This window comes from Gracilibacillus sp. YIM 98692, assembly GCF_010993965.1.
Lineage (GTDB): Bacteria > Bacillota > Bacilli > Bacillales > Amphibacillaceae > Gracilibacillus.
In genome coordinates, this window is sequence record NZ_WIXM01000005.1 from 115,344 (window position 1) to 173,014 (window position 57,671).

General features: G+C 37.8%; 53 protein-coding genes and 1 pseudogene (2 of these 54 cut by a window edge). 42 read left to right on the forward strand and 12 right to left on the reverse strand.

Annotation, left to right across the window (positions count from 1 at the left end; translation table 11 throughout):
- On the forward strand, window positions 1-219 hold the end of the coding sequence (locus GHD00_RS07280; protein ID WP_163537490.1) for a 5-methyltetrahydropteroyltriglutamate--homocysteine S-methyltransferase. Its footprint begins 891 nt before the window's first position; only the last 219 of its 1,110 coding nucleotides appear in the window; its start codon lies off the left edge, out of view; the stop codon is at window positions 217-219.
- Between the two features lie 121 nt (window positions 220-340).
- Here the strand turns inward: GHD00_RS07280 and htpX are convergent, their stop codons facing one another.
- Entirely contained in the window at window positions 341-1,255 is a 915-nt protein-coding gene (gene htpX, locus GHD00_RS07285) for a protease HtpX (protein ID WP_163537491.1), read from the reverse strand.
- Between the two features lie 237 nt (window positions 1,256-1,492).
- On the opposite strand from htpX, the gene GHD00_RS07290 reads away from it, so the two are divergent.
- Together GHD00_RS07290 and GHD00_RS07295 are read left to right on the forward strand one after the other, a co-directional pair.
- Window positions 1,493-1,786 carry a four-carbon acid sugar kinase family protein gene (locus GHD00_RS07290; protein ID WP_163537492.1) on the forward strand — a complete coding sequence of 98 codons (294 nt, stop codon included), beginning with the start codon at window positions 1,493-1,495 and terminating at the stop codon, window positions 1,784-1,786.
- A gap of 24 nt (window positions 1,787-1,810) precedes the next feature.
- Window positions 1,811-2,383: pseudogene (locus GHD00_RS07295) on the forward strand (PdxA family dehydrogenase); the annotation flags it as partial.
- A 108-nt stretch (window positions 2,384-2,491) separates the two neighbouring features.
- Here the strand turns inward: GHD00_RS07295 and GHD00_RS07300 are convergent.
- Window positions 2,492-3,277 carry a sugar phosphate isomerase/epimerase family protein gene (locus tag GHD00_RS07300; protein WP_163537493.1) on the reverse strand — a complete coding sequence of 262 codons (786 nt, stop codon included), beginning with the start codon at window positions 3,275-3,277 and terminating at the stop codon, window positions 2,492-2,494.
- 527 nt (window positions 3,278-3,804) lie between these two features.
- Here GHD00_RS07300 and GHD00_RS07305 point away from each other — a divergent pair.
- The 6 genes from GHD00_RS07305 to GHD00_RS07330 all read left to right on the forward strand — a co-directional run bounded on the left by GHD00_RS07305 (window position 3,805) and on the right by GHD00_RS07330 (window position 10,014).
- Complete coding sequence (locus tag GHD00_RS07305; protein ID WP_163537494.1) at window positions 3,805-4,815, forward strand: TRAP transporter substrate-binding protein; 1,011 nt, start codon at window positions 3,805-3,807, stop codon at window positions 4,813-4,815.
- Window positions 4,816-4,900: 85 nt separating this feature from the next.
- On the forward strand, window positions 4,901-5,389 hold the full coding sequence (locus GHD00_RS07310; protein ID WP_163537495.1) for a TRAP transporter small permease: 489 nt from the start codon (window positions 4,901-4,903) through the stop codon (window positions 5,387-5,389).
- Complete coding sequence (locus GHD00_RS07315) at window positions 5,389-6,693, forward strand: TRAP transporter large permease (RefSeq protein WP_163537496.1); 1,305 nt, start codon at window positions 5,389-5,391, stop codon at window positions 6,691-6,693. The genes GHD00_RS07310 and GHD00_RS07315 overlap by 1 nt, the downstream gene beginning before the upstream one ends.
- Before the next feature lie 23 nt (window positions 6,694-6,716).
- A complete protein-coding gene (locus GHD00_RS07320; RefSeq protein ID WP_163537497.1) occupies window positions 6,717-9,110 on the forward strand; it encodes a glycoside hydrolase family 31 protein in 2,394 nt (797 codons plus the stop codon).
- Between the two features lie 168 nt (window positions 9,111-9,278).
- Window positions 9,279-9,452 (forward strand): Zn-dependent hydrolase, encoded by a 174-nt coding sequence (locus tag GHD00_RS07325; protein ID WP_163537498.1) that lies wholly within the window; start codon window positions 9,279-9,281, stop codon window positions 9,450-9,452.
- On the forward strand, window positions 9,439-10,014 hold the full coding sequence (locus GHD00_RS07330; RefSeq protein WP_163537499.1) for a Fic/DOC family protein: 576 nt from the start codon (window positions 9,439-9,441) through the stop codon (window positions 10,012-10,014). The genes GHD00_RS07325 and GHD00_RS07330 overlap by 14 nt, the downstream gene beginning before the upstream one ends.
- A gap of 46 nt (window positions 10,015-10,060) precedes the next feature.
- Here GHD00_RS07330 and GHD00_RS07335 read toward each other — a convergent pair whose 3' ends face one another.
- Entirely contained in the window at window positions 10,061-10,501 is a 441-nt protein-coding gene (locus GHD00_RS07335) for a YtoQ family protein (protein ID WP_163537500.1), read from the reverse strand.
- 227 nt (window positions 10,502-10,728) lie between these two features.
- Between GHD00_RS07335 and GHD00_RS07340 the strand changes: the two genes are divergently transcribed.
- The 14 genes from GHD00_RS07340 to GHD00_RS07405 all read left to right on the forward strand — a co-directional run bounded on the left by GHD00_RS07340 (window position 10,729) and on the right by GHD00_RS07405 (window position 26,379).
- Window positions 10,729-11,487, forward strand: coding sequence for a DeoR/GlpR family DNA-binding transcription regulator (locus GHD00_RS07340; protein ID WP_163537501.1), 759 nt, complete (start codon window positions 10,729-10,731; stop codon window positions 11,485-11,487).
- Between the two features lie 445 nt (window positions 11,488-11,932).
- Window positions 11,933-12,712: a DeoR/GlpR family DNA-binding transcription regulator gene (locus GHD00_RS07345; protein WP_240468636.1), complete on the forward strand. Its 780-nt coding sequence runs from the start codon at window positions 11,933-11,935 to the stop codon at window positions 12,710-12,712.
- 41 nt (window positions 12,713-12,753) lie between these two features.
- A complete protein-coding gene (locus tag GHD00_RS07350; RefSeq protein ID WP_163537503.1) occupies window positions 12,754-14,211 on the forward strand; it encodes a CoA-acylating methylmalonate-semialdehyde dehydrogenase in 1,458 nt (485 codons plus the stop codon).
- A 71-nt stretch (window positions 14,212-14,282) separates the two neighbouring features.
- Window positions 14,283-15,101, forward strand: a complete 819-nt coding sequence (iolB, locus tag GHD00_RS07355) for a 5-deoxy-glucuronate isomerase (protein WP_163537504.1) — start codon at window positions 14,283-14,285, stop codon at window positions 15,099-15,101.
- Between the two features lie 508 nt (window positions 15,102-15,609).
- Window positions 15,610-16,611, forward strand: coding sequence for a 5-dehydro-2-deoxygluconokinase (gene iolC, locus GHD00_RS07360; protein WP_163537505.1), 1,002 nt, complete (start codon window positions 15,610-15,612; stop codon window positions 16,609-16,611).
- A 7-nt stretch (window positions 16,612-16,618) separates the two neighbouring features.
- Window positions 16,619-18,532, forward strand: a complete 1,914-nt coding sequence (gene iolD / locus GHD00_RS07365; protein WP_163537506.1) for a 3D-(3,5/4)-trihydroxycyclohexane-1,2-dione acylhydrolase (decyclizing) — start codon at window positions 16,619-16,621, stop codon at window positions 18,530-18,532.
- An 18-nt stretch (window positions 18,533-18,550) separates the two neighbouring features.
- Window positions 18,551-19,465 (forward strand): myo-inosose-2 dehydratase, encoded by a 915-nt coding sequence (iolE, locus tag GHD00_RS07370; RefSeq protein WP_163537507.1) that lies wholly within the window; start codon window positions 18,551-18,553, stop codon window positions 19,463-19,465.
- Entirely contained in the window at window positions 19,455-20,492 is a 1,038-nt protein-coding gene (iolG, locus tag GHD00_RS07375) for a bifunctional inositol 2-dehydrogenase/D-chiro-inositol 1-dehydrogenase (RefSeq protein ID WP_163537508.1), read from the forward strand. Before iolE ends, iolG begins: the two co-directional genes overlap by 11 nt.
- Window positions 20,493-20,563: 71 nt before the next feature.
- Window positions 20,564-21,430: a class II fructose-1,6-bisphosphate aldolase gene (gene fba / locus GHD00_RS07380; RefSeq protein ID WP_163537509.1), complete on the forward strand. Its 867-nt coding sequence runs from the start codon at window positions 20,564-20,566 to the stop codon at window positions 21,428-21,430.
- 140 nt (window positions 21,431-21,570) lie between these two features.
- On the forward strand, window positions 21,571-22,299 hold the full coding sequence (locus GHD00_RS07385; RefSeq protein ID WP_163537510.1) for a nucleotidyltransferase family protein: 729 nt from the start codon (window positions 21,571-21,573) through the stop codon (window positions 22,297-22,299).
- Window positions 22,300-22,518: 219 nt separating this feature from the next.
- Window positions 22,519-23,337 carry a YitT family protein gene (locus GHD00_RS07390; RefSeq protein WP_163537511.1) on the forward strand — a complete coding sequence of 273 codons (819 nt, stop codon included), beginning with the start codon at window positions 22,519-22,521 and terminating at the stop codon, window positions 23,335-23,337.
- Between the two features lie 167 nt (window positions 23,338-23,504).
- The gene (locus GHD00_RS07395; RefSeq protein WP_163537512.1) at window positions 23,505-24,467 is read left to right on the forward strand and encodes a D-2-hydroxyacid dehydrogenase; all 963 of its coding nucleotides are present in this window, start codon (window positions 23,505-23,507) and stop codon (window positions 24,465-24,467) included.
- Window positions 24,468-24,552: 85 nt separating this feature from the next.
- Window positions 24,553-25,557 carry a nuclease-related domain-containing protein gene (locus GHD00_RS07400; protein ID WP_205600724.1) on the forward strand — a complete coding sequence of 335 codons (1,005 nt, stop codon included), beginning with the start codon at window positions 24,553-24,555 and terminating at the stop codon, window positions 25,555-25,557.
- Window positions 25,558-25,728: 171 nt separating this feature from the next.
- Window positions 25,729-26,379 (forward strand): DUF3889 domain-containing protein, encoded by a 651-nt coding sequence (locus GHD00_RS07405; RefSeq protein WP_163537514.1) that lies wholly within the window; start codon window positions 25,729-25,731, stop codon window positions 26,377-26,379.
- Between the two features lie 53 nt (window positions 26,380-26,432).
- On the opposite strand, the gene GHD00_RS07410 is transcribed toward GHD00_RS07405, so the two are convergent.
- The gene (locus tag GHD00_RS07410) at window positions 26,433-27,824 is read right to left on the reverse strand and encodes an alanine/glycine:cation symporter family protein (protein ID WP_163537515.1); all 1,392 of its coding nucleotides are present in this window, start codon (window positions 27,822-27,824) and stop codon (window positions 26,433-26,435) included.
- A gap of 194 nt (window positions 27,825-28,018) precedes the next feature.
- Here GHD00_RS07410 and fabI point away from each other — a divergent pair, with 194 nt between their 5' ends.
- The 3 genes from fabI (at window position 28,019) to GHD00_RS07425 (ending at window position 31,028) form a co-directional block, all read left to right on the forward strand.
- Window positions 28,019-28,798 (forward strand): enoyl-ACP reductase FabI, encoded by a 780-nt coding sequence (fabI, locus tag GHD00_RS07415; protein WP_163537516.1) that lies wholly within the window; start codon window positions 28,019-28,021, stop codon window positions 28,796-28,798.
- Between the two features lie 122 nt (window positions 28,799-28,920).
- Window positions 28,921-29,499, forward strand: a complete 579-nt coding sequence (locus GHD00_RS07420) for a YdcF family protein (protein WP_163537517.1) — start codon at window positions 28,921-28,923, stop codon at window positions 29,497-29,499.
- A 341-nt stretch (window positions 29,500-29,840) separates the two neighbouring features.
- The gene (locus GHD00_RS07425) at window positions 29,841-31,028 is read left to right on the forward strand and encodes an MFS transporter (protein WP_240468637.1); all 1,188 of its coding nucleotides are present in this window, start codon (window positions 29,841-29,843) and stop codon (window positions 31,026-31,028) included.
- A 93-nt stretch (window positions 31,029-31,121) separates the two neighbouring features.
- Here GHD00_RS07425 and GHD00_RS07430 read toward each other — a convergent pair whose 3' ends face one another.
- Entirely contained in the window at window positions 31,122-32,432 is a 1,311-nt protein-coding gene (locus GHD00_RS07430) for a globin-coupled sensor protein (protein ID WP_163537519.1), read from the reverse strand.
- A gap of 333 nt (window positions 32,433-32,765) precedes the next feature.
- Here GHD00_RS07430 and GHD00_RS07435 point away from each other — a divergent pair, with 333 nt between their 5' ends.
- From GHD00_RS07435 to GHD00_RS07460, 6 genes are all read left to right on the forward strand, one after another.
- Window positions 32,766-33,854 carry a hypothetical protein gene (locus GHD00_RS07435; RefSeq protein WP_163537520.1) on the forward strand — a complete coding sequence of 363 codons (1,089 nt, stop codon included), beginning with the start codon at window positions 32,766-32,768 and terminating at the stop codon, window positions 33,852-33,854.
- Window positions 33,841-34,722 carry a diguanylate cyclase domain-containing protein gene (locus tag GHD00_RS07440; RefSeq protein ID WP_163537521.1) on the forward strand — a complete coding sequence of 294 codons (882 nt, stop codon included), beginning with the start codon at window positions 33,841-33,843 and terminating at the stop codon, window positions 34,720-34,722. The genes GHD00_RS07435 and GHD00_RS07440 overlap by 14 nt, the downstream gene beginning before the upstream one ends.
- Window positions 34,688-36,259, forward strand: a complete 1,572-nt coding sequence (locus tag GHD00_RS07445; protein ID WP_163537522.1) for a DUF2334 domain-containing protein — start codon at window positions 34,688-34,690, stop codon at window positions 36,257-36,259. The genes GHD00_RS07440 and GHD00_RS07445 overlap by 35 nt, the downstream gene beginning before the upstream one ends.
- Window positions 36,252-37,517 carry a glycosyltransferase family 2 protein gene (locus tag GHD00_RS07450; RefSeq protein ID WP_163537523.1) on the forward strand — a complete coding sequence of 422 codons (1,266 nt, stop codon included), beginning with the start codon at window positions 36,252-36,254 and terminating at the stop codon, window positions 37,515-37,517. The genes GHD00_RS07445 and GHD00_RS07450 overlap by 8 nt, the downstream gene beginning before the upstream one ends.
- 26 nt (window positions 37,518-37,543) lie before the next feature.
- Window positions 37,544-39,964, forward strand: a complete 2,421-nt coding sequence (locus GHD00_RS07455; RefSeq protein ID WP_163537524.1) for a cellulose biosynthesis cyclic di-GMP-binding regulatory protein BcsB — start codon at window positions 37,544-37,546, stop codon at window positions 39,962-39,964.
- A 234-nt stretch (window positions 39,965-40,198) separates the two neighbouring features.
- Window positions 40,199-40,993 carry a TerC family protein gene (locus GHD00_RS07460; protein WP_163537525.1) on the forward strand — a complete coding sequence of 265 codons (795 nt, stop codon included), beginning with the start codon at window positions 40,199-40,201 and terminating at the stop codon, window positions 40,991-40,993.
- A 105-nt stretch (window positions 40,994-41,098) separates the two neighbouring features.
- On the opposite strand, the gene GHD00_RS07465 is transcribed toward GHD00_RS07460, so the two are convergent.
- Both GHD00_RS07465 and GHD00_RS07470 read right to left on the reverse strand, forming a co-directional pair.
- Complete coding sequence (locus GHD00_RS07465) at window positions 41,099-42,631, reverse strand: glycosyl hydrolase family 18 protein (RefSeq protein WP_163537526.1); 1,533 nt, start codon at window positions 42,629-42,631, stop codon at window positions 41,099-41,101.
- Between the two features lie 144 nt (window positions 42,632-42,775).
- Entirely contained in the window at window positions 42,776-43,672 is an 897-nt protein-coding gene (locus tag GHD00_RS07470; protein ID WP_163537527.1) for an AraC family transcriptional regulator, read from the reverse strand.
- 184 nt (window positions 43,673-43,856) lie between these two features.
- On the opposite strand from GHD00_RS07470, the gene GHD00_RS07475 reads away from it, so the two are divergent.
- Window positions 43,857-44,648, forward strand: a complete 792-nt coding sequence (locus GHD00_RS07475; protein ID WP_163537528.1) for a phytanoyl-CoA dioxygenase family protein — start codon at window positions 43,857-43,859, stop codon at window positions 44,646-44,648.
- A gap of 84 nt (window positions 44,649-44,732) precedes the next feature.
- Here the strand turns inward: GHD00_RS07475 and GHD00_RS07480 are convergent, their stop codons facing one another.
- From GHD00_RS07480 to GHD00_RS07500, 5 genes are all read right to left on the reverse strand, one after another.
- The gene (locus GHD00_RS07480; protein WP_163537529.1) at window positions 44,733-45,644 is read right to left on the reverse strand and encodes a class II fructose-bisphosphate aldolase; all 912 of its coding nucleotides are present in this window, start codon (window positions 45,642-45,644) and stop codon (window positions 44,733-44,735) included.
- Between the two features lie 22 nt (window positions 45,645-45,666).
- On the reverse strand, window positions 45,667-46,122 hold the full coding sequence (locus tag GHD00_RS07485; RefSeq protein WP_163537530.1) for a PTS sugar transporter subunit IIA: 456 nt from the start codon (window positions 46,120-46,122) through the stop codon (window positions 45,667-45,669).
- The gene (locus tag GHD00_RS07490; RefSeq protein WP_163537531.1) at window positions 46,103-47,545 is read right to left on the reverse strand and encodes a PTS fructose transporter subunit IIC; all 1,443 of its coding nucleotides are present in this window, start codon (window positions 47,543-47,545) and stop codon (window positions 46,103-46,105) included. Before GHD00_RS07490 ends, GHD00_RS07485 begins: the two co-directional genes overlap by 20 nt.
- Entirely contained in the window at window positions 47,538-48,476 is a 939-nt protein-coding gene (pfkB, locus tag GHD00_RS07495) for a 1-phosphofructokinase (protein WP_163537532.1), read from the reverse strand. The genes GHD00_RS07490 and pfkB overlap by 8 nt, the downstream gene beginning before the upstream one ends.
- Before the next feature lie 126 nt (window positions 48,477-48,602).
- Window positions 48,603-49,379 (reverse strand): MurR/RpiR family transcriptional regulator, encoded by a 777-nt coding sequence (locus GHD00_RS07500; protein ID WP_163537533.1) that lies wholly within the window; start codon window positions 49,377-49,379, stop codon window positions 48,603-48,605.
- 475 nt (window positions 49,380-49,854) lie between these two features.
- Here GHD00_RS07500 and GHD00_RS07505 point away from each other — a divergent pair, with 475 nt between their 5' ends.
- From GHD00_RS07505 to GHD00_RS07545, 9 genes are all read left to right on the forward strand, one after another.
- Window positions 49,855-50,874: a Gfo/Idh/MocA family protein gene (locus GHD00_RS07505; protein WP_163537534.1), complete on the forward strand. Its 1,020-nt coding sequence runs from the start codon at window positions 49,855-49,857 to the stop codon at window positions 50,872-50,874.
- 138 nt (window positions 50,875-51,012) lie between these two features.
- Window positions 51,013-52,374, forward strand: a complete 1,362-nt coding sequence (locus GHD00_RS07510; protein ID WP_163537535.1) for an ABC transporter substrate-binding protein — start codon at window positions 51,013-51,015, stop codon at window positions 52,372-52,374.
- A 62-nt stretch (window positions 52,375-52,436) separates the two neighbouring features.
- Window positions 52,437-53,303 (forward strand): carbohydrate ABC transporter permease, encoded by an 867-nt coding sequence (locus GHD00_RS07515; protein ID WP_163537536.1) that lies wholly within the window; start codon window positions 52,437-52,439, stop codon window positions 53,301-53,303.
- Complete coding sequence (locus tag GHD00_RS07520) at window positions 53,300-54,208, forward strand: carbohydrate ABC transporter permease (RefSeq protein WP_240468638.1); 909 nt, start codon at window positions 53,300-53,302, stop codon at window positions 54,206-54,208. The genes GHD00_RS07515 and GHD00_RS07520 overlap by 4 nt, the downstream gene beginning before the upstream one ends.
- 162 nt (window positions 54,209-54,370) lie before the next feature.
- Complete coding sequence (locus GHD00_RS07525) at window positions 54,371-55,201, forward strand: sugar phosphate isomerase/epimerase family protein (protein ID WP_163537537.1); 831 nt, start codon at window positions 54,371-54,373, stop codon at window positions 55,199-55,201.
- A complete protein-coding gene (locus GHD00_RS07530) occupies window positions 55,195-56,214 on the forward strand; it encodes a Gfo/Idh/MocA family protein (RefSeq protein WP_163537538.1) in 1,020 nt (339 codons plus the stop codon). Before GHD00_RS07525 ends, GHD00_RS07530 begins: the two co-directional genes overlap by 7 nt.
- Window positions 56,211-56,582: a sensory rhodopsin transducer gene (locus tag GHD00_RS07535; RefSeq protein WP_163537539.1), complete on the forward strand. Its 372-nt coding sequence runs from the start codon at window positions 56,211-56,213 to the stop codon at window positions 56,580-56,582. The genes GHD00_RS07530 and GHD00_RS07535 overlap by 4 nt, the downstream gene beginning before the upstream one ends.
- 75 nt (window positions 56,583-56,657) lie before the next feature.
- Window positions 56,658-57,614: an AraC family transcriptional regulator gene (locus GHD00_RS07540; RefSeq protein ID WP_163537540.1), complete on the forward strand. Its 957-nt coding sequence runs from the start codon at window positions 56,658-56,660 to the stop codon at window positions 57,612-57,614.
- Between the two features lie 21 nt (window positions 57,615-57,635).
- Window positions 57,636-57,671: the beginning of a sulfatase family protein gene (locus tag GHD00_RS07545; RefSeq protein ID WP_163537541.1), read on the forward strand. Its footprint extends 1,341 nt past the window's final position; only the first 36 of its 1,377 coding nucleotides appear in the window; it begins with the start codon at window positions 57,636-57,638; the stop codon falls past the right edge of the window.

The window sequence follows — 57,671 nt, forward strand, 5'->3', positions numbered from 1 at the left end:
TTAGGCTTAATCACTTCGAAATTCCCTGAATTAGAGGATACTGAAAAAGTAAAAGCACGAATTGATCAAGCGACGAAATATGTACCATTAGAGCAATTATGTTTAAGCCCGCAATGCGGTTTTGCTTCAACGGAAGAAGGAAATGATTTAACAGAAGAAGAACAGTGGGCAAAAATTCGCCATGTCGTGCGAATTGCAGAAGATGTTTGGAAGAAGTAAGGCTGAGGTTATGACCTTGGTCTTTTTTTTTGCATTTGAAAAGAAGTCGTAATGGAATGGTACTATAAATCATAAAAAAGCAACTGCTCTCAATACGAGGAAGCAGTTGCTTGTTTTAAAATTAACGTCGTTCTAATCTAGCAATACGATCTTCAAGCGGTGGGTGTGAGGAGAATAAAGAAACAAGGCCGCTTTTTCCATTGATTTTCATGGTTTGGATGGCAGAATCGTCGGTGCGATCATCTATTTTGGCACGCTCCGCATATCTTTTTAAAGATCGTAAGGCATGCGCCATTTTGTCTTTACCCGCTAGATCAGCTCCGCCTCGATCGGCATGATATTCTCGATATCGAGAATAGGCGCTGACGACAATGCTCCCCAGGATTGAAAATAAGATTTGGAAAACAATAATCGCTGCGAATTGCACGATCCATTGTATTTCCGAGCGAACGAATCTAGATACAATAATGGCTGCGATTCGAGAGAAGAAGACAACAAAGGTGTTGACGATTCCCTGCAGCAGTGTCATGGTTACCATATCTCCGTTCGCGACGTGGGCTACCTCGTGTGCAATAACGCCTTCTACTGCATCATCGTCCATGGAGTGCAGCAGTCCTGATGAAACAGCGACAAGCGAACGTTTTTTAGTTGGCCCTGTCGCAAAAGCGTTCACTTCTGCTGACTGATAAATCCCAATTTGCGGCGTGTGGGTTAAACCAGCAGCTCGTGATAAACGTTCTACTTTTTCCACTACAGAACGCTCTTGTGCAGATAATCGACCATTTGGATCTAATACTTTCACTTTCATCATCATCTTCGCCATCCAACGAGACATCGCTAGGGAAATAAAGGATCCAGCAAAACCAACGAGGATACTGAAGACCATTAGTGATTCATAATTGATTCCTAGTCCTGGACCACCTGTTTGAAAAGATCCATCTATATCGGTAAACCTTGTGATAAGAGTCCAAGCAATCACAATGGTGGTCATAACTAGTACGTTTGTTAATAAAAACAATAATATACGCTTACCCATTTCCTAACCTCCATACTTGTACATTTTGTCCATACATATGTTTATTATAGCATAAACTTTGGTTTTAGAAGCAATAGAAGATTTGAATCAATCGAGCAAATATGGTGAATTTTTACTTTAAAAATCTCTTCTTATAAAAATTTATATCATAGTTAATTTTCAACTATGATAGTATATATTTAGAACGTGCAAAAAAGAATTGTATTATTTTGTTAATTAGTGGCAGGAGGTGCTTTGTTGAAAATTGAAATAATAGCCGATGATTTAACTGGAGCTAATGATACAGGGGTACAGTTTTCAAGAGCAGGTATGAGAACTTCTGTTTTAATGAAGCGAAATGAAAGGGCTTTATCAAATTTAGATGTACTTGTAGTAGATACGGACAGCAGGGGGGGATTAATGGAAGAATCTTATACGAAGGTAAAAGAAGCTTCCCAGTACTTAAAATCACTTCGTTTCCAAACCATATATAAAAAATTAGATTCGACGGATGAGAGGAAATGTTGGAGCAGAGTTAGATGCTGTATATGATGTGTTTAAACCAGACTTTATGAAAAAGCGGTTCAGTTAGCATTAGAACATCGCATTCATGCGATATGTACTGCTCCGTTAAATAAGGAAGCGCTTCATTTAGGAGGGCACATTTACCTAGGCCATACGGAGATACTGGCGGAACTAACCGAAACGAAAGATTTTTCTATGATGTTGTCTGCCCCATCGTTAAAAGTCATTCACCTAACGACACATGTCGGATTAATAGAGGCGGTTGAGCGAATAAATCCGAAAAGAGCTTATACCGTTATACAGTTAGCTAATCAAACATTATCGAATGCAGGTTATCAAAGTCCCAGTATAGCTGTATGTGGCATTAACCCTCATGCTGGTGAAAATGGTCTTTTTGGTAACGGAGAAGAAGAAGAAAAGCTTATTCCAAGTATTGCAAAAGCGAAGGAGGAAGGAGTTAATATAACGGTTGGTTTACGAAACGGTATTATCAGAACTTCTGTTGATCATGGTACTGCTTTTGATATTGCGGGGAAAGGTTTAGCGGATGAACGCTCATTAATGGAAGCGTTGTTGATGGCGGTAGATCTTGCTCCAAAAGATTTAGGGGAAAGGAGTGTCTAAATGTTTAAACCATAAGATATAACCCTTGTGCCTGGATTTAAATTTCTAGTAGTTGTCATGTTCATGAAAAAACAGCCTGCCCACTATAAAAGTGGGCTTGTGCCTTAGCTACATCTGCTCTTTCATAAATTCCAACGATGTACGAAGCGCTGTTGAGTTGTTATCGGGTACTCCGCATTCTAAAGACATCCATCCGTCATACTTGATTTCTTTTAATTTAGTGAAGATGCTCTGAAAATCAGTATGTCCTTTTCCTGGCAATAATCGATTGGAGTCAGCTAAATGAACATATCCTAACGATTGGTTATATTTATCAATGGAATCGGTCATATTTGTTTCTTCAATGTTCATATGAAATAGGTCTGCTAGTATACTAAGTCCAGGTGAGTTGATTTGGTTACAGATAGCTTCCGCTTGTTGTAAGCGGTTTAAAAAGTGGGTTTCATAGCGATTCAGTGGTTCTAGAATAATTTCTGTTCCTTGCTTTTTAGCATATTCCGTTAAAGTAACGAGCTGCTCTATCAATAATTTTTCTTCAAGCTCTCTTGCATCTTTCCATGGACTTAAATCGGGAAGCTGTGCCGGACCAAATATAGGAACAAGGATAACACCTTGAGCTTCAAGCTCTCCTGAAATGGCCAATAATTCTTTTAGTTGTTCCACAGTCTTATCACGAGCGGTTTTTTCAGGACTTAACAGGTCAAAAGAATATCCCCCGCAAATGCAAGCTGGCTTTATCGACGATTTTTGAAACGCTCTCTTAATGGCCGCTTTTTGAGTTTTTGCTTTCACTCCATCTAACTCTATCCCATCGTATCCAGCTTCTTCTAAATATGTAAGCTTATCTGCAAATTGATCACCAGGCACTAATCCTTCTTGAGAAGCAAATTTCATCATTTCCACCCTTTCTTTCCAATAAAATGCAATATTGTATTCATCATATCATGTAGTCAAAAGTTTTACGACCAAAATAGATTCTATTGAATTATTTAATTATAAGATTCTTCGGAGTGTACTTTTAATTAATCCATTGTCATCATTAAGAGTGGCAGAGGTGTGCCTTAGAGCAATAAACAAGAGTAAGTCCAACTCCATATAAAACTTTTGTCGATTATTGTTGACAGCGATATCATGATCATGTATGATAAGAAGCATAAGTTAATTAATTATAGTGTTGGAGATACGGAGAGCCACGCTTAGATATACCTAGATAGGGATAGGTATAGCTATTTGCGTGGCTCTTTTTATGTTTGATTTTCAATTCGCATTTATTCAGGAGGTGGTAAATAAAAGAATAAAATCAACGAGAAGGGTTATATCTAATAATAACAATTTATTTCTTTTGTTAGCGATTTCCTTAAATAGAAGTTGCTTAAAATATGATTAACTAAGAATTTAAATAAGAATAAGGGGGATTAATCATGAAAAAGCTAGTAATGATTACAGTAAGTTTGATTTTAGCAGGTGTTTTAACAGCTTGTGGTGCAGGTGGAGATGCAGGAGATGCAGGTGCAGAAGAAGAATCAAAATCTTTAAAAATTGCGCATAACTTAAGTGAAGATCATCCAATCCACCAAGCCTTAACCACTTTTACAGAAAGTGTTGAAGAGAAAACAGATGGTACGATCACTTTTGAAATGTTTGCTAATGGTGTACTAGGTAGTGAATCAGAGGTATTAGAACAGGTTCAAAACGGTGGCGTAGATATCACAAAAGTTAGTGCAGGCGCATTGGAATCATTCTCCAAAGAGTATGGTGTATTTTCCTTGCCTTACATTTTCACAAGTGATGAGCACTACCGAGATGTGATGGAATCAGACGTCGTGGAAGAAATTTATCAATCGACAGAAGACAAAGGTTTCGTAGGACTTTCTTACTTTGACTCAGGAGCTCGAAGCTTTTACACAAAAGACACTCCTATTGAAACTCCAGAAGATCTAGAAGGTAAAAAAATTCGTGTCATGGACAGTCAAACGGCTATTGATATGGTAGATCATTTAGGAGGAACTCCTACTCCATTAGGATATAATGAAATTTATACAGCATTACAGCAAGGTGTTATTGATGGAGCAGAAAGTAACCCAACTGCTTTAACAACTGGTCAGCATGGTGAAGTAGCTAAAAACTTTTCTTATTCAGAGCATACAAACATTCCAGATATCTTAATTATCAACAATGACCTATGGAATGAGTTATCAGATGAGCAAAAACAAGCCTTTAACGAAGCTGCTAATGAAACGAGAGAAGAACACACAGAATTGTGGAATCAAGCAATTGAAGATGCAGTGACAGAAGCAGAAGAAATGGGTGTTACGTTTAATGAAGTAGATAAAGAACCATTTATCGAAAAAGTTCAGCCGATCCATGAAGAGTTTATGGAAGATGACAGACTAGCTGAGATTATTACGCAAATAAAAGAATTAGACAAATAACAGATGTATTTGAAGGTGCTGAATTATAAGCACCTTCAAATTGAGTATTGACTTTTTATTATATTCAGTAAAGGAGCTTTGCTTCATGGTAGACAAAATCAAGAAAGTATTAGATCGTACCATACTTTCTGTCGCTTCATTCCTACTGATCATCTTAGTTATAGGGGCTTTGTGGCAAGTTTTTAGCAGGTACGTACTTTCTACTCCTAGCACTTTTACAAATGAACTATTGGGTTTTTTATTAGTTTGGACTTCTTTATTAGGTGCTAGCTATGCTTTTGGCTCTAATCAGCACCTTGCCATTACATTTTTTAGAGATAAATTCAAAGGGAAGAGAAAACAAATTATTACTATGATTAATGATCTTTTTATTCTTTTCTTTGCAATTATTGTATTAATAGATGGTGGAATGGATGCTGTCAGTACAGCCATGACACAAACGACTCCTATCCTAGGTATCACAACAGGATATGTTTATTTGATAGTGCCTATTACGGGAGCTATTATCGTCCTGTATAAATTACTAGAAGTGAGAAAGTACTTTAATAAACAAGAAAATGAAGGTGATCTATAATGGATACAACCTTATTAACAACACTCATATTATTCGGGTCTTTTTTCGTATTATTAGCTATTGGTGTACCGATATCTGTCAGTATAGGGATATCCTCTTTATTAGCTGCAGTGACCATTGCTCCTTTAGAAGTGATCACATTTACAGCAGCTCAAAAAATGTTTCAAGGCATTGATAGTTTTACATTACTTGCTATCATCTTTTTTATGCTTTCGGGAAGTATAATGAATAACGGTGGTATTGCGATAAGGTTAATTAATTTAGCAAAGCTTCTTGTAGGACGGTTACCAGGATCACTTGCGCATACAAATGTTGTTGGTAATATGTTATTTGGTTCCATTTCAGGTTCGGCAGTAGCCTCTGCTGCAGCCATTGGTAGTGTCATGAACCCTTTACAGAGGAAAGAAGGATATGACCCTTCCTATTCGGCAGCGGTAAATATTGCTTCTGCACCTACTGGCTTATTGATTCCACCTACAACAGCATTCATCGTGTATTCCCTTGTAAGTGGAGGAACATCGATTTCCGCTCTTTTTATGGCAGGTTATATACCTGGCATTTTGATGGGGTTATCGATCATGACGGTAGCGTTTTTTATAGCGAAACGTAATAAGTATCCGATTGCTGACAAAGTGTCTTTTAAACAAGCGCTCTTGGTCGTCTTAGATGCAATTCCTAGTCTTTCCTTGATCGTTGTAGTAATTGGAGGGATTGTGGCTGGTATTTTCACAGCAACAGAAGGGGCTGCCGTAGCCGTATTGTATTCCATTATTTTAGCGGCATTTTATAAACAAATCAAAATTTCTCAATTTCCTGGCATTTTAAAAGAAACCATTGTCATGACAGGTATTGTTTTATTCTTGGTTGGAGCTTCTTCGATTATGTCATGGGTAATGGCATATGCTAATATCCCATCAGCCATTACCGATTTATTAATGACAATATCTGAGAATCCAATTATTATTTTATTGATCATGAATCTTATATTACTGGTAGTTGGAACATTTATGGATATAACGCCTGCCATATTAATATTCACACCAATATTCCTTCCGATTGCAACAGGGATTGGAATAGACCCAGTTCATTTTGGTGTTATTTTAATCTTTAACTTATGTATTGGGATTACAACACCTCCAGTTGGAAGTGCATTATTTGTTGGAAGCAGTGTGGCAAATGTATCCATTGAATCTATTTTAAGACCGTTAATAAAAATGTATATTCCGCTCATTATTGCCTTGTTATTAGTAACATTTATGCCATGGATCAGTTTAACACTACCTAAATGGTTAGGGCTTATGTAAAAAAATAAGGGGAGATCTATACGATGATTAGAGAAATAAATTTTAGAATTGAATCAAATACTAATAATACCATTTTATTCAAAGGTGAAGATGTCGAAGTATATCTATATGTATTGGAAGAGGATATCTTCCGTGTGTATATTCCTTCAGATAATCATCCTTTGTTGAACAAAACATGGACAGTTACACCTGATATGGAAGATATGCCGGTTAATGGAAGGGATCGATTTGATTTAAGTCCATTTAGTTTGCCGGAATATTCGTTGGATAAAAAGCAGGATACGGTCGAGGTTCAAACAGGAAAATTAAAAGCGGTCATTCAATTGAATGGTTTCAACATCACATGGTATGCCAAATATCAGAATCAATGGATTCATATTACAAATGATCGAAAAACCCAAAGCTACAATTTCCATAACAGCCTAGGCGAAGGTGTTTATCATTATATGGAAAGAGACCGTGAAGATTATTATTTTGGTTTGGGTGAAAAAGCTGGCTCTTTTAATAAGGCAGGCAAAAGGTTTCGTATGAAAACCATTGATGCCATGGGGTATGATGCGGAAAATACTGATCCGCTTTATAAACATATTCCATTTTACCTCACATATAACCAAAAAAATAAAATAGCTTTTGGCTTGTTTTATGATAACTATAGTGATTCTATTTTTGATATGGGAAATGAATTAGATAATTATCATGGATATTATCGATATTATCAAGCTAACAAAGGAAACCTTGATTATTATTTCATTCTTGGACCACAAATTCGAAATGTAGTGGAAAAGTTCTCTAAAATGACTGGAAAAACTATTTTCCCTCCTAAATGGAGTTTAGGTTATTCAGGCTCTACGATGACATATACAGATGCACCTGATGCCCAAGTGCAACTGAAGAAGTTTATCGATTCAGCGGAGACACATGATATCCCTTGTGACTCTTTCCAGCTTTCATCTGGTTATACGAGCATTGGGCATAAACGGTATGTTTTCAATTGGGATTATTCTAAAATTCCGGATCCAAAACAGATGGTTCAAGGTTTCCATGACAACGGTATTAAGTTAAGTGCCAATATTAAGCCGGTATTGTTGCAAGATCACCCGTTATATCAGGAATTAAAAGATAGAGAATATTTTATTCAATCTTACGACCAGAAAGAACCGGAAATGTCTCAGTTTTGGGATGATGTTGGATCTTATTTAGATTTTACGAATGAAGAAACGTTTAATTGGTGGAAGAGTAAAATAAAAGAACAATTACTCGAATACGGCATTGATTCAACTTGGAATGACAATAATGAGTATGAAATTTGGGATGAAAAAGCATTAGCAAATGGATTTGGTGACTCGATTCCGGTAAGTTATATCAAACCTATTCAAACGATGCTGATGGTTAAAGCGTCGTACGAGGCACAATCTGAGTATTTCCCTAACACGAGACCATATTTAATATCTCGTTCAGGTGGCCCAGGAATGCAAAAGTATGTGCAAACATGGTCTGGTGATAATTTTACGGAATGGAAAACGATTCGCTACAATATCAAAATGGGTCTAAGTCTAAGCATGAGCGGTGTTTATAATTTCGGCCATGATGTGGGCGGTTTCTCCGGAAATGCCCCGGAACCAGAGTTGTTTATTCGTTGGATTCAGAATGGCATTTTCCATCCGCGTTTTACGATTCATTCATGGAATGATGATAAGACAGTCAATGTACCTTGGATGTATCCAGAATATATCGATACGATTCGTGGCTTGATGAAAGAGAGAGTGAAGTGGATTCCGTTTTTATATCATTCCCTTCATAAGGCACATCAAGATGCCACTCCAATCTTAACACCAACACTCTATTACTTCGAGCATGATGAAGAAACATTTAAAGAAAACGATGACTTTTTAGTAGGCGAGAAGCTTTTAGTTTGTAATGTAGTGGAAAAAGGTGCAACGAAGAGAGAAGTGTATTTACCAAAGAATAAGAATGGATGGTATGATTTAAATAATCATCAGTATCACGAAGAAGGCACACATATGGTTGTGGATGCTTCATTGGATACGATCCCTTTATTTGCACAAGCAGGATCCATATTGCCAATTCAAGATGGTGAAATTCATTTTAATGCAGATAACGAAGAAAGAGGATTGCTCATTTTCCCATTAAAAGGTGAAGGAAAAGTTGAAGAGCATATATATGAGGACGATGGAGAAACATTAAACTATAAGAACGGTGATTACAGTTATATTAAAACTTCTGTTGAAACGACGGAAGAGTTAGTCGATGTACAAATATCTGTTGACGGTGATTATAAGCTGCCGTATGATTCCATCACCTTACATTTTCCAGTAACAGAGAAGCGAATCATTAAGGTGAATGGACAAGAAATCACCAATAAAGAAGCTTATACATGGGATGTTCAGTACGGCTAGTATTGATATCGAATGGAGAAGAGTTGCTTATAATGGCAGCTCTTTTTCTATATTTATAACAAGGCGAATGTTAAATATTTCCGAGTTCACTTGTTTCGCGTGGCCTTGAGCTGTACAATAGAGATAGGTGATTTTTTAGATGGATGGTACGTTGAAAGGAGTTCTGTTGTGAAAGAGTTGTCGTTAGAATCGAAGGAGTTCCAAAGAATTCTGTATAATTTACACCTAGAAAATATTACATTATCACCAACGCTTCAGAAAAGAGTCATTGAAATAGTGAACTCTGGGGAAGAAATAACCCCTGAGGTGATAAAGGATGCGTTGAATCGTGCCAAAATATAATAGTCAAGATAATGATGATTATCTGCTTGAGCACAATCTTCTTGGAGCAAAAAGTTTTGAGGAGCTAGAGCAAGCGGAAGCATTCGCTTTTTCATTACGAGCGGCAGCATTAGAAAAGGAAAAAGGAATGTTACAGTCGTTTAGTGAAAAAGAATTTAAAGATTTGCATTACTATCTATTTAAAGATATTTATCCATTTGCTGGACAATATCGAAATGTACAGTTAATGAAGGGCAATACTCGTTTTTGTCAAGCTCAGTTTCTTAACCGTTATTCTTTGAATTTGTTCCAAGAATTGAGTCAGGAGCCTCCTTGGAAGTCTGAGGAACAAGCCGTAGATCGGCTTGCTTACTATAAATCGGAGTTAAATTTGCTTCATCCTTTTCGTGAAGGAAATGGCAGAACGATTCGTATTTTCTTGCGTGCATTTGCTATTTCCAAAGGATTTATGTGGGAATTTGAAAAAATGGATCGAGATGAGTATATCCAAGCGATGATTCAATCTGTCACGAATGTACAGTCATTGCGGGATATTTTTGCTAAAACGATATACAAGATTTGAAAAAGACAGGCATTTCCTTATGGTAGGAAGCCTGTCTTTTTATTGGTTACTCGTAAATATATTGGATCACTTCTAATGCTTGATCAACCGTCTCCACCGTTACGTTTGCTTTGTTGGATATTTCTTTTAATGGATGAATAAGTGAATCTGGTCTGATAATAATGGTTGGTTTATTCATGGCCATGGCAGTGCTTGCATCCATGGCAGTGTTCCATTGCTTATATTTTTCACCAAAAAGCGCTATGACAATATCTGATTTTTGCATCAATACCTGTGTTCTAAAGTTATTGATATCAGACGCAGCATCATCTTTATATAACTTATTTGGCTGCTCTCCAAGAATGTCCTCCCCTATATTATCAGAACGCTCGTGATTAGTTTGCGGTGCCACAAATGTTAAGGGAAGCTCTTTTTCGTTCGCTTTTTCTTCTACCTCTTTTCTCCAATCATCGTGAATCTGTCCAGCTAAGTATACAGTTAATTCCATATTCCATCTCTCCCATATGTAGGTTTCTATGTTTATGTTAATAGAAATGCGACGGATGTTCAAAAGAAATGGGAGGGAGAAAATTAAACAAAAGGTTTAGCACTTACCTAACTAAACTCCTTTTCTGTCGAATGTTTTGTATTTTTTTATATTAAGTGGTGAACTCTTGCATTAATTTTGGTAACATGGGGGTAGAATACTTAGGTTGACGTTAGGAGAAATAAACCATGATGAAGGTAAAGCGGATAAATGAGATTTTGCAGTACGTACAAAAGAAGCAGTCGGTATCATTAGATGATTTAGTGGAAGAGTTTAATGTTTCGAAAAATACTATTAGAAGAGATGTACAGGAACTAGTAGAACAGGAAAAGTTGGAAAAAGTTTATGGCGGTGTTTCTGTGCCTAAACCTTTAACCATTCCTTACCATGATCGGAAGGTGCGAAATCATAAGGAAAAAGCGACAATAGCCGAACTAGCTTCGCAATATGTAAAAGATGGAGATATTATTTTCCTTGATTCTGGCACAACAACAGGCGAGATGTTGGAGTATTTAAAAGATAAACATCTTACTATTGTGACCAATAATATTGACTTCACTTTAGAAGCTACTCCTTATCACCAATTACATGTGTATTCTACTGGCGGTATGTATGAGCGAACGACTCGATCTTACGTTGGAATAGAAAGTGCGGAATCCATCGCTAAATATAATTTCAATAAAGCATTCATGGCTTCAACCGGATTGTCCTTAGAAAAAGGGATTACCAATTCTTCTCCTCTAGAAACACAAATCAAAAGTACTGTGATTGATAAAAGTGAAGAAGTATTTATCATGGCAGATCATAGTAAGTTTGATAATTATTCCTTAACCACTTATTGTAACTTCACCGATATTCAATATTTAGTGACAGATCGTGTCCCTGACGATAAATATCTGAAATACGCAGAAGAGCACCAATTTAAAGTTCTCTATCCCCATTCATAAAGAAAGACTTCCATCATGGGGATAGTTTTTCGTCCCCACTGATGGTTGGACAGAGCCCGGTTTTCCCATTAATAATCAATAGAATGTTTCTTGACGAACAGTGTTTTTAATGTTATTTTTCAATCAATAATTAACAGAAAATTAATCAACAATTAATATAATGGGATGAGATAAATCATTTGAATTATGGTTGTAAAAGATTTTGAATAATATGAAAGCGTTTTATATAAGGGTTTTTTTGGAAGATTTGTGACTCATCCAATGTTCTAATTCTCGTCATATAGGGATTTGGACTTATGCTTTACCTGCACAAAGTGCCTCTTTCCGACCTCCCAAACTACATATTTATTATACATGGTTAATTTATTATTAACTTTTTATCATTTTTTTGTTAACTTTTAATTTTAAGTATGATATACTCGATTTAAGAAAAGAGGTGATTAGCGTGAAAACAAAGCGAATTGCTGAACTTCAAGCGTACATACAAAAGCACGAGACTGTGTCATTGGATGAACTAGTCGAGCAATTTGCTGTTTCAAAGAATACGATCCGAAATGATGTGCAGGAATTAGTCAAAAGTGGCCACTTTAAGAAAATTTATGGAGGCGTTTCCGTGAATTATTCTCCTGCACTTCCATTTCAAGATCGAAAAATTCGTAATCACAATGCAAAGGTTCGTATCGCAGAACAAGCAGCAAGATATGTAAAAGATGGCGATATTGTTTTCATAGATTCTGGTACGACAACTTTGGAAATGGTACATTTTATGGAAGATAAGAAGGTAACCATTGTCACCAATAATATAGATTTGATCATACAAGCTTTACCATATGAGAATTTAACTGTTTATAGCTCTGGCGGGATGTTAGAAAGAAGGACCAAATCACTTACATCTATTAATATTAGGGAGAGTCTAGAAGACTATAATATTAATAAAGCTTTTCTAGCTTCTACAGGGATATCGATTAAAAATGGGGTGACTAATTCAGTGCCATTAGAAAGTGAATTAAAAGCGTTAGCTGTAAAGCATATAGATACCAATTTTCTAGTGGTAGATCATAAAAAATTCGATCAATCAGCTCTAACGACATATTGTACTTTAGACAAGATTGATTATCTAATCACAGATCAATTGCCTTCAAAAGATTATGTTGATTTTGCTAATAAACATAATATTCAATTAGTAGTTGCGCCAGAGAAAACGGGATCCACCGTATCTAAATAAATTTTGAAAGCGTTTGTAAAAATAAAAGGAGGAGAAATACCATGACTAGAAAACTAAAAAACTTTATTAATGGAGAATGGATAGAAAGTAAAACAGATGTTTATGAGAATGTGTATAATCCAGCGACGAAAGAAGTGATTGCTCAAGTACCAATTTCGACATCTGAAGATTTTGAGGCTGCTGCAAGCTCATCACAAGAAGCGTATGAGCAATGGAAAAATGTATCTGTTTCCAAACGAGCAAGAGTGCTCTTTAAATATCAAAACTTGTTACAAGAACATAAAGAAGAGTTAGCAGAACTGATTACATTAGAAAATGGGAAAAGCAAAACAGAAGCATTAGGGGAAGTTGGACGCGGCATTGAAAACGTAGAATTCGCAGCTAGTGCTCCGACGTTAATGATGGGAGATTCTCTACCGACCATTGCAACAGATATTGAAGCAAGCAATTATCGTTATCCTGTAGGGGTTGTTGGCGGCATTGCGCCATTTAACTTCCCGATGATGGTACCTTGTTGGATGTTCCCGATGGCGATTGCATTAGGGAATGCCTTCATTTTAAAGCCATCTGAAAAAACTCCTTTATTAGCAGAAAAACTTGCTGGATTACTAGCAGAAGCCGGACTTCCTAATGGCGTATTTAATGTCGTACATGGGGCACATGATGTGGTGAATGGTATTTTAGACCATCCAGAGGTCAAAGCTGTTTCTTTTGTTGGCTCTAAGCCGGTTGGGGAATATGTGTTTAAACGCGGAAGTGAAAACTTGAAGCGAGTACAAGCCTTGACTGGTGCAAAAAATCATACCGTTGTTTTAAAAGATGCAGACTTAGACCTAGCAGCGAAGGAAATTACGAGTGCAGCATTTGGTTCAGCTGGCGAGCGTTGTATGGCTTGTGCTGTAGTAACCGTGGAAGAGGACATTGCAGACGAATTTATTGCTAAATTAAAAGAATCTGCTGATAACATTAAAATGGGAAATGGTTTAGATGAAGGAGTGTTCTTAGGTCCTATTATTCGTGAAGAAGCGAAAAAACGTACACTTGGCTATATCGAAAAAGGGGTAGAAGAAGGAGCAAAACTCATCAGAGACGGCAGAGGAGAACAATCAGATGACGGCTACTTTGTAGGGCCAACCATTTTTGAAGATGTGAAGACAGATATGCAGATTTGGAAAGACGAGATCTTTGCGCCGGTATTATCTGTCGTTCGTGTGAAAAATTTAAAAGAAGCTGTCAATGTAGCTAATCAGTCGGAATTTGCTAATGGTGCTTGTCTATTTACAGAAAATGCACTATCCGTTCGTTACTTCCGTGAAAACATTGATGCAGGTATGTTAGGGATTAACTTAGGTGTACCAGCGCCTATGGCATTTTTCCCATTCTCCGGGTGGAAGTCCTCTTTCTACGGTACACTGCATGCGAATGGGAAAGACAGTGTTGATTTCTATACTCGTAAGAAAGTGGTGACAGCTCGTTATCATGAACCAGACTTTTCATAAAATAGAATCCTAGACGGAAGGGAGTATAAACTCCTTTCCCTATTCAATCAATGAAATGGAGGGGTAGATAGATGAGTAAATTACTGAGAAAGACTCAAAACAAACAACTAAGCGAAGGAGTAACGCTTGTTCAGGAAGTACCGAAATCTGATTCAGGATTTGAATATGTAGAGTTTAAAGCGATCGATTTAGAACCGAATGCCTCTTACAAAGAGTCCTTAACTAATGTGGAGTGTTGCGTGGTTGCTTTAACAGGAAAGATTACCGTGACAGATGGTGATCAAACTTTTGAAGAAATAGGTACACGCGAGAGTGTTTTTGAAAGAAAACCGACAGATAGTGTCTATGTTTCGAATGATAAGCAATTCGAAGTTACGGCAAATGCTAAAGCAAGAGTCGTGTTATGCTATGCACCTTCTGACAATCCGCTGCCAACTAAACTGATAAAAGCAGAGGACAATAGTGTCGAAAAGCGAGGTGAATACAACAACCAAAGACAAGTACATAATATCCTGCCTGACTCGGATCCTTCTGCTAATAGTTTACTAGTGGTGGAGGTATTTACGGAATCAGGAAATTGGTCTAGCTACCCGCCGCATAAGCACGATCAAGAAAATCTGCCAGAGGAATCGAAGTTAGAGGAAAGCTATTATCACGAAATGGATCCGCCGCAAGGGTTTGTTTTCCAAAGAGTGTATACAGAGGATCGATCCATCGACGAGACAATGGCTGTTGAAAATGGGGATGTGGTCCTTGTTCCTGCAGGATATCACCCAGTAGGTGTACCAGATGGATATGCCTCCTATTACTTAAATGTCATGGCAGGTCCCGAAAGAATTTGGAAGTTTTATAATGAAAAAGACCACGAATGGATCATAGATCGTCCATAAATTTAAGGCTTTCTATAGAATGTTGTTTTTTATAATAAGCCTAAGGCACAATAGCTATAAACTGCGCAGTAACTTATAAATATTTTCCTCCCACTCGTCTAATGATGAGTGCTTAATCGTCGCTGCGGAAAAATACTCGCTTTCCGTGGGGAACGCTTCAGCCTCCTCGGAAGCAAAGAACGCTTCCTGCGGGGTCTTCAGACTGTTCCTTTCCCACAGGAGTCTCGCATTTTCCCGCAGCTTAGATTGGTGCTCGTTATGAGTGAGAAAATATTATAAAAATTTATGAAATAGAGCACAGCATAAATCTTAACACTTACCAGCGGAGACAACATACGTAGACTCCCGCGGAAAGCGAAGTATGTTGTCGGAGCGTATGAAAGCTGTATTCAAAATGAGGAAGATATAAGCACTTTATTAACATTTTACTATGTCGCGGTTTTGTTCTACTGTGTTGGAAAACAAAAAAATTCACGAAAAGCCTAATTTTATAAAAGGAGTGATGGGAATGAGTATTTCATTTAATGAAAATAGAACGTATGACATTATTGCGATTGGGCGTGCTTGTATCGATTTAAATGCAAACGAATACAATCGTCCGATGGAAGAAACGATGACTTTTACAAAATATGTGGGTGGATCACCAGCTAACATTGCAATTGGGAGCTCAAAGCTAGGACTGAAAGCAGGATTTATTGGAAAAATCCCAAAAGATCAGCACGGAAATTTTATTAAACAATATATGAGCGAAAAAGGTGTAGACACATCTAACATGGTATTTGACACAGAAGGCCGTAAAACAGGGCTTGCTTTTACCGAAATCTTAAGCCCAGAAGAATGCAGCATCCTTATGTATCGAGACAATGTAGCGGATTTATATTTAGAACCGAGTGAGGTGGATGAATCCTATATTCGCCAGTCGAAGATTTTACTTGTATCTGGAACAGCTTTAGCAAAAAGTCCGTCTCGAGAAGCGGTGTTTAAAGCAGTCAGCATTGCAAGAGAACATGATGTGAAAGTCATCTTTGAATTGGATTATCGCCCTTATACTTGGAAATCCAAACAAGAAACAGCTGTCTATTACTCTCTAGTTGCCGAGCAGTCTGATGTCATTATCGGAACGAGAGATGAGTTTGATGTGATGGAAAATTTAGAAGAAGAAGGCGACAATGAGCAAACGGTCAACCATTTGTTTGCGCACCATGCCGAATTAGTCGTGATTAAACACGGTGTTGACGGATCTTATGCTTATGCTAAAAATGGCGATGTTTATCGTGGTACAGCGTACAAAACGAAAGTATTAAAAACATTCGGTGCTGGTGATTCTTATGCTTCTGCCTTTCTATATGCACTTGTGAACGGCAAGGATATTGAAACATCTCTAAAATTTGGCAGTGCATCTGCAGCGATTGTTGTCAGCAAACATAGTTCATCAGAAGCAATGCCGACCGTTTCGGAAATAGAGCAGTTGATTGAAGAGCGCTCAAAAGAATATACAAGAGAGGGTTAGATCAACAATGGGGAACAAAGTAAGATTAACCACATCACAAGCATTAGTACGATTTTTGAAACAGCAATATATCCACGTGGATGGAGAAGAGTTTCCGTTTGTCGAAGGGGTTTTTAACATATTTGGCCATGGGAATGTTCTAGGCATTGGTCAAGCGCTAGAACAAGAAGCCGGTCGTTTAAAAGTATATCAAGGAAAAAATGAGCAAGGCATGGCACATGCTGCGATAGCTTATAGTAAACAAAAATTACGTCAAAAAATTTATGCTGTTACCACATCTGTTGGACCGGGGTCAGCAAACTTAGCAGCAGCTGCTGGTACTGCTTTAGCAAACAACATCCCTGTTCTGTTTTTACCAGGTGATACATTTGCCACAAGACAACCAGATCCGGTGTTACAGCAGGTAGAGCATGAACATAGTGCCAATGTGACAACCAATGATGCCTTAATGCCTGTGTCCAGGTATTGGGACCGCGTGACAAGGCCAGAGCAGTTGATGTCGAGCTTACTTCGAGCTTTTGAAGTGATGACAGATCCAGGAAAAGCTGGTCCTGCCACCATTTGTATTTCACAAGATGTAGAAGGAGAAGCATTCGATTTTGATGAAAGTTTCTTCCAAAGGCGAGTACACTATTTGGACCGTAAACCTCCAGTAGCAAGAGAGTTAGAAGGTGCTAATTCCTTGATTCAATCTAGTAAAAAACCTCTGATATTAGTCGGTGGAGGTGCGAAATATTCCCAAGCAGGTGATATTTTAAAAGAAATTTCACAGAAACATGATATCCCATTAGTCGAAACACAAGCAGGGAAAGCAACCGTTGAAGCAGACTTTGAAAATAACTTAGGCGGTTTGGGAGTTACGGGTACTCTTGCTGCTAATAAAGCTGCTAAAGAAGCAGACCTGATTATTGGTATCGGTACAAGGTATACAGACTTCGCTACCTCATCAAAAACAGCTTTTAACTTTGATCAAACCAAGTTTATCAATATTAATGTCAGCCGTATGCAAACATATAAATTAGATGCCCATCAAGTAGTAGCAGATGCCAAAAAAACATTAGAACATCTTTCCCCAATGCTGGAAGGATATAAGTCTGCATTCGGTCATACCATTTCTTCCTTAAAAGCAGAATGGGAACAGGAACGTGCGAGATTAGGGAAGGTAACGTTTGATCGCGAACGTTTTGATCCAGAAGTAAAAGGTCACTGGTCACAAGACAGGTTAAATGACTATGCAGACACGTTTCAATCCGAATTCGCTCAAACTACTGCATTGCTAACGATTAATGAAACGATTGATCCTAATAGCATTGTGGTTACCTCAGCAGGTTCCTTGCCAGGTGATATGCAGAGACTATGGAATCCAAGCGTACCAAATACGTACAATGTGGAATATGGTTACTCTTGTATGGGATATGAGATCGCTGGCGCATTAGGTGTCAAATTAGCAAATCCAGATCAAGAAGTGTACTCCATGGTTGGAGATGGCAGCTTTTTAATGTTACATTCCGAATTTGTAACCGCTATCCAATATGGGAAGAAAATTAATCTCATGCTTTTCGATAACTCCGGTTTTGGCTGTATCAATAACTTGCAGATGGGGAATGGAAGCGATAGCTATTATACAGAATTCCGCACACACGATGATCAAGTTTTAAATATTGATTATGCCAAAGTAGCAGAGGCGTACGGGGCAAAAGTATACCGTGCAAATACGGTTGAAGAACTAAAAGCAGCTGTAGAAGATGCCAAAAAACAAGAAGTCTCCACATTAATTGAAATGAAGGTACTGCCAAAAACGATGTCAGATGGCTATGAAAGCTGGTGGCATGTTGGAGTGTCAGAAGTTTCAGAAAATAAAAAGGTACAGGAAGCATATGAACAAAAGCAAAGCGTACTACAGAAAGCAAAACAATATTAATAAAGGCAGGGTGAGCGCATGGTAAACAATCAAATCCGTTGGGGGATTGCCCCAATTGGCTGGCGAAATGACGACATTCCAGAAATCGGGGAAAATAATACATTGTCTCATTTATTAAGTGATATTGTAGTCGCAGGCTTTGAAGGAACAGAGGTTGGTGGCTTTTTTCCAGATGCGGCTATACTTAATAAGGAGTTAAAACTAAGAAACTTACAAATTGCCGGAAAATGGTTTTCTAGTTTCCTTGTCCGTGATGGTTTGGAAGAAACAGCGAAAGAGTTCCACGAACATTGTCAATATCTAAAAGATGTGAATGCGTCTGTTGCTGTTGTTTCGGAACAAACTTACAGTATTCAAAAGCTGAACAACAATGTCTTTAAAGAAAAGCCGAATTTTACAGCTGAAGAATGGGAAAAACTTTGCAATGGATTGAACGAACTTGGGAAAATAGCTGATCAATACGGGTTGAAACTTGTGTTCCATCATCATCTAGGGACAGGTGTCCAGACATTAGAAGAAGTAGATAGACTAATGGATAATACCGATCCCGATCATGTTCATCTCCTCTATGATACCGGACACATTTATGCCTCGGATAGAGAATATATGCCCTTACTAGAAAAACATATCGATCGCATCCAACATGTGCATTTTAAAGATATCAGAGAGAATGTGATGGATGACTGTAATAGTAAAGGAACCTCCTTTCAAGATGCGTTTCTAGCTGGGATGTTTACTGTTCCTGGTGATGGTGTTATCGATTTTAAAGAAGTTTATCAAAAACTATTAGAAGTAGATTACAAGGGTTGGATTGTGATTGAAGCTGAGCAAGACCCAGATATTGCTCACCCGCTAGAATATGCCCTAATGACACGTCAATATATTGACCAACATCTGTTGAAAAAAGGGGAGGTCCTATCGCATGACAGTTAATTTTGGGGTAATTGGAACAGGGGCGATTGGACGTACACATATCGACCGTATTACTAATCGCTTAGCAGGCGGGAAAATCGTAGCGGTAACCGATATTAATGATGAATCTGCAAAATCAACAGTGGAAGAGTATGGCTTGGATGCAACCGTGTATCCCGATGATACTACATTATTAGAAGACGATCATGTAGATGCCGTGATTGTGACAAGCTGGGGGCCAGCCCATGCCCAAAGTGTACTATCAGCGATTAAAGCCGGAAAATTTGTCTTCTGTGAAAAACCTTTAGCCACAACAGCGAAAGATGCGCTTGAAATAGTCGATGCAGAAATGGCAGTTGGTAAGCAAGTAGTACAAGTCGGTTTTATGCGCCGCTATGATCAAGGATATAAACAGTTGAAATCAACAGTGAAAAACAATGAAATTGGTGAACCACTGATGATTCATGCTTGCCATCGCAATCAATCACAAGCAGAAAGTTACACAACGGAAATGACAGCAGTAGACACGTTAATTCATGAAATCGATGCCTTGCATTGGCTAGTAAATGATGATTATAAATCAGTGCGTGTCATTTATCCTAAACGTACAACAAAAGCATATGAACATTTACAAGATCCGCAGCTTTTTATTATGGAGACACTGTCCGGCATTATTATAACGGTAGAAGTCTTTACGAATTGCCAATATGGCTATGATATCCAATGTGAAATAGTAGGGGAGTTAGGTACCGTTAAACTACCGGAAGTGCCGTCTACTGTCATGAGAAAAAATGCCAGCTTAAGCCAGGCTGTTTTAACAGACTGGAAAGATCGTTTCGAGGACGCCTTTGACGCAGAGTTCCAAGATTTTATCAACTCGATTGAACGACATGGAGCTGTGCAAGGTCCAACCACTTGGGATGGTTATATCGCGGCGGTAACCAGTGACGCTTGTGTGAAAGCACAAGAAACAGGAGAGAAACAGGAAATTGGATTGAAAGAACGTCCAGCTTTTTATCAAGAGATCGAAAATGTAGCAGCTAAGTAAATAATAGGAAGGGAAATAAATGGCGGTATAGTGTCTGGGACCAGAAACTTGAAGAAGAGAGATGTGATGCGATGCTTTTATCAATGAAAGAAATGTTGATGGATGCGAAACAAAATAAATATGCTGTTGGACAGTTTAATATGAATAGCTTTCAATGGGTAGAAGCGATTTTACAAGCAGCAGAAGAGGAACAATCTCCTGTCATCATTGCTTCCACTGATCGAATTGTCGATTACTTAGGTGGGTTGCGTTTAATTGCAGCGACAACGAAAAAGCTTGTAGAAGAAATGAATATAACCGTTCCTGTTACTTTACACTTAGATCACGGTTTTACAGTGGAGCGTTGTAAAGAGGCTATAGATGCAGGCTATAGTTCGGTTATGTTTGACGGTTCAAAATTCCCGATTGATCAAAATATCGAAATGACGAAAGAAGTAGTAGACTATGCCAAAGCCCATGGTGTTTCAGTTGAAGCAGAGATCGGGTCGGTTGGCGGGACAGAAGATGGCGTGACTTCAGGCATTAAATATGCCGACCCAAATGAATGCTTCCGCTTGGTAAGAGAAACAAAGGTTGATGCATTAGCAGCAGCATTAGGCTCTGTTCATGGCGTATATCAAGGGGAACCCAAGTTTGCCTTCGACTTGATGCAAGAAATCTCCGAAGGCACAGATATCCCGCTCGCCTTACACGGCGGATCGGGCATTCCTGATCATCAAATTGTCAAAGCCATTCAGTATGGCCATGCCAAAATCAACGTCAATACAGAGTGTAACCAAGCATGGGCGAAAAAAATTAGAGAACTATTATCAAATGATCCGGAGCTTTATAGTCCGCCAGCCATTTTAGGCCCTGGTATGGATGCAATTAGAGGAGTCGTCAAAGAAAAAATAAGACTGTTTGGATCTAATCAAAAAGCAAAGACACATGTGCATTAATTATGACTCGGGAGGTACTCTTACCTTCCGTTTTTTTATTTTATGATCAATAAAATCAGTCACACTTTTGTGAATGGATTTTGTACCAGTGCCATGATAGTCTAGAAGTAATAGATAGCGGACGAAGGAGAGGAACTATGATGAAAGGAATCATTTTAGCGGCTGGATATGCGACAAGGCTGTATCCACTGACGAAAAACACAGCCAAACCGTTATTAGAAGTAGCAGGGAAGACGATTCTAGATCACATTGTGGAAAAGTTAGAAAAAGTAGAAGCAATCGATGAAATATATATTGTCACGAATGAAAAGTTTTATCAGAGCTTTGTTGATTGGGCCGCAGCATATAACGGGCCGAAGCAGTTTACTGTGATCAACGACCACACCACTTCGAACGAAACACGGTTAGGTGCGATAGCAGATATTGATTATGTATTGCAAACGACTGGACTAGCAGATGATGTGATGGTACTTGCTGGCGATAATTTATTTGATCTCGAACTAGATGATTTCTCGGACTTTTTCCAGCAAAAACAAGCTGATTGTATTACGGTGCATGTGCTGGAGGATGAAGCGGAGTTGAAGCGAACGGGTGTGGTGGAAGTGGATGAAAATGATACGGTAATATCGTTTGAAGAGAAGCCTGAGATGCCGAAGTCGCAGTTAGCGGTGCCTCCGTTTTATTTGTATCGGAAGGAGACGCTGCCGTTGTTCCGGAAGTACATAGAAGAGGGGCATAATCCGGATGCGCCGGGGCATTTTGTACCTTGGTTGATTGAGCACAAGAAGGTGTATGCTTATCGTTTTGAGGGGAGACGGTATGATATCGGAACGTTGGAGAGTTATCAGAAAGTGCAGGAGTTGTTTTAGTTTGGGATTGGATAGAACTCTTGTAAAAGAGAGCATAAAATCGTTATTTTGATGAATTTGGCCAAGATCTGATTCATATCCATTTAGTAGATATAAGTTTAGACAGAATAAAAAATACTTGGAAAACATTGATATAATGGTTAAAGCAGGAGAGTCTATGCAATATCATAAGGGCTCTCCTTTCTTTAGTAGGGAGGTTTAGAGAGGGGGACGTGAAAAATGGGAATAGTGAGAGATGTCATTCAAATTATTATAGGCGCTTTAATATTTGCGATAGGTATAAATTTTTTCACCGTTCCAAATGGCTTATCTGAGGGTGGTTTAATTGGGATTACCATTGTGGTTCATTATTTATCTGGATGGTCTACAGGAGTTATTAATTTTGTTTTAAACATCCTATTTTTAATCATAGGTTATCAATTTATTGGCAAGAAGGCTATATCCTATACGTTAATTTCTATTGCGGCTTCTTCTTATTTTTTATATCTAACTGAAGATATAAAAGTTCCTGTTACGAACGATACGTTATTAGCTGTTATATTTGCAGGATTACTTGTGGGAGTTGGATTAGGTATCATTTTTCGAGCGGGCGGTACGTCTGGAGGAACAACCATTCTAGCTAGAATGTTCAATCAATATTTCGGCTGGAGTATGGGGACTAGTGTTTTAATCATTGATATTGTTGTGGTAATCAGCTCTTCGTTGATTATTGGATTAGAAAAAGCAATGTACACATTAGTTGTGGTTTACATTGGAGCGAAAGCTATTAATTACATTGTGGAGGGATTAGATGAAAAACTGGCTGTGTTGATCATCTCTAACTCACACCAACAAATCATGGATAAAGTATTAAACCAGATGTCTAAAGGAGTGACAGTTCTAGATGGATATGGCGGGTATACCAAGATGGACAAAGAAGTTTTATATATTGTCATCAGCAAAATTGAAATTGTAGAGTTAAAAGCCATTGTACAGGATGTTGATCCGGAGGCTTATATTACTTCTCATTCGGTCAATGAGATCAAGCATCAATTGTGAGATATATCTAACAAAATGGTAAACTACATATAAAGAGAGACTTCCATCAGTAGGTTTTTTACTGATGGTTAGCGAAACTTATCAGGGTGCTAGCGTCCGTTCTTCTTCTTACGGACGATTGTTCACCGTGATAAATATAGATAGTTTCATATATAGGGAGGGGTTTGATGAAGGGTAGGACTTTAGTAATAAATATGAATTTAGATGAAAACCTGCTCAAAGAAATTCAGCAGGAAGTACCTGACTGGAACGTCATTGCAAACAAAGATACTGACAAAATTCAGAACGAGCTGTCGCAAGCGGAAGTAGTGCTGCATTGGAAAAGGGCTGTTGCACCTATTTTGCTAGAGAAAAATGATCAGTTAAAATGGCTGCAAACATGGAGCGCAGGCGTTAACAGCCTTCCGCTTGATGCATTACAGCAAAAAAATGTGGCCTTGACGAGCGCTAATGGTGTACATGCTTATCCCATTTCGGAGACTATTTTTGCCCATATGCTTGGATTAACACGGAAGATTCATACATATGTCCGCCAACAGCAGGAGAAAACGTGGTACCATGCAGGGCTAAAGCTCGAGATCCACGAAAAAACAATTGGCATTATCGGTGTCGGAGCCATCGGGCAAGAAACAGCTAAAATCGCGAAGGCTTTTGGCATGAAGGTTCTAGGCGTTCGCCATTCAGGAAAGCCCGCAGACCATGTTGACGAAATGTACACCCCCGATCAATTGGCTGATCTTTTACCTCAATGTGACTATGTAGTGATAACGCTTCCGTTAACAGAAGAAACAACCGGTATGTTTGGGGAAAAAGCATTCCGTCAAATGAAAAATAGTGCTTTTTTAATTAACATTGGAAGAGGGCCGATTGTGAAAGAGGACGAGCTCATTCAAGCGTTAGAAAAAGAGGAAATTGCAGGTGCTGGTCTCGATGTGTTTGAGAAGGAACCCTTGCCGGAAGACAGTCCTTTATGGAATATGGATAATGTCATCGTATCGCCGCACACAGCAGGAGCAACCGAGCATTATACTGAACGTGTGATTCGGGATATTTTTATTCCTAACTTAAAGCATTATTTAGAAACCGGAGCCCCGAATGTAAATGTCGTAGATTATGAGAAGGGGTATTAAGTGGAAGCCATCAGCATAGGATGCTGATGGCTTACTGCTATTTATTGTGCTATGATTAAGGAAAAATAAAGGAGTGCATCATTCGTTGATCCCCGTTATTCCCCTCATTTATCAAAAGTATGCTGCCCTTTGTAACCGCCTTTTGGAACACCATGCTTCATTTTCTGTTATTGATGATTACTATCATCGATATGCCTCCGGCTTTCAAGGAGAGAAATCACTCGATTATTATTTAGAAATAGTACAAGATCCTTATGCCAATTGGTTAAAAGGCCTCCGCCTCCAATATCGTCATCATTTCCAAATCGATCGGTTGTATATAACCCCAGCATTTATGCTTCTCATGGAGGCAAAAAATATCACAGGCACGATTTATTTCGATCCCCATTCCAGACAGCTTTATCGAAAAATTGAAAACAAAGAGAAAGTCTTCTCCGATCCTTTGCTGCAAGTCGATTTACAAGCCAAACAACTTCGGCAAGTCCTCACATCTGCAAACCTTCCGCTAATGCCTATGTATACCATATCTGTTTTTACCAATCCAAACGCTAAACTTTTGTTAAAAGATTATCAAGATCGAAATCGTATACTAACAAAGCAGGAAATTCCATTTTATATCGAGCTATTGATGGCCAATCATCAGACGCCACAGCTTTCAATCGATCAATGGCAGAGTGTTATGCAATATTTAATAGATCATCACGAAGAAGCAGATATCGATATCTTAAAAAAGTTTCAAATTTTATGGCAAGACTTGCTGAAAGGAGTGCGTTGTCCCGCCTGTTCCCGTCTATATATGAATCGAGTGCGCTTGAGTTGGCAATGTCCGTATTGCGAGCACCGATCTCGTGATGCGCATATCCCTGCATTAATTGAATTAGCATTACTTTCAAATAATTTAATCTCAAATAAGCTGGCAAGAGAGTTTTTAATGGTAGACTCAGCAGATGCTGTTAACAAGATGTTAGTCAGAGCAGGTTTACACAAAATAGGAGCTAATAAAAATGCTCGGTATCAGTTCGAATTAAGTCGACTGACGGATAAATCAATAAAAGTGACGGATAAACGAGCGATACTGACGGATAAATAAAAATACTGACCGATAATCAGCAAGAACCGACCGATAAACGCCAAAAAGTGGCTCATTCCAATCCACAGACAGATATTCCATCACGTAATGGCTAGGTTTCTGTCACAAAGTGCGTGGTACCTCTCATAAAATAATTCTGAATCATTTTTTCGAAAATTAGGAGGGGTAAAGATGTATCCATATTATAGAAACGATGGGTATCCATATCATCCGGCACAACCAATGTATGATCCTTATGTCTATCCGCAAGCGTATAGTGCGATGCCTCATGATGGCTTGGAGCGACAAAATTTTATTCAAGGACAGGCGACTTGGACAGAAGGCGGCAATGTGACGCAATGCGGGATTCCATGGTCTTATAGTCAATACATGACTGCTGCAGTGAGTACGAATTCTCCATACCAATGCGGTCAAACAATAAAGGTAAGAAATCCGCAAACTTCCCGTGTAATTATTGTAACGGTAGTAGATACGGTTCCTGGTACTCCTGCTACACGTATCAACTTACATCGCAGAGCGTTTGAGGCGTTGGGAGCAAATCCTTCTGTAGGAGTGATTAATGTAACATTTCAGCCTTCACCGGAGTTAGAGCAAGAAAAGTGGGGAAAATATTTATTAGAAGTTACTCAAGTAGCTTATCCGAACTACAATGTGACGGATTACAACTTTATAGAGAGAACGCAGCCTGCTGCTAACCAAGTGAAGGAAACGTATGAATATTCACTGCAATCTCCGCAAGAACAGATCAAAGTAAGAGGAACCGTCACTTATAATCCGAGAACAGATCGAATTGTTTCCTTTGATATAAAAGAAGTTTCATAGAAAGGAGGGGCATTTAAAAGTGCCCTTCCTTTTTAAATTTAGGAAATATAGTATCAACTGCCGGAGTTCCGTTCTTCTTTTGCTATTTTCATAAATGATTTCGTCTCGGTTACCACAATGCCAGATAAAGCAAGTAAACCAATCAAGTTAGGAAACGCCATCAGCCCATTCATGACATCAGAGAAATGAAATACAACATCTAAGGATACTACGGCACCAACAAAAACAAAGACGATAAAAATATAGCGATATACTTTTACTCCTTTTTCTCCCATTAAATAAAATACCGATTTTTCTCCATAATACGACCAGCCGAGTATGGTGGAAAAGGTAAAGAACAAAATGCCGAACGTTACGATATAAGAACCTGCTGTTCCTAAGAAATGTGCGAACGAGGCACTAGTTAAAGCAGAACCGTCTAAACCGCTATCCCATTGATCCGCCATTACAATCGTAATACCAGTTATCGAACAAACAACAATAGTATCGATAAATACTTGTGTCATGGAGACTAATGCTTGTCTTGCAGGGTAATCAGTTCTAGCAGCAGCTGCGGCTATAGGTGCAGAACCTAACCCAGCTTCGTTCGAGAAGACACCACGTGCTACCCCATATCGAATAACTGTTCCAAGTAGACCTCCTGTAACGGCTTGACCTGTAAAGGCATCATGAAAAATAAATCCGATAGCTTCAGGTACTAAATCCACATGTAATATAATTAACAAGAGTCCACCAAGGATATAAAAAGCACCCATGACCGGGACAAAGTAAGCAGTGACACGTCCAATGCTTTTAATACCGCCTATAATGACAAGTGCAGCTAATAATGCAAAAACAACCCCTGTTATAACTGGGGAAATAGAAAAAGACTCTTCTAAAGAAGTTGCCGCTGTATTGGATTGCACCATGTTACCAATTCCAAAAGCAGCAATGGATGCAAAAATTGCGAACAAAACCCCTAAAAAGCGACCTAGCTTCTTATTATGAAGCCCTCGTTCTAAGTAATACATAGGGCCGCCAGCCATTTCTCCATTTGCATTTTCTACACGGTATTTGACTGCTAATAGTGCTTCCGCATATTTTGTAGCCATACCAACAAGTGCTGTAATCCACATCCAAAATACAGCACCAGGCCCACCTGCTACGACAGCTGTTGCCACACCGGCAATATTTCCAGTACCAATCGTTGCTGCCATCGCTGTTGTGAGAGCTTGAAAGTGGCTGATATCCCCTTTTGATTGTTGGTCTTGATTTTTGCTGAAGGATAGTTTCAATGCGTACGGAAGGGCTCTAAACTGCAGGAATATGAGACGGAATGTTAAATATAAGCCTGTACCAACTAATAACAGGAGTAACGGTGGTCCCCATACCCAACCCCCAATTTCACTAAGAACGTCTGCCCCTTGTTCGTTTACCTTTGTTAACCAACTCCAAAAATATTCCATGCCTTATCCTCCTTTATTTAAAAAGTTATTCAAATTATTCCAATAAATGCAAAAAAATGCAAGGGGGGATATTTTCAAGTATTTTGCTGAATCTAATGACATACATTTGTCGTTACGAATGGATTTGTGTCATAATCACTATGACGAGTTTTCACAACACCAACATGAAACGAAAAATCGGCTAGGAGGACACAATGGAAGATTTACTAAAACTTAAAGGAAAAAACATGGTGATTATGGGGGTTGCGAATGAACGAAGCCTTGCGTGGGGTGTGGCCAAATCACTTCATCAAGCAGGCGCTAACCTTATTTTCACCTATCGTAAAGAACGTTCTTTATCTAAGTTAAACAAATTACTTGAAAAAACAGACCTTGAGGCAAAACTTGTCTTATCGTGTGATGTAAATAATGATGAAAGCATCCAAGAAACATTTTCTAAAATTGGCGAAGAAGTAGGCACCATACATGGTGTAGTTCACTCGATTGCGTATGCACATGGAGAGGATTTAAAAAATCGCTTTGTGGAAACATCACGGGATGGTTACAGTTTTGCACAGGATACTAGTGCCTATTCCCTCATTGCTGTCGCACGCGAAGCGAAACCTTTTATGACAGAAGGCGGTTCGATTATAGCTATGAGTTATCTCGGAGCAGAGCGGGCTGTAGAAGGTTATAATGTAATGGGTGTTGCCAAAGCGGCATTGGAATCTTCTGTAAAATATTTAGCAATGGATTTAGGGAAAGAGAATATTCGCGTCAATGCTATTTCAGCAGGAGCGATAAAAACATTAGCAGCAAAAGGGGTGCCATCTTTTAATGAAATTCTTCATAAAATAGAAGAAACAGCACCACTGAAACGAAATGTTACGCAAGATGACGTAGGCGATATGTCCTTAGCCATGCTAAGCAACCTGTCCAGAGGGGTGACAGGAGAAATCATCTACGTAGATTCCGGTTATAATATTTTAGGATAATATTTTCCTAAAAAAGAGTACACAGCTCGTTGTGTACTCTTTTTATTTCAAATTTTGTCGAATGAATATTTTGGTGGTAAATTAGAATGGTCGGATGATATTTTAAACGGGGGGATGACGGTATGGGTTGGAAAAAATGGTTATTCTATTCTTTGCCTCTTTTTCTACTGCTCATTGGTTTTATTGTGTTGATTAATTTACATAAGTTTTTAGTATTAGAACAGCAGCCGAAAAAAGCAGATGCCATCTTAGTGTTAAGCGGTGGCAAAGGGGATCGTGAAGCAGAAGCAGCCAAGCTCTATCATGAAGGATGGAGTGATACCATTATCGTCACTGGCGCCCTTGTTGGCTGGGAAACCTACACATCCGAGATCATGACAGAGCATTTAATAGAACTCGATGTGCCAAAAGACGCCATTTACTCTTATAAAGAAGTGACCAGCACCAGAGAAGAAGCAGAACTATCGATACCGCTGCTGCGCGAATTAGACGTCAACACTCTCATCCTTGTCACCAATAAATATCACTCCGCACGAGCAACATGGATTTTCCAAAAAACATTAAAAGAAAAAAACATCGAAGTCATCTCCGTACCCGTACGCGACGATGTGTATGATCAGAATTGGTGGAAAAACCATGAAACAAGAAAGCACGGAGCAAGCGAAGTATTAAAATTCATTTGGGAACTATTCCGATTATAACGTAACAGCAAAAGGGAAGCAGAACTCAATTTCTACTTCCCCCTTAAATGCCGTTCCATTTCCTCATCACACCTGCCAGCAACCACCAGACAGCAATATAATACAAACGTAATCAACGACATCAACCCGCCAACAATCCACCACATACTGCGCGATCCTCACTTTCAATCTCTTATGTCCGAGCTTCTAACGACATGTACTAGGAGCACACGTGCGATTTCCCTCTTTATTTTTTACAAAAAAGCATGAGGATATACGTTCATAAAGTGCATATTGTTTTTATCGTTAGTGCGTCTTGCGTTATAATATATTTCGACTATCGAAATAAAGGAGTCCTGCTTGTGGGTCAATCGCAAAGGAAAAAAGAGAAGATTTGGACGAAGGATTTTGCCCTGATTTGCTTGGCAAATTTTTTTATATTTTTAGGGTTTCAGATGACGTTGCCGACGATTCCGTTGTTTGTGCAGCATTTGGGTGGAAGTGATGAGTTTATTGGGATTATTACGGGGATTTTTACGTTTTCTGCCTTAATTTTACGCCCGACTGCTGGGCATGCGTTGGAGTCTAAGGGACGGCAGTATGTATATATGATTGGTCTTGGGATTTTTGTGATTTCGATTGGATCGTATGCGTTTATTACAAGTATTGTCTTTTTGTTTATCATGCGTTGTGTGCAAGGGTTAGGCTGGGGGTTTTCGACGACGGCTACCGGGACGATAGCGACAGATTTAATTCCGCAGAGCAGGCGTGGAGAAGGGATGGGCTATTTTGGTCTTTCTGGTAATATTGCGCTTGCTTTTGGCCCGGCATTAGGGCTCACTTTATATGGGTACATTTCGTTTACAATGTTGTTTTTGATATGTTCGGCATTGGGATTAGTGGCTTTTTTGTTGTCTAGTCTGATTGCGTACAAACCTGTTGACCCTGAAGCGAAAAAGGTTACTGCTCCTCGATTTGATGTGTTGGAGAAAAAGGCATTGCGGCCGTCACTGTTGTTGTTTTTTATTACGACATGCTTTGGAGGAATTGCTTCATTCCTGCCGTTATATGCGGAGCAGGAAGATGTTGCAGGTATTGAAGTTTATTTTTTTGTGTTTGCGATTTTCTTGATGATTACTCGGACGTTTGCGGGGCAATTGTATGATAGAAAAGGGCATATTGTCGTGTTTTTGCCTGGGACGATTTCGATTCTTACAGCGATGGTATTATTATCATGGCTGCCAAATTCTTTTGTTCTATTTTTAGCTGCAGCGTTGTATGGATTAGGGTTTGGTACAGTACAACCTGCGCTTCAGGCATGGGCGGTGAATCAGGCGCCTGATAATCGTAAAGGAATGGCGAATGCGACTTTCTTCTCCTTCTTCGATATGGGAGTAGGCGTTGGTGCGATTGGTTTTGGCTTTATTGCATCTGCATTTGGCTATCGCTATATTTATATCGCAGCAGCTGTTTCTATCATGACATCGATAGTATTGTATATTTCGTTGTTGATAAAAGATAAAAAAATGCAGCAGCAGGGGGCCGTTTAATAAGCTAAACTTGGAAAAGAAAGATTCACTAGACACGCAACTGGAATATACTATAAGCCACGCATATTCCAGTTGCTTGATAGGATATAAGTCCTAATACTCGGTATCTACTGAATTGGTCATATTGACTAAATTATCAATGGCAGAAGAGATTTGATGGAATGACTGATTCACTTGTTCTAAACTATTAAAAAATTGGGAGATTTCATTTTCAATCGTATTGTTTTGCCCCTTTGATTGATTCATTTGTGAAACTAGATCTTCAAAAAATTGATAGATTTGTTTGATATTTTGTGAATTATCTGTAACGGATTCTTGGACTTCATCGACATAATTGGCTACTTTGGCAACTTGTGAGTTGGTTTCTTCGATTAATCCTGTCACATTACTCACAGAATTTTTAGTTTGTTCCGCTAGTTTGCGTACTTCATCCGCTACTACGGCAAATCCTTTTCCTTCTTCCCCTGCACGTGCTGCTTCGATTGCTGCGTTAAGCGCTAATAGATTGGTCTGTTCCGCAATGTCTGTCACCATACTGACAATCGATTCAATTTGATTAGATATTTCGGCTAGACGATTGGTTTCTTGTTCAATATCCTGCATTTTAACTTCCATTTGCCCCATTTTTTCTTCTTGCTTTTGCAAGTCATTTCTTCGCTCTTGTGATGTTTGTTCAATTTGTTCAGATGTTTTGGAACCTTTTTGAGCATAAGCTAAAATATCTTCTAATTGCTCCACAAGTGATTGGGAAGATGCTGCAGATTGTTGGAAAATGCCTGCTAATTCTTCTGATGTGTCTTTAATTTTTTGATGGATTTCTTCTTTTGCTGCTTCTTGCTCTTCATGTACCCGGTTTACTTCTAATTGATAAGCATCTAGTACTAATTGCTGTTCTAAGTTTAATATTTTGGATGTTGCCGATATCGCTTGATAAAACTCATTTTTATCGGATATGTTTTCATCTAAAATAGCTAGTAAAGAGTTTAGCAAATCTTGAAAGGCACACATATACCATTTCGGTTCTAATCCAATTTGAAAATGAATATGTGCAATTTTTATTCGTTTTTCCATAAAGGCTTGATCGATTTGTCCATTAAACATTTCTTGTATATGAACTATTAATGTTTGCTTTAATCGTTCTACTGAACTATTCGATTCGATAATGTCCATCAGGGATGTTTCATATTCTAAGTTTTTATAAAATTGATCGACAATTCTTTCAATATTTTGTTCGATAAATGGTTTGATTTGACACAAAACTACAAGATCTGTTTCCTTTAAATCTACCATCTGTATCTGTTTATAGAAGGTGCTGTCCGGTTCAATATCCATAAATACATCATGATTATCCATTTCTACTACAAAAGTTTGTTGTGATTCTTTTTTCTTAAATAGATTTCGCACTGTGATGCCTCCATATAAGTAATAGAATATTTGTCATAGGTATATGATACCATATATATATATGAAGTTGGCACTCTTTTTTGCATTTTTGAATCTAGCAAATTTTTAACATATGATAGCAAATGGATAAAACATGTGGAAATCGTGCTAAAGAAGGGAAACTGTCTATTTTTTGTTGGATATATTCTGACAACAATGTAGACAGTTTTTATTTTTTTTAGGACTTTAGTTTTGTGTAATGAAACAAAATTAGTTCTAATTCACTGACAGCCTTTCATATACTTTTATTAAAAGTAGAAAGCCATGTGTGCAAGGATGTTAGGGGTATGATGAATGAAAAGATCCCGGAGAATGGTTGTAATTATATTAACTGCAGCTTTGCTTCTCACTATAGTATTTCTATTAAAAGACAGAAACTCCACACCCGAAATACCGTTAGATACACCACACGAACAATTCATTTGGAAGGAGATGCTCAATCAAAATCTATTATTAAAAACAACACTTCAATCCCATTCAAGTGATTACTCTTTGTCCGAAACGATTGGTCTGTGGATGGAGTATGCCGTACTGACCGATAATTATCCTCTCTTTGAGATAGCATACCAACAATTAGATCAATACTTTGTAACAAGTCAAGGTTTTATACATTGGAGAATAAAGGAAAATGGCCAAACAACAGAACAAGTGAACGCATTTATGGATGACATAAGAATTATTCATGCATTATTAGGCGCAGAAGAACACTGGAATAAGAGCAAGTATAACAAAATGGCTCGAAAAATAACTAAAGCATTAGTGATACAAGGAACATATAAACAGATGTTTGTTGATTTTTATGATTGGGAGCATGATAGGAAAAGTCCTTCCATCTCTGTACAGTATTTAGATATTCAAACAATACGAAGGCTATATGCTTTAGGTTGGATTGATCAAAACATTTTAAACCAAGTAGAACAAGTCGCGATAGAAGCATCTCATCAATCTAGTCCTTTGTATCCGACCAGGTATCATATAGATACGAATCAGTTTATCCAGGAAGATACAGTGAATCTGATAGAACAAATGTATACCGCTTATCATTTTGCGAAAGCTGGTATCCAAACAGACAGATTTTTGGCATTTCTTACACAAGAGCTAGCAGAACATGACAAACTATATGGTCAATATGATACAGATGATCTGACGCCAGTGGTTGGTTATGAATCACCAGCTCTTTATGGTTTAGCAATTCTCTATACATTAAGCATCGAGGAATATGATATGGCATTACAATTCTATAACAAGCTCCAAGCATTACAAACAAAAGCTGGTTCTTTTAAAGGGGCATATCTAGATTCGTCCACAAGTGATACACATATTTTTGACAACCTTGTTCCTCTAATAGCAGAGAGGAGACTAATGGAAATTGAAATGGATTGATAGTCATCGTTTGCTTATCAGCACATGCTTGCTTCTATTCTATACTTTTTCTATTTCCTTTTATTTTTTTATGTACACCAATCAAACCCATTTAGATAAAACGCTATATGTTTCCATTATGATTTTAACACTTATCGGAATATCGAAAGGTACACTGATTAGTCTGGGAATTAGTTTATTGGTTATTTTTATTTTTGGCAGTTATATGATCTGGTTGCAATTTCATTTTGCAAATAGCATTGTAACCGAATCAGAAATGGCAATGGAACCGTTCTTCACTATTAAAGATATGTTCGTTTGGCAAATAGCCTTCCTAATATCTTCCTTTGTTTCTGGACATTTTCATCATCAAAAAGAATTGCTCATCAAAAAGTATCGTTATTGGGAGAAACAATTTAACCAATTAGTCACTATTGATTCAGTGACTGCATTTGATAATAAGAGGCGTTTTTTCCTTCAATTAAAGACTGAATTCAAACGTGCAGAGAGCTATCAACAACATTTCACATTGTTGTTAATGAAAATAAAAAATTGGGAAGCATTTAAGCGTCTTTACGGAAATGAAGAGGCAACGCATTTATTGCAATATTTTTCTGGTGAATTAAGGAAAATGTTAAGGGAAAGTGATAGCCGATTTCGCATTACAGAGGATACTTTTGCTTTTATTTTACCGGAGACACCTAAAAGTGATGTAGAGAAGATTATTAAAAATCTGGTGGAAAATAATAGTGATTTTTCGTTAAAAAGTAAAGATCGTCTGATCACCCTTCATTTTGAGTTTGGATATATATTATATGATGAGCAATTAGAGGATGATATGAGGATGTATAACGATGCGCTTGATGAACTTAACAGTTATGTTGATTAGTTTAGTAGTGATGTTTACACAATGGCCGCAACCGGCATCTGCTAATATTAGCTCTGAAGTAAAGTCGCTCATTCTATATTCCAACAATGAAAATACACCGAATGAACAAGTATACGTCCTTGATCAACTCATTAGCCATTACTCCAAATCTGATATCAAAGCAGACAATGAAGTGACAGACCTAACAAACTATGATTATCTCTTTTATATAGGCTTTCATTCTAAAAGACTAGATCGATATTTATTGGATTTAATAGAGGATTTCGATAATCCGATTATTTTTATCGGTGAAAATGTCAATCAATTACATCAAAGAATAGGTGTGACGGATACAGGTTCGACAATAGACGTAAAAACCATATCGATGATAGATTCTCAAAGGACATCAGCTTTTACAGAAGTGAAAAAAATCCGCTCCATTACCTTTGATCGAGATATGAAAAAAGTTATAGAAGGGCAGCGGGGCAACTATTCCTACCCAATTTTTGTGACCAATGGGGTAGATTACTATTTAGCTTCACACCAATTACATGATAAATTGATGTATTATTTATCCACTGTTTTAGCAGATGTTTTTAAAGTCGATCGTGCATCATATTTATCAGCATTTATCAAGATAGAAGCTATCCATCCATCAACAGATATAACACATTTAACCAAAGTAACCACTTATTTAGCAGCAAATGATATACCTATTATTTTGTCCGTGTCTCCTACTTATGAAGATCCGAATACAAAGAAAAAAAATCATTTGACTGATTCTCCTATGTTAGTGCAAAAACTATTATCCCTACAAGAACTTGGTGCAGCAATTATTTATTCCTATCCCTCCTTTTCTGAAGATATCAGTACAGAGGAAAAAAGGGAAACAGTTGAAGAAGGTTTACAAGAGTTAGCGAGTTATAAAATTTATCCGATTGCTGTCTCTTTTTCCAGTAACATGACCACTTTTACCAAAGAAGATCTGGATATAGCCAGCGAATATTTTTCTACTCTCATTGCATCTGGGAAACGATCTAACCTTAGCATCTTTAAACATACTGCGCCCTATGTAACAAAGCCAACGTATTTGAATGATATGGTATGGATTCCGGAAACGTTAGGATATATAGAAACAAATAATACGAGTGGGGTGCTGAATATCAAGGGACAGATGAATGACCTAGCCCTTATACCTAGTGCTACCCTTGGAATGACCGTCCATTCTTATGTAGACCTGGAATACTTAGAGCAAATGGTGAAAGAATTCGATACTGTTCTAGGGAAAAGATGGTTACATTTAAAACATTGGGACTTATCTGTGCATGCCCCCTATATATCGATCCGCTCCAATGTGAATGGGGATGTTGAAATTGATAACCAAATGTCTCTAATTCGAGAATTCACTTATCGCTATCAACTGACTGCTTTGGAAATTGTGTTGTGGAGTATTGTACTGATTGTCAGCATTTTTATCACAGCCTTTTTGCTTTATTTAATCTATTTAAGGATATGTCTGAGAAAATCTCTTTTTTTAGAAAGGAAAAGGAATGGCTAATACACTTTTTATCATTGCTCTATCGATTATTTGGATGATGCTCTTATATCACATGTTCCTGATGCAAGGGGGATATTTACATTACTTAAGATATGCAAAGCCAATCGTTCAATGGAATGAAAAACTAGAGACTCATTTGTTGCCTACAGTCAGTATTTTAATCCCTGCACATAATGAAGAAGTAGTAATGGAACGGACGATCAAAGCCATGGTGAAACTAAACTACCCTAAAGATAAGTTAGAAATCATTATTGTGAACGACAATTCATCAGACGGGACTGGTGAAATTATTGAATATTATCATTCCCTTTATTCGTACATCATTCCTGTTCATGTAGAACCAAGCGAAGCAGGAAAAGGAAAATCTGGAGCATTAAATCAAGGATTTAAGGTGTCAACAGGTGAAATGATTGCTGTGTATGATGCGGATAATACACCAGAGAGTATGGCGATTTATTATCTCGCTCTGGCTATGGTAAATGATCCGAAGGCTGGAGCCATTGTTGGGAAATTCCGTGTGAACAATGCAGGGAAAAATTTACTTACTCGTTTTATTAACATCGAAACACTCTGTTTTCAATGGATGGCACAAGCTGGACGATGGTTTTGGTTCCACATTGCTACTATACCAGGAACGAACTTCGCTATCAGAAGGTCGATACTGGAAGAGTTAGAAGGATGGGATGTCAAAGCATTAGCAGAAGATACAGAATTGACGATACGTGTGTATAACTTAGGCTATTATATTCGTTTTTTTCCAGCAGCTACTACATGGGAACAAGAGCCTGAACATTGGAAGGTTTGGTGGAAGCAGCGTACAAGGTGGGCAAGAGGAAATCAATATGTTGTCATCAAGTTTTTATTTCGATTTCTCAATTTGGATAGAAAATCGATCGTCTTTGACTTAATCTATTTCTTTTTTACTTATTTTCTATTTTTCTTTGGCGTGATTCTCTCTGGTTCGATATTCGCTATCAACTTGTTTGTTGATTTAGAGTTAGAGCTAGGCTTTATTTCGATGATACTTTGGATATTGGCCTATTTATTGTATATAACCGAGGTAATGATTGCATTAAGTATTGAAAAAGATCAAATGAGCAAAAGGAATTTTATTACGGTCCTCTTTATGTATTTTACTTACTCACAATTATGGATAGCATTGGTCGTCTATGCTTTATATTTAGAAACAAAACGAGTTCTCTTTAAAGAAGAGATGAAGTGGTATAAAACAGAGCGATTCGATCACAAACGACCGTAAAGCTTATATAAAGGCAGGAGATCTTGATGAGTAATGCTAACAATGACGAAAATCTATATCAAAACCTATCCAGAAAGGCCACGTATGCGAAAAACAAAAAGAGAAAGTGGATATGGCTAACACCTTTTATAATGCTTATAAGTTGTGGTTTGATTTATCTTGTTATCTTATATGGTGACAAAATGATGACGTATATCGAAACTAGTGTTCCTTTTGTTCAGGGCGATGTAGAATCTAAAAATGGCGAAATGCTCACACACGATAATGAAGAATCAGACCAACCATCTTCAGAAGATCCGCCAATAGGAGAGGCAACAATAGATCAAGCAGACCGTGAAGATCAAAACCCTAATTACGATTTAAACCTTATTTCAAATGAGGATCAAGATGAGTCAAAAACTACACCTCAAAATCAAGGGGAAATCATTTTATTTGGTGAAGAGGATATGACCTTAAAGGGTGTTAATGGGAACCGTGATTTTTATTTTACATTACCACTAAGTACGGTTGGTGAGGACAGTTATGTGGAATTAACCATCAGTTCCTCTGATTTATTGATAAGAGATCTCTCTTCCTTCACTGTTTTAATCAATGATCGGCCGATAAAGAGTTACTCCTTTCAAGATAAGCTTGAATTTAGAACGTTTAATATTCCACTTGATAAAGAATTTTTTGTGGATGGTGTGAACAAGGTTTCCCTTCAAGCACGATTATATATACATGCAAACTACTGTTTAGATCAGACAGATCCTGCTAATTGGATGGTTTTACACAAAACTTCCTATGCATTTATTGATACAAAAGAAACAACCATTACTGATGATTTATTAAATAGTTATCCGTATCCATTTATTACGTCAGGAGCACAGGAGGAAGTTCATACGTCAATCGTGATTCCTGACAATAGCGATGAGGATATAATGAAAACAGCATTAGACCTTAGTCAACATTTATCTCGAAAAACGGTTAGCCAGCAACTTGTACCTGTTCGCTTTGAAACGGAATGGTACCCTGCAACGGAACAAGATCATGTCATTGCAATTGGCACAATGGATGCATGGTCGGGAGAAATGGCAAAAAGGATGACATTTAAAGATATGTCGTTACACCCAGATGAGCTTTACTTAAATAACACGATTGAGAAAACAGATAACAAAATAAGACAAATATTGTTTGTGTCTGCTAATAATAACGAGACATTAATAGAAAAGGCCTCCTTACTGATGAATGAACAGATAACCGAGCAATTAACGGGAAATGCCATCAAAATTACGAGTATGCCATCTGTGGAAAAAGAGGAGGTAAGGGAAGATCTGGCACTTCCTATTGTGGATGAGTCTCTTGTTTTAGACGATACACAATTATCGACACAAACATTCTATCTATCTATTCCTCCTTATCAGACTATTCAAGGTGATGGAACCTTTTATTTATCACTTCGAGCATCGCCAGTTTTAAGAGAATGGGAGAATACAGAATTCAAGGATCAGCTCGGTCTGACTGTTTATGTAAATGATCAACCTTATACCGTTCCATTAACTAATCTTCTAGCAGAAGACACAACAGAAGTAGAAAAGTATGATTACTCATTCTCTATTCCGAAAGAACAGCTTGTTAATCAAGAGATCGTGACTGTCAGTTTTGAATTTAACTATCCATACACTCCAGATGGTTGTAGGCAAAGTTATAAAAGCGGCAATTGGGTCACCATTGAAGAGGATAGTAATTTGGATATTCCTTATGAAATAGAGAGAGCTCTTTCTTTACATCACTGGCCAACACCGCTTTTTCGCCAGGGGGAAAAAGCTTATGATGATGTAGTCTTTATCTTGCCAAAAAATTTACAGAAAAACAGCTTGAAACAATTGTCTTTGATTGTCCATAACCTGTCAAGATACAGTTCGTTTAATAATTTCAGTGTTGTCATAGGAGATGTTGGTGATTTAAGTGATCATACACGATCAAATTCTCACTTAATTTTTTTTAAGGGAGCAAATGATAGTTTTGCTTCCGTACATGAAGGCTTAGTCGTTCCATGGAGCAAAAAAGATGGGGTAGATTTATCTCCTTTTGGATTCATAACAGAAACAGTGAGCTATGTTTCTTGGATACAACCTTCTTATTGGAACAACGATAAAGCAATGGTATTTTTTCATTCGACGGATGATGAACAGAGTGATAGTCCATATATCCATGAAAAATTCTTTGATCTCTTAGGAGAGGTTGATCAATCTAAAAATAATACGATGAGCGTTGTCAATAAAGCGAATCAATTATTTACTTTTAATGATAAAAACAGGAACGATGATCAAGGGAGAATAACAAGTGTCTCCAATCGTGATATCATGATCGTTATCATTATTTTCAGTGCTGTTATTTTATTAACTGTCTTGCTCTTATGGATATTTTGGAGGCGTAAAAAAAAGAGAGGGGAGTATAACTATTAAGTATATTCCTTTGGGTCCATCTAGACAAATTCAAGGGGATTTGGTAAAATTGTAAGAAGTGTAATAGGGGAGTAGCTTTTACAGTAATTGTCGTCACTTCAGAGTAAAGTCATTTACTCTCGGCATTACTGGCGACCAAGAGTTGTTAGCAAGACCTTTGCCAAATACGGCAGAGGTCTTTTTTATGTCGTTAAAACGATCTTAAGTAAGCTTCGTTTGAGAGGAGAATGGAAATTGGAGTCAATTTGGTTAGAGTATGGATGGACATTGTTAATACTGATTGCTTTAGAAGGTCTATTGTCTGCTGACAATGCACTGGTTCTAGCTGTCATAGCTAAGCATTTACCGGAAGATCAGAAAAAAAGAGCCATAAACTATGGGATTATCGGAGCATTCATCTTTAGGTTCGGAGCTATTTTTGCCATATCCTTTTTAGCGAATGTATGGCAGGTCCAAGCAATTGGTGCAGCTTACCTAATATACTTAGGACTAAAACATATTATTGGTACTTATTTTGGTTCAAAAGAAGATACGGAAGAAGAGGGAGAAGTACCTAAAGGGAAAGGATTTTGGCCAACTGTAGCCAAGATTGGTGTCGCAGATCTTGCTTTTGCAATCGATTCCATTCTTGCAGCTGTAGCCCTTGCGATAGCTCTACCTGAGTCACCGCTTCCATCTTTTGGTGGGATGGATGGAGCCAAATTTGGAGTTATCGTTATCGCAGCCATTGCAGGTCTTGTCCTGATTAAATTTGCAGCGACTTGGTTTGTCAAACTTCTGCAAGTGCGTCCAGGATTAGAAACTGTTGCATACTTAATCGTAGGTTGGGTCGGCGTAAAGCTTGCTGTTATTACACTTTCCCATAAACATGTAGGTTTCTTAGATGAACACTTTCCTCATAGTTTAGGATGGTCCATTACTTTCTGGAGTGTTTTACTACTAACTGCAGTTGGAGGTTGGTTCTTGTCAGGTAAAAAATCAGAGGAAGATTATGAAAATAACCAGGAATCAAAGGCATCTGCTAATTAGGTCCTGTCACCTCTTGGGTTTGGATTATTATTTTGTCGAATAAAAGCGATATTCAAGGCGGTACGATCAGAAAATAAAAACCTGCTCATTATTTTAAGCAGGTTTTTATTTTAAATCTTCATATATTTTGGTTAATAATACTCTATCAGGATCCTGGCTAAGCTCCCACATCATGGCACCGCCTAATTCCATCGATTGGATATAAGATGTTTTATGGCCTATTGATTCAACATCATCATAGCTTATGAACGTGGAATCATTAGATAAATAAGGAGTCTTCGAATCACTTTCCCACTGACGCCTAAATTCATTTTTATTCAGATAGTTTTCTTCAATAGATGCATACCCGACCGATTTTCCATCTGAGAAAGGTTGATACAAGCCTGAAGAAGCTTCGTCTACTTGATTATAAACTCTGCCGTAAAAAGGTATTCCTATCACCATTTTTTCAGTTGGTACACCTCTATTAATATAAGTTTCAACAGCGTCTTGTACACTCCACTCCTGAGCAAATTTGCTGTCTGGGTCCTTGTGTAATGGAGCATTTAGACCAGTAATTTGATCCCATTCGCCATGGATATCATATGTCATCAATTGAATGTAATCAACATATTGGTGAAGCTTATCTAACTCCATATTTGCTGCATGGTGACTGCTTACGCCTGCTGCTATAGTTAACAGATAATCCTTTCCGTCTTTTTCACTTTGAGCATCTAATGTTTCACGAATTTTTTTCAATAATAGCGTATAATTTTGTTTATCTTCTGGACGATTTGTATTGCCTGCTTTTCCACCACTAACAGGATATTCCCAATCAAGATCAACGCCATCAAAACCGTATTGAAGCATAAAGTCTAATACACTATCTGCAAAGGTGGTTCTTGATTCTTCGGTTAGGGCGACATCAGAGAATTTATCAGACCATGTCCAGCCACCTACAGAAATCAATGTTTTTAAGTGGGGATGTTGTTCTTTTAGCTTGTTTAATTGATGGAAATTTCCTTTGAGTTCTTGGGTTTCGGTATCACCAGGGAACGGTTGTTGTGTATCTGCCCAAGGATCTCCTACTTTCATTTTCCCGTCTTCGGAGATGTTAGCAAATGCGTAATTGATGTGTGTTAGTTTACTAGCATCAATGTCTGTCACCTGGTATTCTGAATAAGTAGCCCAACTCGCGTAATAGCCCACACGCTTATAATTTTGTTGTGCTGCCTCGACAGGGGAAGTGTTATCTACCAGAACTGATTTAGAAACTTCACTTGTTTGATTAGCCGTGTCATAAGCAACGACTTTTATATGTTGAACCCCATCAGGAACCCACGGATCAGTCGTCCAGTCAATCGTGTAAGGGGCTGATGTGACGGTTTTGATTAAATAGTTCCCACCTTCGCTATAGAATTCTGCTTTACTAATTCCGTTGTCGTCTGAAGCCTTAACAGATAATTCTACCGTTCCTTTTATCGTTTGATTGTCTTCAGCGATAGGGGAAACAGTTATATCACTTATGCTTGGGGCCTTATCTACTGTTGTACTTTGTGTATTTGCTACTTTAGTATTATTTATAAGTACTACAAATAATAGGAATACGAATAAGAGACTAGAGAACAATATTAGGTGATGTTTTCCTCTTCGTTGCATTCTATTATCCTTTCTATTAGATTCACTATCCCCTATTTTAATATGTAAATGGTTAAAGGACTTCAAGTAAATGTTGGGAATACGATTTATATGTGAAGTGTCTGTATATGATTTTTCGAAGATATTCTTTTCGGAAAATTATTTTTAGTGAATAGCCCGATATTCCTTTGGTGTCATGCCAACTTGTTTTTTGAAAATTCTATTAAAATGGCTAATATCATTAAAACCGCAATCAAAAGCAATAGTTGCGATCTTCTTTTGAGATTTTTGAAGCTCGACACAGGCGTATTGAATTTGCACACTATGCTTGTATTCAATTAATGTTTTACCAGTATGTTCTTTGAATTTGGCTGTTAGAGAGGATACACTCATTCCATAGGTTTGGCCAAGATGGGAAAGTTTTAATGGATGATCGCTGTGTTCTTTTAAATATTGTGTAATCGAATGAATCGCTTCTTTATCACTCATGATAACACTATTATCTGATTGGTTCAGTGTATGATACCGGCTTAATAGCACAAGTATTTCAATTAATCTAGTTTTTATAATGAGTTCAAAACCATCTTCTTGTTCTTGATATTCATGATGAATCGTATCTAAATGTCGTTCTATTTCTATTTTTTGTGAAGTGTGAAGAGGTAAATATGGGATAAAAGATGCGTTTTTACGTAGAAAAGGGATTAAATAAAACAAGTTAACAAATGATGGAATGGCATTAAGAATAGCAAGTTCTTTACCTAAAAAATTCTTGCTAAATAGCACATTATAAACAATGGTATCTTGATGTGTCGAGGGATTAAAACGATGATAGACCTCGGGTTCAATAATAAAGACATTCCCCGCTGATAATGGATATGCTTGGTTTTCCATATAGTGAGTTGCATTTCCTTCCACTACAAACACGAGCTCAAAGAAATCATGATTATGGGGAGGAATCGGCTTTTCTTTTGAAATAAAGTATTGATGAATATGAAAAGGAAATGCAGGTTTGGAAAAAAATTGCTCACCGAGAAGTGTTGAAACATTATGTTGATTTGCCATAAAACCACTCCAAGAAAAGGATATTCTGTACTATATCATTATGTAAGCGTTTTATCAAATGAGAACCTTTTTTTGTTTGGCAAATCGTCCTATATGAAAAGTAAATCGACCAAGTAAATCAATCAAGACCAATATAAACTATAAAGTAAGTTACATTAAACAACCTTTTAGGGGGAATGTATTCGTGTTTCGAGATTCTCAAATCGAGCTTTCAGAGGAACAAATCAATCATTATCAGGAAAACGGCTTTGTTCAGGTGGATACTGTCATAAGTTCTGATGAAGTAGAGGAGCTGCGTACTTATCTTGATGAAGTGATGAATAATGAAAGTGAGAGATCCGTGCAAAATAGTAAAAAAGGAGCTGCTTACTATAAAGTACTAAATCAACGTGTTAATACCTGGCGTGACCATGGTGGAATGGCAAAATTTGTTCTTTCCGAAAGATTAGCCGGGATGGCAAATCAGTTAATTGGTCATAAGGGTATTCGATTATTTCATGACCATGCTCTATTGAAAATGCCGCTTGATTCAAAAGAGACCCCATGGCACCAGGACTACCCATATTGGCCGATGAAAGAACCAGGAGCACTATCGATATGGTTAACGCTAGACGATGTAGATGAGCAGAATGGTTGTATGAAATTTTTGCCTAAGACGCACAAGTTAAAAGATTTAAAGGCTGTTGATTTGGTAAATAGTCATGACATCTTTGATGATGCAAAAACAAAGGGGCAGTTATTAGACAAGGACAGAGCGGTTACAGTGCCATTGAAAGCAGGCAGTTGTACGTTCCATGATGGATTAACCTTTCATGCTGCTTACTCTAACCAAACGGATAAACCAAGAAGAGTATTAGCCATTATTTTTATGCCTGATGGTACGATTTATAGCGGAAAATCACATCCTGTTGTCGATGGACTAAATATCGAAAAAGGGGAAGCCCTAACTGGTGGAACCTTTCCGAAGTTAGCATAGCTAATCGTAAATCTGATGAATAAAGGGTTAAGCCAGCATGCGAAAAGGAGCGCGCTATTTTCTAAGCGAGCTCCTTTATTTCCATTACACATGCAATGAATCTCTTTTATATTGATTTGGATAAGCTTTTGTTTTTATTTTTTGTGCTTTCCCATTACATCCGACTAAGGTCATTTTCTCTTTTGCAAGTTCTTTTGCTACTTCTTTTGCTTTGGATAGATATTTTCTGGGATCTAAGGAATCTGGTGTTTTGGAAAAATGGTCCTTAATTGCTTCTGAATAAGCATTTTTTAATTCAGTTGATACGTTCATTTTTGCCATTCCTAATGATACACAACGTTTCACATCTTCTTCAGGAATAGCAGAACCACCGTGTAGAACGAGCGGTTCATCAACAAGTTGTGCTATTTGTTGAATTCGATCAAAATCAATATCCGGATCACCGCTGTAAATACCGTGAGCTGTACCAATTGCTGGAGCTAATGTTGGTACTCCGGTTCGTTCAATAAATTCCTTACATTCAGAAGGAACTGCTTTTTCCGCATCTTTATCGGAAACGACAATGTTATCTTCAACACCACCGACTTTCCCTAGCTCTGCTTCAACATTTACCTCAATATGTTTGGCTATATCCATTACTTGATTGGTAAGACGAACATTTTCTTCGAATGGATGCATCGAAGCATCTATCATGATTGAGGTATAACCTGCTCGAATGCACTGAATAATGACGTCTAGTTCGGTGCAATGGTCTAAATGGAGTGCCATTGGAATATCATATTTTTCAGATGCAGCATGTGCTGTTTTCACAATGCTATCTGGCCCTAAATTTTTTACAGTTCCAACAGTTGTTTGAATAATTACAGGTGCATCTATCTCGGCTGCAGCTTCTGCAACCGAGTAAAGCATATCGAAAGAGTGAACATTAAAGGCAACAATTCCATAACCTGAATTTCTTGCTTCTTGTAACATTGGTGTTGATGAAACGAGTGTCATAAGATTTCCCCCTAAGTAGAATTTATACTAAAGCTCCCGCAAATTCTTCCATTACGTTATTTGCATCTTCTGCATCTGTTAATGCTTCACGTTTTTCTTCATAAATTAACATTCTTGAGATGGAAGCTAGTGTCTGAATATGGGTCGTTCCTGCTTCTTGTTTTGGAACTAATAAAGCGATAAAGAAGCTAGCTGGTTTTCCATCTAAAGCATTCCACTCGACTCCTTCTTTAGAAGATACGATGACAATAGCAGGTCGTTTAATCGCATCCACTTGTGCATGTGGAATAGCAAAACCATCTTGAAAGCCTGTGGTACTTTCTTGTTCTCTTTTAATTAATCCTTCTACTACTTCGTTATGATCCGAAGCAATCCCTTGAGCAACCGCAATGGATGCAATTTGTTGAAAAACTTCTTGCTGCGATGTCAAAGGTTGCTTTAGTTTAATTTGATTGATATCAAGCAATTTGTTGTCCATCTTTTTCTCCACCTTTTTCTTTTTCAGCTTTTAGAAATGCTCTTTTTTTATAGAATCCGTAAATAAATGCCCCAACTAGAGAACCTATCAAAATAGCAACGACCCATTGTATAGCTCCTGTAACGACTGGTAATACAAGAAATCCACCGTGCGGAGCTGGTACTTCGATTCCCATCATATAAGTTAAAATAGCGGATATGGATGAACCAATCATTAATATTGGAATCACGACAATAGGGTTTTTGGCTGCAAAGGGAATCGCACCTTCTGTGATGTGAGTAGATCCAAGAATAAAGTTAACCCCACCTGAATTACGCTCTGCTTGATTAAAGTATTTTTTAAAAAATACGGTTGCAAATGCTGTAATAAGTGGAGGTGTAATACAAGCTGCAGAAACACCTGCCATAAAGTAATAGTTTCCTTCTCCAAGTAGTGCTGTACCTGTTACATAGGCTGCTTTATTGACAGGACCACCCATATCAAAGGCACTCATAGCACCAACAATGACACCAAGTAAGATAGGATTTGCATTTTGGAAATTACTTAAGAAAGACATCATGCCTTCATTAATGGCTGTCATAGGCTCAACTAATAATGTCATGATGACACCGACTAATAAGATACCGATTAAAGGATATAAAAAGATAGATTTAAGTCCGTTTAATGATTTTGGCATTTTTTCTAGTAACTTACCTAGTAATACAATAACGAAACCACCAAGGAAACCTGCCACAATACCTCCTAAGAATCCGGCTCCACCATTACTAGCAATCAAACCACCGATAAAACCGACTACCATCCCTGGTCTCTTCGCGATCGATTCTGCAATAAATGCTGCCAAAATTGGCACCATCATTTGAAATCCAAGACCGCCAACGTCCATCAGAGTTGCTGCAATTGGGTTATAGCTTTCATGTTCTGGATCAGCGGAGTGGATACCGAATAAAAAGGATAAAGCAATAAGAACTCCACCGCCTACAACAAATGGAAGCATATGGGAAACACCGTTCATAAGGTGCTTATAGATGGAATGAATCATGGTATTACCACTGTTATTCGATGCGCTTTCATCTTCATCCGATGAACTGCTTTTTTTCGCTTTGTATACCGTTGCTTTCCCATCAATGATGGTTTGAATTAGTTTTTCTGCTTCATGGATTCCTTTCGCAACAGATACCTCAACTGTTGGCTTTCCATGGAAGCGGTACGCATAGACATCCTTATCAGCTGCCATGATGACACCATCTGCTTCTGCAATGTCTTTTTTGGATAGTTCATTTTCTACTCCAACTTGTCCATGTGTCTCTACTTTAATCTCTACTCCAAGCTTCTTCGCTGCCTTCTTTAGTGCTTCTTCTGCCATGAAGGTATGCGCTATACCTGTTGGGCAACCTGTTGCTGCCACAATTTTAATGTTAGCCATAAAGACTCTCCTCCTTTAATTTTTCCATTTGAATATGTGGTATAAGTGCATCAATATATGAAAGGCTACAAAGGCCTTTGCTAAAAGCAGTTGCTGCTCCTGCTGCAGAAGCATAAATTAAAGCATTTTCTAAATCTTCATTTAGTTCTCGTTTTCCAATAAAGGTACTTAGCATCGCATCACCTGCACATGCAGTGTTCACTACTTCACCTTTAGCTGAACTTACTTTGACAATATGATTAGGTGATGTGTAGATTGCTCCCTTTTCTCCTCTTGAAACCAGAACTTGCTGAGCTCCCATGTTCAAAAGTTTATGGCTAAGCTCTACGATTTTTTCTTGTGTGAGCTCTGATGGTGATAGCTGGAAAAAAGCAGCGAGCTCATCATCATTTGGTTTAATAAGGTATGGTTTATATGTCAGACAGTCTAGCAATGCATGAGAGCTAATATCCAAAATAAGTTTTATATTTTTTTGCTGACATATGTTAGCGATGTCCATATAAAAATCATCTTCTATCCCTCCTGGTAAACTACCTGAAACGAAAAGTATGCTATGAGGAGGAATACGCTGAATTCTTTCGAGCATTTCTGCTATTTTAGATTTCGAGATAAGAGGGCCTTTATTGACAATTTTGTATTCCTTGTCAGCATTAGCGAATACATTTATTCTGGTAATCCCTTCTACATGAACCATGGAAGTGTCAATGGACAGGTTCTTTAATTCCTTTTCGATAAATTCTCCTGAAAATCCCCCAATAAAGCCCATGGCAGTATTCTTAACACCTAGCTTATTTAGCATAATGGAGACGTTAATTGCCTTGCCATTCGGCTGATAGTCTTCTTCATATGTTCGATTCACAACACTAGGTTTTAATTGGTCTAATCCAACATAAAGGTCAATAGCTGGATTTGGTGTTAGTGTATAAATCATGTACTCACCTGCCTTGTTTTTCTATTTGTCTTTATTATGGCATAGAAAATGGCGTAAATGTTTTCAGATTATGTAAAGGTTTTCGTTCGATGTAAAATAAAAAAACTTGGCGTGTTCAGCCAAGTTTTACAGCATCCGAATTGCATAAGCATCTAATAAAATTCGTGAGATAACGCTTAGGGGAAGACGAGAGCGAACTTCGTAATCTGGAAAATAGGAATGGGTTCCCTTGTATCCGATAAAAGTCATTTCCGACATCTGCCCGAGGCTCGATTCCATTCTTGTAGTAAGCGTAATCGTAGTAATTTGTCTAATATTTAAGTTTTTACAAGCTTCAACTAGCTCATCTGTTTCTCCATTTAAAGAAACAAAGATAGCTATTTCATTTGGTTGAATATCTCTTGATTTAATTTTAATAATATTCGGGTCATTATGTTCTTCACAGTTTTTTCCCATTAATTGAAGCTTAATCGTCATTTCTTTCACAATCATTTCAGAGAAACCACGCCCAAACACAAAAATTTTATCAGCATCATAGATTTTCTGTACAGCATCTTCTATTTGGCCAATACTCTGTAATTGGATAGTTTTCAACACTTCATGTTCATTTTTTTGAATGGCTTGATTGATTTTTTGATCAATGTTTTCCATCTCATTATTTTCATCTGCCATCTTCACTTTTTCTTTTAAACTATATTTAAAAGAAGTATATCCATCATATCCGATTTTCTTCATTAATCTAACAATGGTAGCGGTGGATACACTAGCATATTCACTTAGTTTGACAATCGACATAGACGAAATCTCATCTAAATGATTGTGAATATATTCTAATAAATATTTTTCCGATTCGCTTAATGTTTTGTACGTTTCTGCTGGTATATCAAATAATATGTTACTCATGGGAGTCCCCCCTATATTTTTGAACTTTAATTCTATATTAACGAATATTTTCAAAGAAAACTACATGAAGGTGTTTAAACAATTCTTATGCTTTTTTTAATGCTTTTGAATAGGCTATTCCATTTATCAATTGTCATTGATAATATAGACATCTCGATAATGGTGTAGTTATTAATAAATGGCAGAAAAGAACAAGATAAACCTTCTTCAATGAATAAAAAAATGGTATGATTAACGTAAGCTTGTATATTAAATAAGTTTAAAATGACTAATTATGTAAGGGTTTTCGGTTTGGGACTTTGAAAAGAATGATTATTTTACATAGTTTCTTTCGTCTTTTAGAATGCTTATAAAAGTTGGCGTTATTGGCTATGATTGAGCCTTAAAAATCCTTTACTATTATAAATAACAAATTGATGGAGGTGAAATCAAAACAATAGATCTCGGATGTAATAGTGAAGAAAGGTGGACCATCATGCTGAAAGTTGCTGTCGTTGGGGTCAACAAAATTGGTAAGCTTCACTGCCAACATTATCATCTTCATCCTGACACAAAACTAGTAGCTGTTTGTGATCTGGTGGAGGAACGCGCTGAGTTGATGGCAGAGAAGTTTGGCGCTGCATGTTATACAGACATAAATAGAATGCTTGAGACAAAAAAAATAGATATTGTAAGTATTGCTACCGCGGGCGAGGAAAATGGCAGTCATCATTATACGCCGGTTATGACTGCAATAGAAGCTGGTAAAGATGTATTAGTTGAAAAGCCAATATCCAACAACATAGATAAAGCTCGAGAAATGGTACAATACGCTGCGAAACAACAGGTGCGATTTGTTTGTAATTTAAATCATCGATTTGTACCTGCAGCTAGTAAAGGAAAGGAATTGATAGAAAAAGGAGACCTCGGATCATTATTATTTTTAAATATGAAATTGACGATTCAAAATCCAAAGGACATGACCCCGTGGTTTCATATGCGAGCACTGCATCCACATTCCATTGATGTTATGCGGTATTTTGGTGGTGATGTACATCGTGTTCAATCCTTTATGACGAAGGCACCTGAAAGAAATACATGGTCTACTGTTTCTATTAATATGGAATTTGATTCAGGAGCAGTTGGCCATTTAACTGGTAGTTATGATATGTCAAGGCGTCATCCGATTGAGTATTGTGAAGTAGCTGGAGATAAAGGGCGTTTTGAAATAGATAATGTCTATGAAAAATTTACTTTTTTTCCACATGAAAGAGATGAGCTACTTGCACAACGAAATTCCATTTTATCAGGTGTCGGAAGTTTCCATGATACATTTGCTAATCGTTTTTCTGATTTTATTAGTCAGGTTAAAGAAGGAGTACCACCTGAGAACATGAATGCTTCCGGTGCAGATGCTTTAGCTGTACAAGAAGTGATTGAAGCGGCTATTCAATCCCAAGTAAACAATGGGAAAGTAATAGAAGTTCCACAAGTAAAAAAGCCTATTATAAATTGATTCTTCCACAATAGCATTTATCCACATCATAGTATTTCAAAATAGTTTGCGAAATCAAAGGAAAAAATTTTAAAAGTCAATGTAAGCGATTACATTATTCGACAAGATGTTGGATTTCATAAAGGAGGAATGGAAATCATGCGTCACTATAAATTTTATTATTTTTCATTATTAGCCAGTTTGTTGTTTTGTGCACTTCTTCTTGTGGGATGTAATAGTTCATCAGAAGAAGAAACTACTTCTAACGGAGAAGGGGATACAGACAATAATTCCACTGATACAGAAGAAGCTGCAGAAGATGAAATTACTGAGATTACCTTATTAATGGGTGAAGCTGATGATACGGAAGGTTTTAGAGCAGTAATGAATGCAATGGAAGAAGACATTGGGATAAAGACAAAAATTGAACTGCGACCAGGAGGACCAGAAGGAGAAAACATTGTAAAAACACGTCTTGCTACGGGTGAAATGTCAGATATTATGTTATTTAATTCTGGCTCACTATTGATGGCATTGAACCCTGAAAAATATTTCGTAGATCTATCGGATGAACCATTTGTTGATAGAATGATGGATTCCTATAAAGAAGTGGTTAGTTCTAATGGAAAAGTGTTTGGAATTCCAGAAGGTTCGAGTCAAGTAGGCGGATGGTTATATAACAAGAGAGTTTATGAGGAATTAGGTTTAGAAGTTCCCAAAACATGGGATGAGCTGATGGAAAATAACGAAAAAATTAAAGAAGCGGGCAAAGTAGCTGTTATTGGTACTTATGGGGAGACTTGGACTTCACAGCTGCCAATTCTTGCTGATTACTACAATGTGCAGGCAGAGGTTTCTAACTTTGCAGAAGAATATACAGCCGGAACAGCAAAGTTTGCTAATACTCCACAAGCCCAACGAGGATTTGAGCGAATCCAAGAAATACATGATAGAGGTTTTATGAATGAAGATTACACAGTTGCAACGTATGACCAAGGAAGAAAAATGTTAGCAGAAGGAACAGGAGTTCATTATCCAATGCTTACACAAGCACTACAAAATATTAATGATAACTACCCGGAATTGGTAGACGATATTGGCGTTTTCCCTCAGCCTAGTGATGATCCAGATGTGAATGGACATACGGTTTGGATGCCTAATGCCTATTTGATTAATAAAGAATCAGATAAGATAGAAGCTGCCAAAAAGTGGATGGAATACTTTATATCAGATAAAGCAATTGAATTATACGAGTCAAAATCTAAGAGTATTGGGCCTTATGTTATTGAAGGAGTGGAGTTACCAGAAGATTCTTATACAGCTGTTAAAGACTTAGTACCTTATTTTGAATCAGGTAATGTGGCACCTGCTTTAGAATTTGTTTCTCCAATAAAAGGACCAAACTTACCACAAATTTGTACTTCAGTTGGAAGTGGACAATTGATTGCCGAGGAAGCTGCAGAAATGTATGACGATGATGTTGAGAAGCAAGCGAAACAATTAGGGCTTGATTGGGACTAATGATATAACGGAACTCTGTTTTTAACAGAGTTCCTATTCCACATACGAAAGGAGATGATAGGATGAACAGTTCAACCAGAAATATGTATCCTTTAGCTTTTCTTATTCCTGCAGCACTTGTTTATTGTACCTTTTTCTTGTTTCCGACTTCGATGGCTTTCTTTTATAGTATGACTTGGTGGACATTGGATGATTGGGAGTTTATCTGGTTCGAAAACTTTATTCAGTTTTTTCAAGAACCATCACTGCGGATTGGGTTTCGGAACACCTTGATTTATGCATTTACTACTATGGGCGGGAAAGTTGTGCTTGGTTTAATCCTTGCTGTGTTTCTCTGTTCAAAAATTCGCAATAAGGATTTTTTAAGATCAATCGTTTTTTTCCCTGCATTGCTAAGTACCATTGCCGTAGGGTTTACCTTTAGTGCCATGATGCATCCTACGAATGGTGTCATTAATAAAACGTTAGCTTTGGTAGGAATTGATGGACCGAATTGGCTTGGTGATGCAAAGATTGCTTTATTATCTGTCGCCATGACCGATATTTGGAAAGGTGTCGGTATTGCCACTGTTATTTTTATTGCAGGGATTATGGCCATACCAACTCACTATTATGAGGCACTTAAGATTGATGGTGGAAATGCTATTCAATCGTTTTTCCATATTACGTTGCCACTGTCCAGGCCAGCGTTAAATACAGTGGTTATCCTTGCACTTATCGGTGGTTTACGTACTTTTGATTTAGTGTGGGCGATGACTGGTGGTGGACCAGGATTCAGTACCGACCTTCTTGCCTCGATTGTGTATAAGCAATATGCAAGTGGCTTTTTTGGTCTTGCGACAGCTGGTAATGTTTTATTGTTTTTATTTGTTGGTTTAATTGCCTTTCCAATCTTTAAACTTCTGAACCGGAAAGAGGTGGATCTATGAGTTCTAAACAAGGAGATGTTATGGATCAAGCATATCAAAAGGATTCGTCTATGCCACTTGATACGATGGCAGAGAAGAAAAAAGTACGAAAGGGATTATTTGCTCTTGAGAGTATAGCCGTTCTGTTTGCGATTATCTTTTTTGGGATACCATTTTATTTCGTTATTATTAATTCCATGAAAGATAGTGCAGCTGCAGCAGAGTTGAGTTTAGCTTGGCCGGAAACGTTTCAGTTTTTAGCGAATTATAAAGAAGTTCTCATGCTAAATGATGGTATTGTGATAAGGGCTTTTATAAATAGTTCTATTATTACGGTATCCTCGATTACAGTCATTATTTTGATTTGTTCTATGGCTGGTTTTATTCTTTCGCGCAGGCAAGGAATGGCCAAAAGACTGAATTATGTTATTTTAGTAGGTTTAATGATTCCGCCGACCATTGTACCCACTATTTGGGTGCTGCAAAACCTTGGGTTATTTAAGACATTTCCAGGGATTATTTCCCTAGAGTCCGCCTTGCATTTTTCGTTTGCTTGTTTGTTGTATACAGCCTTTGTTGCAACCATTCCTCGTGAGCTAGATGAAGCAGCTCTAATGGATGGGTGTGGACCTATTAATTTATTCTTTAAAATCATCTTTCCATTACTAAAACCCGTAACATCAACGGTTATCGTATTGTCTTCTATTCAAATCTATAATGACTTTGAAAACATGTTGTACTTCTTTCCAGGAGCTGAAAACGCTACGGTACAACTAACTCTTTACAATTTTACAGGAATTTACGGAACATCCTATCACTTGTTGTTTGCAGACGTAATATTAATCTCGATCCCGCCGCTTGTTTTATTTATTTTCTTTAACAAGAAGATTGTAGATGGAATGACAGCCGGAGCTGTAAAGGGTTAATCTGCTTTTTATTGTTGTCCCGATTGACCTAAGCGAAGGCTTGATGGACCATGAAAGCTTATTTATTAACCTTTATCATTTTAATTAATCGAAATAGATTATATTTAAGAGGATTCTAAACTTTTATGTAAGCGTTCTATTTACTAGTGAGGAGGAAGGAAAATGAAGTTAGGCGTAAATTCAGTTCTTTTTAGTGGGTATGATTTACAAACAGCTATCCAATACATCAAATTCAGTGGCTATGACGGGATGGAATTATCATCTATTGTTGGAATGGTAGAACACTTAACTGATACAGCAACTGAAGCTGAACTTGCTGAAATACGGAAAATGGTCGAGGAGGCCGGGCTTGATCTCTATTGTGTAGAAGCGGCCACTAATATACTCGTTCCGGAAAATCGTGAGAGAACGAAAAGGGTTTTTGAACGGGCTGCTAAGCTTGGTATTCCAATGGTAACAACAGGAAGTGCTGGGAAATCTGATGATGAAGAAAGTACAGAGGCTTCCATTCGAGCAATTGAAGAATTAGCGCAAGCTGCTAGTGATGTTGGGATACGCTATGCATTAAAACTACATTATGGTCAAAGTATTTACAACACGAAAACGGCCCTTCGACTAATGGATGAAGTTAAGCATCCAGCTTTGGGGCTGAATTTTGATGCTACACATGTTGGCCGTGTTGGGGATGATCCTGTTGCAGCAATTGAATCCCTTTCAGACCATATTATTCATTCTCACATCCGTGACACATATATGGAACAATTAAAGATTTCTGCTCCTGAATTTCAAACAGCTGGAAGAGGAACCGTTCCTCTAAAAGAAGTGGTCGATAAGATGGTGGAAATAGATTATCAAGGTGCTACAGTGCTTGAAATTATTGGGGCAAAAGACTATGCCTTACCGGAAGTTACAGCTATTGCAGCTGAAAGTCGTGGTTATCTAAGTCGTTTATTTGAAGAGGCAAAGGAAAAGAGGGAGGAATTACAATGCTAAAAGTGGCGGTTGTAGGTGTTGGAAATATCGGAAAAATTCATTGCAGGTATTATAGTGAAAATCCAAATGTTGTATTAGTAGCGGCTTGTGACTTAATAGAAGAGCGTGCTCAGGCAATGGCTGATCTTTACGGAACACAAGCTTATCAGGACATGGGAACAATGCTAGAAAAGGAAGAGATTGATATTGTTAGTATCGCAACGGCTGGAGAAGAAAATGGAGGTGATCACTATAGACCTGCTGTAATGGCGATAGAGGCAGGGAAAGATGTGTTAGTGGAAAAGCCGATATCCAATAATATAGAAGAAGCTAGGTCAATGGTTCGTCTTGCTGCCAAGAAAAATGTTCGCTTAGTAAGCAACTTGAATCACCGCTTTGTTCCAGCTGCTTACAAAGGAAAAGAGTTAATCGATAAAGGGGATTTAGGTAGGCTTCTATTTTTAAATATGAAGTTAACCATTCAAAATCCAAAAGAAACGAGTCCATGGTTCCATTTACGGGCACTTCACCCACATTCTGTTGATGTCATGCGCTATTTTGCTGGTGATATTAAACGTGTGCAAGCCTTTATGACGAAAGCCCCTGGAAGAAGTATTTGGTCGACTGCTTCTATTAATCTAGAGTTTGCTTCTGGTGCTGTTGGTCATTTAACTGGCAGTTACGACATGGCTGGCCGCCATCCAATCGAATACTGTGAAGTGGCAGGGAATCAGGGACGATTTGTCATTGATAATGTTTATGAAAATTTCACTTTCTATCCACATGACAGTGATGAATTGTTAGTTCTTCGTAATTCTATCATGACTGGGGTTGGAAGTTTCCAAGAGACATTTAAAAATAGATTGGATCATTTTGTGAAGCAAGTGCAAGAAGGGGTGGAACCGGACAAGATGGAAGCTTCTGGAGCGCATGCTTTAGCAGGACAGGAAGTAATCGAAGCAGCTATCCAATCACAGATGGCTAATGGAAAAGTAATAGAAGTACCGAAAACAGGTAAGGAGATCATGCTATGACTGGTAAAAAGAAGTGGATTATCCCAGATGGCTTTTTACAGCCTAAAAGTACAGGGGATGAAGTCAGCCACGAAGCGGTATGTGTGCTGAATTTAGGAGATGAAGCCGCAACCATCCATTTAACTTTTTATTTCGAGGATCGCGATCCAATGGATGCATTTGTGACAGAATGTGGTGCGAAACGAACCCATCATATTCGATTAGATAAATTAACGGATCAATATGGTAACCAAGTTCCAAGAGGAGTTCCATATGCTATTGAAGTAAATAGTTCTGTTCCCATTATCGTTCAACATAGCAGGTTAGATACTTCTCAAGAAGCGCTTGCTTTGTTTACAACAATGGCGTATTCCACAGAAGACAAGTAATAAAGATACTGACTGTATGACACCTCTGTAATTTCACAAACATTTTGAAATAAAGGGGCGGGATGAGTATTGAGAATGAAAAGCAGCGAGTTTATGAAGGAAGAAGAATTCCCATTCTGGATCAACTACAAAGTTCATACAGCTCGGAATACTCCACCAATACATGCACATGATTTTATCGAATTAGTTTATGTGACAGAAGGGGAAGCAGAGCATATTTTTGAAGGGGAGCTTTATCCTCTATCAAAAGGTGATGTCTTTATCATTAATCCGGGAGAGGTACACACCTATAAAGTTAAGAGTGATCGTAAATTAGGAATCATAAATTGTCTCTTTATGCCAAGCTTATTTGATGAAGTGTGGCTTCGAGGATTAGGAATCTCAGAATCTATGGATTACTTCTATGTTCATCCATTTTTAGAAAAGTGTGAGCGGTTTCACCGTTGCTTGAATTTAAGAGGGCAAGAAGCAGAGGATATACGTACTAGATTAGAGGACCTTTCGGATGAATTTGAGAGTAAGCGGAATGGGTATTCTCCATTAATTCGTTTGCAATTAGTCCAACTGCTCATCTTATTATCTAGAATTTACGTGAGGCGCAATGTTACGACGGAACAATTAAATGTCAAAACGCATGAAAGAAAAATGTTCATTCAACGGATTTGCGGTTATTTGGAAAGGCATTATGACCAAAAGTTAACGATATCTAATTTATCTGAATTATTCAATATTAGCCCTCGTCATTTGAATCGGATTTTTAAAGCAGAGACAGGTAAGACCGTCATTGAATTTATCCACCATATACGTATCACGAGAGCAATGAAACTATTAACCGAGACGAACGAAAAGGTCATATCGATTGCTATGGATGTAGGCTATGATGACCCCGCATTTTTCACTCGATTATTTACTCGAAAGGTCGGTTGTTCACCAGGGAAATATCGTGATCAAAGTAATGTAGAGGCGATGGAGAGAGAAGAGTTCCTAGCTGTGCCAAATCATCCATTATCTAGTGAAGTATCAAAGGTATAAACCTATTAAAGGAGGATTTTTATGAAAAAACAGCCAAATGTTATTGTTTTTGGAATA

Excerpts from the sequence above, each read along its gene's own strand:
- GHD00_RS07485 (WP_163537530.1), bottom strand. The coding sequence starts at position 46,122 with ATGGACAACAAATTGCTTGATATCAATCAAATTAAACTAAAGCAACCT.
- GHD00_RS07515 (WP_163537536.1), top strand. The coding sequence starts at position 52,437 with ATGAACAGTTCAACCAGAAATATGTATCCTTTAGCTTTTCTTATTCCT.
- GHD00_RS07305 (WP_163537494.1), top strand. The coding sequence starts at position 3,805 with ATGAAAAAGCTAGTAATGATTACAGTAAGTTTGATTTTAGCAGGTGTT.
- GHD00_RS07350 (WP_163537503.1), top strand. The coding sequence starts at position 12,754 with ATGACTAGAAAACTAAAAAACTTTATTAATGGAGAATGGATAGAAAGT.
- GHD00_RS07340 (WP_163537501.1), top strand. The coding sequence starts at position 10,729 with ATGATGAAGGTAAAGCGGATAAATGAGATTTTGCAGTACGTACAAAAG.
- iolC (WP_163537505.1), top strand. The coding sequence starts at position 15,610 with ATGAGTATTTCATTTAATGAAAATAGAACGTATGACATTATTGCGATT.
- iolB (WP_163537504.1), top strand. The coding sequence starts at position 14,283 with ATGAGTAAATTACTGAGAAAGACTCAAAACAAACAACTAAGCGAAGGA.
- iolG (WP_163537508.1), top strand. The coding sequence starts at position 19,455 with ATGACAGTTAATTTTGGGGTAATTGGAACAGGGGCGATTGGACGTACA.
- GHD00_RS07320 (WP_163537497.1), top strand. The coding sequence starts at position 6,717 with ATGATTAGAGAAATAAATTTTAGAATTGAATCAAATACTAATAATACC.
- GHD00_RS07490 (WP_163537531.1), bottom strand. The coding sequence starts at position 47,545 with ATGGCTAACATTAAAATTGTGGCAGCAACAGGTTGCCCAACAGGTATA.
- GHD00_RS07390 (WP_163537511.1), top strand. The coding sequence starts at position 22,519 with ATGGGAATAGTGAGAGATGTCATTCAAATTATTATAGGCGCTTTAATA.
- fabI (WP_163537516.1), top strand. The coding sequence starts at position 28,019 with ATGGAAGATTTACTAAAACTTAAAGGAAAAAACATGGTGATTATGGGG.
- GHD00_RS07405 (WP_163537514.1), top strand. The coding sequence starts at position 25,729 with ATGTATCCATATTATAGAAACGATGGGTATCCATATCATCCGGCACAA.
- GHD00_RS07500 (WP_163537533.1), bottom strand. The coding sequence starts at position 49,379 with ATGAGTAACATATTATTTGATATACCAGCAGAAACGTACAAAACATTA.
- GHD00_RS07510 (WP_163537535.1), top strand. The coding sequence starts at position 51,013 with ATGCGTCACTATAAATTTTATTATTTTTCATTATTAGCCAGTTTGTTG.
- GHD00_RS07480 (WP_163537529.1), bottom strand. The coding sequence starts at position 45,644 with ATGACACTCGTTTCATCAACACCAATGTTACAAGAAGCAAGAAATTCA.
- GHD00_RS07520 (WP_240468638.1), top strand. The coding sequence starts at position 53,300 with ATGAGTTCTAAACAAGGAGATGTTATGGATCAAGCATATCAAAAGGAT.
- pfkB (WP_163537532.1), bottom strand. The coding sequence starts at position 48,476 with ATGATTTATACACTAACACCAAATCCAGCTATTGACCTTTATGTTGGA.
- iolE (WP_163537507.1), top strand. The coding sequence starts at position 18,551 with ATGGTAAACAATCAAATCCGTTGGGGGATTGCCCCAATTGGCTGGCGA.
- GHD00_RS07435 (WP_163537520.1), top strand. The coding sequence starts at position 32,766 with ATGAAAAGATCCCGGAGAATGGTTGTAATTATATTAACTGCAGCTTTG.
- GHD00_RS07310 (WP_163537495.1), top strand. The coding sequence starts at position 4,901 with ATGGTAGACAAAATCAAGAAAGTATTAGATCGTACCATACTTTCTGTC.
- iolD (WP_163537506.1), top strand. The coding sequence starts at position 16,619 with ATGGGGAACAAAGTAAGATTAACCACATCACAAGCATTAGTACGATTT.
- GHD00_RS07410 (WP_163537515.1), bottom strand. The coding sequence starts at position 27,824 with ATGGAATATTTTTGGAGTTGGTTAACAAAGGTAAACGAACAAGGGGCA.
- GHD00_RS07530 (WP_163537538.1), top strand. The coding sequence starts at position 55,195 with ATGCTAAAAGTGGCGGTTGTAGGTGTTGGAAATATCGGAAAAATTCAT.
- GHD00_RS07420 (WP_163537517.1), top strand. The coding sequence starts at position 28,921 with ATGGGTTGGAAAAAATGGTTATTCTATTCTTTGCCTCTTTTTCTACTG.
- GHD00_RS07395 (WP_163537512.1), top strand. The coding sequence starts at position 23,505 with ATGAAGGGTAGGACTTTAGTAATAAATATGAATTTAGATGAAAACCTG.
- GHD00_RS07450 (WP_163537523.1), top strand. The coding sequence starts at position 36,252 with ATGGCTAATACACTTTTTATCATTGCTCTATCGATTATTTGGATGATG.
- GHD00_RS07385 (WP_163537510.1), top strand. The coding sequence starts at position 21,571 with ATGAAAGGAATCATTTTAGCGGCTGGATATGCGACAAGGCTGTATCCA.
- GHD00_RS07315 (WP_163537496.1), top strand. The coding sequence starts at position 5,389 with ATGGATACAACCTTATTAACAACACTCATATTATTCGGGTCTTTTTTC.
- GHD00_RS07525 (WP_163537537.1), top strand. The coding sequence starts at position 54,371 with ATGAAGTTAGGCGTAAATTCAGTTCTTTTTAGTGGGTATGATTTACAA.
- GHD00_RS07335 (WP_163537500.1), bottom strand. The coding sequence starts at position 10,501 with ATGGAATTAACTGTATACTTAGCTGGACAGATTCACGATGATTGGAGA.
- fba (WP_163537509.1), top strand. The coding sequence starts at position 20,564 with ATGCTTTTATCAATGAAAGAAATGTTGATGGATGCGAAACAAAATAAA.
- GHD00_RS07535 (WP_163537539.1), top strand. The coding sequence starts at position 56,211 with ATGACTGGTAAAAAGAAGTGGATTATCCCAGATGGCTTTTTACAGCCT.
- GHD00_RS07540 (WP_163537540.1), top strand. The coding sequence starts at position 56,658 with ATGAAAAGCAGCGAGTTTATGAAGGAAGAAGAATTCCCATTCTGGATC.
- GHD00_RS07455 (WP_163537524.1), top strand. The coding sequence starts at position 37,544 with ATGAGTAATGCTAACAATGACGAAAATCTATATCAAAACCTATCCAGA.
- GHD00_RS07300 (WP_163537493.1), bottom strand. The coding sequence starts at position 3,277 with ATGAAATTTGCTTCTCAAGAAGGATTAGTGCCTGGTGATCAATTTGCA.
- GHD00_RS07470 (WP_163537527.1), bottom strand. The coding sequence starts at position 43,672 with ATGGCAAATCAACATAATGTTTCAACACTTCTCGGTGAGCAATTTTTT.
- GHD00_RS07505 (WP_163537534.1), top strand. The coding sequence starts at position 49,855 with ATGCTGAAAGTTGCTGTCGTTGGGGTCAACAAAATTGGTAAGCTTCAC.
- GHD00_RS07445 (WP_163537522.1), top strand. The coding sequence starts at position 34,688 with ATGCGCTTGATGAACTTAACAGTTATGTTGATTAGTTTAGTAGTGATG.
- htpX (WP_163537491.1), bottom strand. The coding sequence starts at position 1,255 with ATGGGTAAGCGTATATTATTGTTTTTATTAACAAACGTACTAGTTATG.
- GHD00_RS07465 (WP_163537526.1), bottom strand. The coding sequence starts at position 42,631 with ATGCAACGAAGAGGAAAACATCACCTAATATTGTTCTCTAGTCTCTTA.